At 71.5% G+C, this 41,559-nt stretch carries 37 protein-coding genes (1 of these 37 running past the window's edge); 11 read left to right on the top strand and 26 right to left on the bottom strand.

The window, feature by feature from the left end:
* Window positions 1-175 precede the first annotated feature (175 nt).
* From AC07FY_RS03860 to AC07FY_RS03825, 8 genes are all read right to left on the bottom strand, one after another.
* Window positions 176-520 carry a metal-sulfur cluster assembly factor gene (locus AC07FY_RS03860; protein WP_030027092.1) on the bottom strand — a complete coding sequence of 115 codons (345 nt, stop codon included), beginning with the start codon at window positions 518-520 and terminating at the stop codon, window positions 176-178.
* Window positions 517-978 (bottom strand): Fe-S cluster assembly sulfur transfer protein SufU, encoded by a 462-nt coding sequence (sufU, locus tag AC07FY_RS03855; protein ID WP_215142066.1) that lies wholly within the window; start codon window positions 976-978, stop codon window positions 517-519. Before sufU ends, AC07FY_RS03860 begins: the two co-directional genes overlap by 4 nt.
* A gap of 25 nt (window positions 979-1,003) precedes the next feature.
* Window positions 1,004-2,260: a cysteine desulfurase gene (locus tag AC07FY_RS03850; protein WP_478999784.1), complete on the bottom strand. Its 1,257-nt coding sequence runs from the start codon at window positions 2,258-2,260 to the stop codon at window positions 1,004-1,006.
* The gene (gene sufC / locus AC07FY_RS03845) at window positions 2,257-3,021 is read right to left on the bottom strand and encodes a Fe-S cluster assembly ATPase SufC (RefSeq protein WP_478999783.1); all 765 of its coding nucleotides are present in this window, start codon (window positions 3,019-3,021) and stop codon (window positions 2,257-2,259) included. Before sufC ends, AC07FY_RS03850 begins: the two co-directional genes overlap by 4 nt.
* A gap of 7 nt (window positions 3,022-3,028) precedes the next feature.
* Window positions 3,029-3,346 (bottom strand): bifunctional 3-phenylpropionate/cinnamic acid dioxygenase ferredoxin subunit, encoded by a 318-nt coding sequence (locus AC07FY_RS03840; RefSeq protein ID WP_478999781.1) that lies wholly within the window; start codon window positions 3,344-3,346, stop codon window positions 3,029-3,031.
* The gene (sufD, locus tag AC07FY_RS03835; RefSeq protein ID WP_478999778.1) at window positions 3,346-4,524 is read right to left on the bottom strand and encodes a Fe-S cluster assembly protein SufD; all 1,179 of its coding nucleotides are present in this window, start codon (window positions 4,522-4,524) and stop codon (window positions 3,346-3,348) included. The genes AC07FY_RS03840 and sufD overlap by 1 nt, the downstream gene beginning before the upstream one ends.
* Before the next feature lie 65 nt (window positions 4,525-4,589).
* Window positions 4,590-6,005 carry a Fe-S cluster assembly protein SufB gene (gene sufB, locus AC07FY_RS03830; protein ID WP_478999775.1) on the bottom strand — a complete coding sequence of 472 codons (1,416 nt, stop codon included), beginning with the start codon at window positions 6,003-6,005 and terminating at the stop codon, window positions 4,590-4,592.
* Window positions 6,002-6,763 carry a helix-turn-helix transcriptional regulator gene (locus AC07FY_RS03825; protein WP_478999773.1) on the bottom strand — a complete coding sequence of 254 codons (762 nt, stop codon included), beginning with the start codon at window positions 6,761-6,763 and terminating at the stop codon, window positions 6,002-6,004. Before AC07FY_RS03825 ends, sufB begins: the two co-directional genes overlap by 4 nt.
* Before the next feature lie 365 nt (window positions 6,764-7,128).
* Here AC07FY_RS03825 and AC07FY_RS03820 point away from each other — a divergent pair, with 365 nt between their 5' ends.
* The 4 genes from AC07FY_RS03820 to AC07FY_RS03805 all read left to right on the top strand — a co-directional run bounded on the left by AC07FY_RS03820 (window position 7,129) and on the right by AC07FY_RS03805 (window position 11,015).
* On the top strand, window positions 7,129-8,055 hold the full coding sequence (locus AC07FY_RS03820; RefSeq protein WP_478999771.1) for an ABC transporter ATP-binding protein: 927 nt from the start codon (window positions 7,129-7,131) through the stop codon (window positions 8,053-8,055).
* Entirely contained in the window at window positions 8,052-8,819 is a 768-nt protein-coding gene (locus tag AC07FY_RS03815; protein WP_478999769.1) for an ABC transporter permease, read from the top strand. The genes AC07FY_RS03820 and AC07FY_RS03815 overlap by 4 nt, the downstream gene beginning before the upstream one ends.
* A gap of 68 nt (window positions 8,820-8,887) precedes the next feature.
* Window positions 8,888-10,021, top strand: a complete 1,134-nt coding sequence (locus AC07FY_RS03810; protein WP_478999767.1) for a hypothetical protein — start codon at window positions 8,888-8,890, stop codon at window positions 10,019-10,021.
* 4 nt (window positions 10,022-10,025) lie between these two features.
* Window positions 10,026-11,015 (top strand): COX15/CtaA family protein, encoded by a 990-nt coding sequence (locus AC07FY_RS03805; protein WP_478999765.1) that lies wholly within the window; start codon window positions 10,026-10,028, stop codon window positions 11,013-11,015.
* Window positions 11,016-11,030: 15 nt separating this feature from the next.
* Here AC07FY_RS03805 and AC07FY_RS03800 read toward each other — a convergent pair whose 3' ends face one another.
* From AC07FY_RS03800 to AC07FY_RS03790, 3 genes are all read right to left on the bottom strand, one after another.
* Entirely contained in the window at window positions 11,031-12,125 is a 1,095-nt protein-coding gene (locus tag AC07FY_RS03800) for an amidohydrolase family protein (RefSeq protein WP_478999763.1), read from the bottom strand.
* A 130-nt stretch (window positions 12,126-12,255) separates the two neighbouring features.
* Window positions 12,256-12,618 (bottom strand): hypothetical protein, encoded by a 363-nt coding sequence (locus AC07FY_RS03795; protein ID WP_478999761.1) that lies wholly within the window; start codon window positions 12,616-12,618, stop codon window positions 12,256-12,258.
* Window positions 12,619-12,633: 15 nt separating this feature from the next.
* On the bottom strand, window positions 12,634-13,575 hold the full coding sequence (locus AC07FY_RS03790) for a heme o synthase (protein WP_478999759.1): 942 nt from the start codon (window positions 13,573-13,575) through the stop codon (window positions 12,634-12,636).
* Between the two features lie 257 nt (window positions 13,576-13,832).
* On the opposite strand from AC07FY_RS03790, the gene tkt reads away from it, so the two are divergent.
* From tkt to pgl, 5 genes are all read left to right on the top strand, one after another.
* Window positions 13,833-15,935 carry a transketolase gene (gene tkt, locus AC07FY_RS03785; protein ID WP_478999757.1) on the top strand — a complete coding sequence of 701 codons (2,103 nt, stop codon included), beginning with the start codon at window positions 13,833-13,835 and terminating at the stop codon, window positions 15,933-15,935.
* 34 nt (window positions 15,936-15,969) lie between these two features.
* Window positions 15,970-17,088 (top strand): transaldolase, encoded by a 1,119-nt coding sequence (gene tal / locus AC07FY_RS03780; RefSeq protein ID WP_478999755.1) that lies wholly within the window; start codon window positions 15,970-15,972, stop codon window positions 17,086-17,088.
* A gap of 5 nt (window positions 17,089-17,093) precedes the next feature.
* Window positions 17,094-18,620, top strand: coding sequence for a glucose-6-phosphate dehydrogenase (zwf, locus tag AC07FY_RS03775; protein ID WP_478999753.1), 1,527 nt, complete (start codon window positions 17,094-17,096; stop codon window positions 18,618-18,620).
* Entirely contained in the window at window positions 18,617-19,666 is a 1,050-nt protein-coding gene (opcA, locus tag AC07FY_RS03770) for a glucose-6-phosphate dehydrogenase assembly protein OpcA (protein WP_478999751.1), read from the top strand. The genes zwf and opcA overlap by 4 nt, the downstream gene beginning before the upstream one ends.
* A 123-nt stretch (window positions 19,667-19,789) precedes the next feature.
* Window positions 19,790-20,569: a 6-phosphogluconolactonase gene (gene pgl / locus AC07FY_RS03765; protein WP_478999749.1), complete on the top strand. Its 780-nt coding sequence runs from the start codon at window positions 19,790-19,792 to the stop codon at window positions 20,567-20,569.
* A 38-nt stretch (window positions 20,570-20,607) separates the two neighbouring features.
* On the opposite strand, the gene pgi is transcribed toward pgl, so the two are convergent.
* The 13 genes from pgi to AC07FY_RS03700 all read right to left on the bottom strand — a co-directional run bounded on the left by pgi (window position 20,608) and on the right by AC07FY_RS03700 (window position 36,483).
* Window positions 20,608-22,263, bottom strand: a complete 1,656-nt coding sequence (pgi, locus tag AC07FY_RS03760; RefSeq protein WP_478999915.1) for a glucose-6-phosphate isomerase — start codon at window positions 22,261-22,263, stop codon at window positions 20,608-20,610.
* A 152-nt stretch (window positions 22,264-22,415) separates the two neighbouring features.
* Window positions 22,416-22,751, bottom strand: coding sequence for an RNA polymerase-binding protein RbpA (locus AC07FY_RS03755; protein WP_007263454.1), 336 nt, complete (start codon window positions 22,749-22,751; stop codon window positions 22,416-22,418).
* Between the two features lie 215 nt (window positions 22,752-22,966).
* Window positions 22,967-23,188, bottom strand: coding sequence for a preprotein translocase subunit SecG (gene secG / locus AC07FY_RS03750; protein WP_478999912.1), 222 nt, complete (start codon window positions 23,186-23,188; stop codon window positions 22,967-22,969).
* 141 nt (window positions 23,189-23,329) lie between these two features.
* Complete coding sequence (gene tpiA / locus AC07FY_RS03745) at window positions 23,330-24,118, bottom strand: triose-phosphate isomerase (protein WP_478999747.1); 789 nt, start codon at window positions 24,116-24,118, stop codon at window positions 23,330-23,332.
* Window positions 24,119-24,124: 6 nt separating this feature from the next.
* Window positions 24,125-25,336 (bottom strand): phosphoglycerate kinase, encoded by a 1,212-nt coding sequence (locus AC07FY_RS03740; RefSeq protein WP_478999745.1) that lies wholly within the window; start codon window positions 25,334-25,336, stop codon window positions 24,125-24,127.
* Window positions 25,337-25,475: 139 nt separating this feature from the next.
* Window positions 25,476-26,480 (bottom strand): type I glyceraldehyde-3-phosphate dehydrogenase, encoded by a 1,005-nt coding sequence (gap, locus tag AC07FY_RS03735; RefSeq protein ID WP_478999743.1) that lies wholly within the window; start codon window positions 26,478-26,480, stop codon window positions 25,476-25,478.
* A 230-nt stretch (window positions 26,481-26,710) separates the two neighbouring features.
* Window positions 26,711-29,680 carry a M14 family metallopeptidase gene (locus AC07FY_RS03730; protein ID WP_478999741.1) on the bottom strand — a complete coding sequence of 990 codons (2,970 nt, stop codon included), beginning with the start codon at window positions 29,678-29,680 and terminating at the stop codon, window positions 26,711-26,713.
* A gap of 157 nt (window positions 29,681-29,837) precedes the next feature.
* A complete protein-coding gene (whiA, locus tag AC07FY_RS03725) occupies window positions 29,838-30,833 on the bottom strand; it encodes a DNA-binding protein WhiA (RefSeq protein ID WP_030009075.1) in 996 nt (331 codons plus the stop codon).
* Complete coding sequence (locus AC07FY_RS03720; protein ID WP_478999739.1) at window positions 30,824-31,879, bottom strand: gluconeogenesis factor YvcK family protein; 1,056 nt, start codon at window positions 31,877-31,879, stop codon at window positions 30,824-30,826. Before AC07FY_RS03720 ends, whiA begins: the two co-directional genes overlap by 10 nt.
* Window positions 31,876-32,823, bottom strand: a complete 948-nt coding sequence (rapZ, locus tag AC07FY_RS03715; protein WP_478999737.1) for an RNase adapter RapZ — start codon at window positions 32,821-32,823, stop codon at window positions 31,876-31,878. Before rapZ ends, AC07FY_RS03720 begins: the two co-directional genes overlap by 4 nt.
* Window positions 32,824-32,856: 33 nt before the next feature.
* Complete coding sequence (gene uvrC / locus AC07FY_RS03710) at window positions 32,857-34,854, bottom strand: excinuclease ABC subunit UvrC (RefSeq protein WP_478999735.1); 1,998 nt, start codon at window positions 34,852-34,854, stop codon at window positions 32,857-32,859.
* Between the two features lie 184 nt (window positions 34,855-35,038).
* On the bottom strand, window positions 35,039-35,836 hold the full coding sequence (locus AC07FY_RS03705) for a hypothetical protein (protein ID WP_478999733.1): 798 nt from the start codon (window positions 35,834-35,836) through the stop codon (window positions 35,039-35,041).
* Window positions 35,833-36,483 carry a papain-like cysteine protease family protein gene (locus AC07FY_RS03700; protein ID WP_478999731.1) on the bottom strand — a complete coding sequence of 217 codons (651 nt, stop codon included), beginning with the start codon at window positions 36,481-36,483 and terminating at the stop codon, window positions 35,833-35,835. Before AC07FY_RS03700 ends, AC07FY_RS03705 begins: the two co-directional genes overlap by 4 nt.
* Before the next feature lie 449 nt (window positions 36,484-36,932).
* On the opposite strand from AC07FY_RS03700, the gene AC07FY_RS03695 reads away from it, so the two are divergent.
* A complete protein-coding gene (locus tag AC07FY_RS03695; protein ID WP_478999909.1) occupies window positions 36,933-37,982 on the top strand; it encodes a hypothetical protein in 1,050 nt (349 codons plus the stop codon).
* A gap of 34 nt (window positions 37,983-38,016) precedes the next feature.
* Here the strand turns inward: AC07FY_RS03695 and AC07FY_RS03690 are convergent, their stop codons facing one another.
* Window positions 38,017-38,448: a Rieske (2Fe-2S) protein gene (locus tag AC07FY_RS03690; protein WP_478999729.1), complete on the bottom strand. Its 432-nt coding sequence runs from the start codon at window positions 38,446-38,448 to the stop codon at window positions 38,017-38,019.
* 75 nt (window positions 38,449-38,523) lie between these two features.
* Here AC07FY_RS03690 and AC07FY_RS03685 point away from each other — a divergent pair, with 75 nt between their 5' ends.
* A complete protein-coding gene (locus AC07FY_RS03685; RefSeq protein WP_478999727.1) occupies window positions 38,524-39,405 on the top strand; it encodes a carbohydrate kinase family protein in 882 nt (293 codons plus the stop codon).
* A gap of 309 nt (window positions 39,406-39,714) precedes the next feature.
* On the opposite strand, the gene uvrA is transcribed toward AC07FY_RS03685, so the two are convergent.
* Window positions 39,715-41,559 carry the 3' portion of an excinuclease ABC subunit UvrA gene (uvrA, locus tag AC07FY_RS03680; RefSeq protein WP_478999725.1) on the bottom strand. Its footprint extends 1,149 nt past the window's final position, so the window shows 1,845 of its 2,994 coding nt (coding positions 1,150-2,994); the start codon falls outside the window, past its right edge; it ends in the stop codon at window positions 39,715-39,717.

The following is a 41,559-nucleotide window of genomic DNA, read 5'->3' as shown; positions in this document are numbered from 1 at the left end:
CGACGACAGTTCCAGGCACGTGTCAGCCACTACAAACGACGCGGTTACACACCACCAGAAGCCAACAAACCATCACAGAAAACACCGTTGCAGTACTAGGCGTGTCGTGGGGAGCCCCGGACAACGGCGAGGGCCCCCGGCACGATCGTGCCCGGGGGCCCTCACACGTGGGCGGTCAGACGTTGAAGCCGAGCGCGCGCAGCTGCTCGCGGCCGTCGTCCGTGATCTTGTCCGGGCCCCACGGCGGCATCCACACCCAGTTGATGCGCAGTTCGTTGACGATGCCGTCCGTCGCCGACTTCGCCTGGTCCTCGATGACGTCCGTCAGCGGGCAGGCCGCCGAGGTCAGGGTCATGTCGAGGGTGGCGATGTTCGCGTCGTCGATGTGGATGCCGTAGATCAGGCCCAGGTTGACGACGTCGATGCCCAGCTCGGGGTCGACCACGTCGTAGAGGGCCTCGCGGACCTCCTCCTCGGTGGCCGGCTTGGTCGACGCCTCGGGCGTCGCGTTCTCGGTCATGCCGTCTTCCTCTCCGCGTCGCCCAGTGCCTGGGCCGTCGCGTCCTTCCACGCCATCCAGCTCAGCAGAGCACATTTCACCCGCGCGGGATACTTGGAGACGCCGACGAACGCGACCGCGTCCTCCAGCACCTCCTCCATCTCCTCGGTCGGCTCCAGCTTGCCCTTGGACTGCATCAGCTCCAGGAACACTCCCTGGATCTTCTGCGCCTCGGCGAGCTCCTTGCCGACGAGCAGCTCGTTCAGTACGGACGCGCTGGCCTGGCTGATGGAGCAGCCCTGGCCCTCGTACGAGACGTCGGTGAGCGTCTCGCCGTCGTACTTCACGCGCAGCGTGATCTCGTCCCCGCAGGTCGGGTTGACGTGGTGCACCTCGGCGTCGCCGTCGCGCAGGCCACGCCCGTGCGGGTGCTTGTAGTGGTCCAGGATCAGTTCCTGGTACATCGAATCCAGCTTCACAGCGTCCTCGTCCTCGTCGCCTGGCTCAGCCGAAGAAGTTCCGTACGTGCTCCAGCCCGTCGACCAGTGCATCGACGTCGGCCGGAGAGGTGTACAGATAGAAAGACGCCCGGGTGGTCGCCGGAATTCCGTACCGCAGGCAGACCGGGCGCGCGCAGTGGTGTCCCACGCGGACGGCGATGCCCTGCTCGTCCAGGACCTGGCCGACGTCGTGCGGATGGATGTCGCCGAGCACGAAGGAGATCGCCGCTCCGCGGTCCTCGGCCGTGGTGGGGCCGATGATTCGCAGGTCGGGCACCTCGGCGAGGCGCTTGATCGCGTACTCGGTGATCGCGTGCTCGTGCGCGGCGATCTTGTCCATGCCGATCGAGTTGAGGTAGTCCACCGCCGCGCCGAGGCCGACGGCCTGGGCGATCGGGGGCGTACCCGCCTCGAACTTGTGGGGCGCCGGGGCGTAGGTCGAGGCGTGCATCGACACGGTCTCGATCATCTCGCCGCCGCCGAGGAACGGGGGCAGGTCCTCCAGCAGCTCCTGGCGGCCCCAGAGCACGCCGATGCCGGTCGGACCGCACATCTTGTGGCCGGTGAAGGCCACGAAGTCGGCGCCGAGCTCCTGGACGTCCAGCGGCATGTGCGGGGCGGCCTGGGAGGCGTCGATCAGCACCAGCGCGCCGACGTCCTGGGCGCGCCGGACGATCGCCTCGACGGGGTTGACGGTGCCCATGATGTTGGAGACCAGCGTGAAGGAGACGATCTTCGTCTTCTCCGTGATGACCTCTTCGATGTTGGACAGGTCGAGCCGGCCGTCGTCGGTGAGGCCGAACCACTTCAGCTTCGCACCGGTGCGCTGCGAGAGCAGCTGCCACGGCACGATGTTGGAGTGGTGCTCCATCTCCGTGATGGCGATCTCGGTGTCGCGGTCGACCCGGTAGGGCTCGTCCGCCCAGCCGAGCATGTTCGCGACCAGGTTGAGCGACTCCGAGGCGTTCTTGGTGAAGATCACCTCGTCGCGGCTCGGCGCGTTGATGAAGGCGGCGACCTTGTCGCGGGCACCCTCGTACAGCGCCGTGGCCTCCTCGGCCAGCACGTGCACGCCACGGTGGACGTTGGCGTTGTGCTGCTCGTAGTACTCGTTCAGCGCGTCGAGCACCTGGCGCGGTTTCTGCGAGGTCGCCGCGTTGTCCAGGTAAACGATCTTCTTCCCGTCGTGGACCACACGATCCAGCAGGGGGAAGTCCTTGCGGATCGCCTCGGTGTCGAGGAGGCCAGGCAGCTGTGTCACGCGGTCGCGCCACCCTTCACGTACTTGTCGTAGCCCTCGGCCTCCAGCTGGTCGGCGAGCTCGGCGCCGCCGGACTCGGCGATGCGGCCGTTCGCGAACACGTGAACGAAGTCGGGCTTGATGTAGCGCAGGATGCGCGTGTAGTGGGTGATCAGCAGGGTGCCGACCTCGCCGCCCTCGCGCACGCGGTTGACGCCCTCGGAGACGACGCGCAGGGCGTCGACGTCCAGACCGGAGTCGGTCTCGTCGAGGATGGCGATCTTCGGCTTCAGGAGCTCCAGCTGGAGGATCTCGTGGCGCTTCTTCTCACCGCCGGAGAAGCCCTCGTTGACGTTGCGCTCGGCGAAGGCCGGGTCCATCTGGAGCTGCTCCATCGCGGACTTGACCTCCTTCACCCAGGTGCGCAGCTTCGGGGCCTCGCCGCGGATGGCGGTGGCGGAGGTGCGCAGGAAGTTGGAGACCGACACACCGGGGACCTCGACCGGGTACTGCATGGCGAGGAAGACGCCGGCGCGGGCGCGCTCGTCGACGGACATCTCGAGGACGTCCTCGCCGTCGAGGGTCACGGTGCCACCGGTGATGGTGTACTTCGGGTGACCGGCCAGCGAGTACGCCAGCGTGGACTTCCCGGAGCCGTTCGGACCCATGATGGCGTGCGTCTCACCCTGCTTGACGGTGAGGTCGACGCCCTTGAGGATCTCGCGGGCGCCGTTCTCGGCCTCGACGGAGACGTGCAGGTCGTGGATTTCAAGCGTTGCCATGGATACCTCAGGACTCCTGGGTGAGGGAGACGAGCACGTCGTCCCCTTCGATCTTTACGGGGTATACGGGAACGGGGCGTGTCGCGGGCAGACCCGAGGGCTTGCCGGTGCGCAGGTCGAAGGCCGACCCGTGCAGCCAGCACTCGATCATGCAGTCCTCGACCTCGCCCTCCGAGAGGGAGACGTTCGCGTGCGAGCAGATGTCGTTGATCGCGAACACCTCGCCCCCGGTGGAGACGATGGACACGGGCGTGCCGTCGAGTTCCACCCTCTTGGGGGTGTTCTCCTCCAGCTCGCTCAGCGCGCAGGCCTTGACGTAGTTCATCAGACGGAACCCTGGAGTTCGGTCTCGATCCTGTCGATCAGGCGCTCCTCGATGTCCGGGACACCGATCTGCTGGACGAGCTCCGTGAAGAAGCCGCGCACCACCAGGCGGCGGGCCTCGTCGGCCGGGATGCCGCGGGCCTGGAGGTAGAAGAGCTGCTCGTCGTCGAAGCGGCCGGTCGCCGAGGCGTGGCCGGCACCGACGATCTCGCCGGTCTCGATCTCCAGGTTCGGCACCGAGTCGACCCGCGCGCCGTCCGTGAGGACCAGGTTGCGGTTCATCTCGTAGGTGTCGGTGCCCTCGGCGGTCTTCTCGATGAGCACGTCACCGATCCAGACGGCGTGGGCGTCCTGGCCCTGCAGCGCGCCCTTGTAGACCACGTTCGACTTGCAGTGCGGGGCGTCGTGCTTGACCAGGAGGCGGTGCTCCTGGTGCTGGCCGGCGTCCGTGAAGTACAGGCCGAGCATCTCGGCCTCGCCGCCGGGGCCCGCGTAGCTGATGCGCGGGTGGAGGCGGACGAGGTCGCCGCCGAAGGTGACGACCACGGACCTGAAGCCGGCATCGCGGCCGACCAGGGCGTTGTGCTGCGAGGTGTGCACGGCGGTGTCGTCCCAGTCCTGGACGGACACGAAGGTCACCTTGGCGCCGTCGCCGACGAGGATGTCGACGTTGGCGGCGCGCACGCCGTCACCGGTGTGGTCGATCACGATGACCGCCTCGGCGAACGGCTTGATGTCGAAGACGGTGTGCCCGAAGGTCGTACCGCCCTCGCCGTGCAGCGCGACGCGGATCGGCTCGGCGAGCACGGTCTCCTTGGGCACGGTCACGACCGTGGCCTTGGCGAACGCGGAGAAGGCCTGGGCGGCGACCCGGTCGACGGGGGCGCCGGCCTTGCCGATCCGCTCGTCGCCGCGCTCGACCGACTCGACCGTGACGCCCTCGGGCGCGTCGATCTGGGCCTTCATGGTGCCGTTGGCGACCGCGGTGCCGTCGTGCAGGCCCTTGAGGCGGGCGAGGGGGGTGAAGCGCCACTCCTCCTCGCGGCCGTTCGGGACCGGGAAGTCGGCCACGTCGAAGGACGGGGGCGCGCTCATCCGGGTGGCGACGGTGGACTCGGCGGCCACCGCGATCGCGCCGGCGGTGGTGGAGCCCGCCGGAATGTTCTGAGCCTCAGCCATGGCTGTCGTCTTGCTCTCTTCCTACGTACGTCTAACGGATGTGCTGCGGGACGGGGCGGCCGGTCCTAGCCGACCGAACCCTCCATCTGCAGCTCGATCAGCCGGTTGAGCTCCAGCGCGTACTCCATCGGCAGCTCCTTCGCGATCGGCTCGACGAAGCCGCGCACGATCATGGCCATGGCCTCGAACTCGGTCAGGCCGCGGGCCATCAGGTAGAAGAGCTGGTCGTCGGAGACCTTGGAGACGGTCGCCTCGTGGCCCATCGTCACGTCGTCCTCGCGGACGTCCACGTAGGGGTAGGTGTCCGAGCGGGAGATGGTGTCGACGAGCAGGGCGTCGCAGAGCACGTTGGACTTGGAGCCGTGCGCGCCTTCGCCGATCTCCACCAGGCCGCGGTAGGAGGTGCGGCCGCCGCCCCGGGCCACCGACTTGGAGACGATGTTCGAGGAGGTGTTCGGCGCCATGTGGACCATCTTGGAACCGGCGTCCTGGTGCTGGCCCTCGCCCGCGAAGGCGATGGACAGGGTCTCGCCCTTGGCGTGCTCGCCCATCAGGTAGACGGCCGGGTACTTCATGGTGACCTTGGAACCGATGTTGCCGTCGATCCACTCCATGGTCGCGCCCTCGTACGCCACGGCGCGCTTGGTGACCAGGTTGTAGACGTTGTTCGACCAGTTCTGGATGGTCGTGTAGCGGCAGCGGCCGCCCTTCTTCACGATGATCTCGACCACGGCGCTGTGCAGCGAGTCCGAGGAGTAGATCGGGGCGGTGCAGCCCTCGACGTAGTGGACGTAGGCGTCCTCGTCGACGATGATCAGCGTCCGCTCGAACTGGCCCATGTTCTCCGTGTTGATGCGGAAGTAGGCCTGGAGCGGGATGTCCACGTGGACACCCTTGGGGACGTAGATGAACGAGCCGCCGGACCACACGGCGGTGTTCAGCGAGGCGAACTTGTTGTCGCCGACCGGGATGACCGTGCCGAAGTACTCCTGGAAGAGCTCCGGGTGCTCCTTGAGCGCGGTGTCCGTGTCAAGGAAGATCACGCCCTGCTCCTCCAGGTCCTCGCGGATCTGGTGGTACACGACCTCGGACTCGTACTGGGCGGCGACACCGGCGACGAGGCGCTGCTTCTCCGCCTCGGGGATGCCGAGCTTGTCGTACGTGTTCTTGATGTCCTCGGGCAGGTCCTCCCACGAAGCGGCCTGCTTCTCGGTGGAGCGCACGAAGTACTTGATGTTGTCGAAGTCGATGCCCGACAGGTCGGAGCCCCAGTTCGGCATGGGCTTCTTGCCGAAGAGCTTCAGCCCCTTGAGGCGGAGGTTCAGCATCCACTCCGGCTCGGACTTCTTCGCCGAGATGTCGCGGACGACGTCTTCGGACAGACCCCGCTTGGCAGCCGATCCGGCCGCGTCGGAGTCGGCCCAGCCGTATTCGTAGGTGCCCAGGCCATCGAGCTCAGGGTGAGCAGTCTCCGTGGTCATGCGGGGTTCCTCCCGGCCGTACTTGCAGATACTGATGTGTCGGTCTGTGTGGCGCCCGCACTCCGCGGAATGAACGTGGTGCACACCCCGTCGCCGTGGGCGATCGTGGCGAGACGCTGCACGTGGGTCCCGAGCAGGCGGGAGAAGACCTCGGTCTCCGCCTCGCACAGCTGCGGGAACTGCTCGGCGACGTGTGCGACCGGGCAGTGGTGCTGGCAGAGCTGTTCACCGCTGTGCGGACCGGGAGCGCTCTTCGCCGTAGCAGCGTACCCGTCCGCGGTCAACGCCCTGGCAAGGGCCTCCGTGCGCCCCTCCGGGCCGGCGGCCTCGACGGCCTCCCGGTAGGTCTGCGCCTGCGCTTCCATCCGGGCCCGGGCGAAGGCGGAGACGGCCGCCTCGCCCTGCTCGCCGCCGCCGACGGACTGCGCGATCCAGCGCAGGGCGTCCGCGGCGAGCTTGTCGTAGGACTGGTCGAAGGCGTCGCGGCCGCAGTCGGTGAGCGCGAAGACCTTGGCGGGCCGGCCCCGGGTGCGGGCGCCGTACACGCGCTGCTCGCGGGAGGCGACCACGTCGTCGGCGACGAGCGTGTCGAGGTGGCGGCGGACGGCCGCCTGGGTGAGGCCGAGGCGCTGGGCGAGGTCCGCGACGGTGGACGGGCCGTGGTCCAGGATGGACCGCGCCACCCGGTTGCGGGTGGACCGCTCCCCGGTGGCGAGCTCCCCCTGGGGGGCCTCGATCTGCCGTTCGCCGTTTTTCACAACGCCATTGTTGCGTAAATAGTCGAGCAGCGACAAGCCGTGACCGAGGCCACTCCTGGTGGCCTCCATCACTAAGGGTTACCTTATTTGTCGACGCAGAGTTATACGGAGGGAGAAATTCCGCATCTCTCCAGGCGGGCTCCACCGGCCCTCCGCCCGGCCTCCACCAGCGGACCTCCGCCCGCGGCGCCGCCGCGAACGGCGGCCCCGGAGTCCGGAAAGGATCACCCAGCGACGCGGGGCCATCAGGACCGCGGAACAGGAAACCGGGCAGAAAACCGGACGGGCAACCGGACGGAAAGGGGGCCGGGCACCCCGGACCCGGGGCCGGGGGCCCCTCCCCGGGCTCCGTAGACTCACTCCCCATGAGCAACGACCCCGCCGTGGAGATCCGCGGACTGGTGAAGAGGTACGGCGCCAAGCCGGCGGTGGACGGCCTGGACCTCACCGTCCCCCGGAACTCCGTGACCGCCGTCCTCGGTCCCAACGGCGCGGGCAAGACCACCACCGTGGAGACCTGCGAGGGCTTCCGCCGGCCCGACGCCGGGACCGTCCGCGTCCTCGGCCTCGACCCGGTCGCCCAGGCCGGGGCACTGCGCCCGCGGATCGGGGTGATGCTCCAGTCCGGAGGCGTCTACTCCGGCGCCCGCGCCGTCGAGATGCTCCGCCACATGGCCGCGCTCCACGCCGAGCCCCTCGAGGTCGGCCCCCTGGTGGAGCGCCTCGGACTCGGCGGCTGCGGCCGCACCCCCTACCGCCGGCTCTCCGGCGGCCAGCAGCAGCGCCTGGCCCTTGCCATGGCCGTGGTGGGCCGCCCCGAGCTGGTCTTCCTCGACGAGCCCACCGCCGGACTGGATCCGCAGGCCCGCCGCGCGACCTGGGACCTCGTACGGGAGCTGCGCGCCGACGGGGTCACCGTCGTCCTCACCACGCACCACATGGACGAGGCGGAGCAGCTCGCCGACGAGGTCGCCATCGTGGACGCGGGCCGGGTCATCGCCCACGGCAGCCCCGAGCTGCTGTGCCGGGGCGGCGCCGAGAACACCCTGCGCTTCACCGGCCGCCCCTCCCTGGACCTCGCCTCGCTGCTCAAGGCGCTGCCCGACGGGACGCAGGCCGCCGAGCTGACCCCCGGCGTCTACCGGGTCACCGGGGACGTCCACCCCCGGCTGCTGGCCACCGTCGCCTCCTGGTGCGCCCAGCACGGCGTGATGCCGGACAGCCTCTCCGTGGAGCGGCACACCCTGGAGGACGTCTTCCTCGAACTCACGGGCAAGGAGCTGCGCGGATGAGCGCCGGCACGTTCACCCCCCGCCCGGGCGCGGCGCCCGTCTCCCGCATGATCCTCGCGCAGACGGCCCTGGAGACCCGGATGCTGCTGCGCAACGGGGAGCAGCTGCTGCTGACGGTGGTCATCCCGGCGCTGCTGCTGAGCCTCTTCTCCGCCGTGGACATCGTGGACACGGGTGCCGGGAAGTCGGTGGACTTCCTCGCCCCCGGCATCCTGGCGCTCGCCGTCATGTCCACCGCCTTCACCGGTCAGGCCATCGCCACCGGCTTCGACCGCCGGTACGGGGTCCTCAAGCGGCTCGGGGCCTCCCCGCTGCCGCGCTGGGCCCTGATGGCCGCCAAGACGCTGTCCGTGCTGGTCACCGAGGTCATCCAGATCGCCCTGCTGACGGCGATCGCCTTCGCCCTCGGCTGGTCCCCGCACGGGAACCCGCTGGCGGTGGCCGCGCTGATCCTGCTCGGTACGGCCGCGTTCTCCGGGCTGGGCCTGCTGATGGCCGGCACCCTCAAGGCCGAGATGACCCTGGCCGCCGCCAACCTGGTGTTCCTGCTCCTGCTGGTCGGCGGCGGGGTGATCGTGCCCCTGGAGAAGTTCCCGGAGGCCCTCCAGCCGGTCCTCGGCCTGCTGCCCGTCACGGCGCTGTCCGACGGTCTGCGGGAGGTCCTCCAGCACGGCGCCGCGCTGCCGTGGGCGGACGCGGCCGTGCTGGCGGCCTGGGCCGCCGTGGGCCTGGGGGCCGCCGCGCGCTGGTTCCGCTGGGAGTGAATCCCTTCCCCTCCCGGTGGCGTTGCCGGGAGGATGGACGCCTCCACACATGAAGCCGGGGGGCGGACATGGTGCAGCGGGAGGCCGTTCTTCGGCTGGACGAGCAGTGGGCGCGGGTGCGGTCGGGGGCGGCGCACGCACAGCCGCAGGAGCGCGAGCGACTGCTGGACGAACTGATCGCGGCCCTGCGCACCCACCCGGAGGACCCGGAGTGCGTCGCGCTGCTGGGCCTGCGCCTGTCGGACCGAGCCACGCTGCGTTTCGCCGACGGGGACCGCGCCACCGCCCTCGCGCTGATCGAGGAAGGGCTGCGCAGCTCCGAGCGGGCGGCTCCGTACGCCGCCGAGTTCGCCCGCTGGTACGCCCGCGGGCTGATCAACCACGGGGTGTGGCTCGCCTGGCCGCTGAGCGACGCGGACCGGCTGCCGAGGCATCCGCTGGGTCCGGCGGGCACGCGGGGGCCCTCGGCCGTGGAGCGGGCGGCCGGGGAGCGCGCCCGTGATCTGACCCGGGCCGCCGTCGCGGTGTGGGAGGGCCTGGACCAGCGGGAGCCGGTCAACCGCCGGGGCCTGGCCCAGGCGAAGGTGTTCCTCGGGGACCGGCTCGCGGAGCTGGGCGCCACGCAGGACGCGGTGGCCTGGGCCGTGGACGCCGAGTCGGACTTTCGCCGGCTGCTCCTCGCGGACCACGGCCCGGAGGAGTCCGCGGAGGCCGAGGCGGCCCTGGACCACCTGGGCCGGCAGCTCGAACTGCGGCTGCGCCACCTGTCCTTCGACTCGCTGGCGGGCCTGCGCGCGAAGGGGCTGCTGCCGGAGCGGCTGCTGCCCCAGGCCGTGGTGGCCGCCCGGATCCAGGGGGCGACGGAGCCCGCCATCGCGGCCCGGCTGGGCCTGGACGGGGAACAGGTGCGCACGATGCTGGAGGTCACGCCCTGGCTCGCGGTGTGGCGGGTGGAGGTGCGCGGTCCCGACGGGCTGTGGCGCGTGCTCGACCATCCCTGGCACAGCGCCACCGAGGTGAGGAACAGGACGGCGCACGACGTGGGGGCCGAACTGGTCCGGGCGTTCGAGGTCTCCGCGGACCGTCCCGGCGCCGGCGTCCCGTGGCGCATCCACCTGTGGTGGCACGAGGAGGGCGACCCGGCGGGCGCCCGGTTCCGGCTGGTCTCGGGTTCGGGCGGGCCACCGGACACCCCCTCGTGAAACTTTGCACAAGGCTCCGCCTACGATAGGGGCCGTGTTGAACCCATTCGCCTTCATCGCCGGCCGCTGGACTCCGTCACCCCGGATCGTCCGGCGCGCCGCGCTCGCCGCGCTCGTCATGAGCGTGGCCATCGTCGTCACCGGCGGCGCGGTGCGGCTCACCGGTTCCGGTCTCGGCTGCGACACCTGGCCCAAGTGCACGGACGACAGCCTGATCGCGACGCAGGCGCAGGGCTTCCACGGCGCCATCGAGTTCGGCAACCGGATGCTGACGTACGTGCTCTCGGGCGCCGTCGGCTGGTACATCCTCGCGGCCCGCTCGGCCAAGCCCTGGCGGCGCTCGCTGACCAGGCTCGGCTGGCTCCAGTTCGTCATCGTGCTGGCCAACGCCGTACTCGGCGGCATCACCGTCATGACGGGCCTGAACCCCTACAGCGTCGCCGGCCACTTCCTGCTCGCCACCTCGCTGATCGCGGTGACCACCGTCAGCTGGCAGCGCACCGCCGAGGGCGACACCGCCCCCCGCCCCCGCGTGCCCGGCCCGGTGCGCAAGCTGTCGTGGGCCCTGCTCGCGACGACGCTCGTGCTGATCGCGGCGGGCACCGTCGTCACCGGTTCCGGTCCCCACGCCGGTGACAGCAGCGAGATCCGGCGGATGCCCTTCGACTGGGCGGCCACCGCCCACGTGCACGCGATCGCCGCCTGGCTGGTGTGCGCGTTGGCCGTGGCGATGTGGCTGGTGCTGCGCGTGGTCGACGCCCCCGCCGACACCCGGGCGCGCGCCCGTGACCTGCTGATCGTGCTCCTGGCCCAGGGCGCCGTCGGCTACGTGCAGTTCTTCACCCAGCTGCCCGAGCTGCTCGTCGCCGCGCACATGCTCGGCTCCTGCCTGGTGTGGATCGCGGTGCTGCGCGTCGCGCTCAGCCTGCGCGAGCGGCCGCGGGCGCAGGCGGGGATCCCGGCCCAGGGCGATGCGCAGCTCTCCTCGGTCTGACCGGACCGAGGGGGGTCACCCCCGCTCGTCGAGCCGGTAGACGCGCCGGGCGTTGTCCGCGGCGACCATCGCGGCCACCCGGCCCGCGTCCCGCCAAGTCCAGGCCCCGTCGGCGACCCAGCCGCCCAGGACCCGGCCCAGCGCCTCCCGGAACACCAGGGCGCCGACCGCGTGCAGCTCGGGCAGCCGCCGCCCGCCGCTGGAGAACAGCAGCTTCCCGAACGGCGCGAGCTCCAGCAGTTCGGCCAGGACCGCCGCCGCCCGCGCCCCGGTCTGCCCGAGGGCCCCGCCCGCGTCCGCGTAGACGTGCGGGAAGGCCGCGGCCAGCTGCGCCGTCTGCCGGTGGTAGGGGTATCCGCCGAGCAGGACCAGCCGGGTGCCCGGCCCCGCGGTGGCCCGGACGAACCCCGTCAGCGGCGCCGGGTCCGCCGCTCCGGTGTGCAGTTGCAGCGGCAGCCCGCAGGCGACCGCGCTCCACACCAGGTGCCGCAGCAGGACCGGGTCCCGCAGGGCCCCGCCCCTGGCCCGCCGCTCCAGCCACCGGCCGGCCGCCCCGCGCACCTCGCCCGGATCGGGCGGTTCGGGCGCACCGGCCAGGGCGGACGGATGGCAGGCGGCGGGCCCGCAGGTGAAGGCCACCGCTCCGGTGGCGGCGTGGTGCACGGCGCCGGCCAGGTTGGCGAGGAAGGCGGCCACCGTCCCGGAGGTGTCGGCGACCTGTTCGGCCAGCGGCTCCAGCCGGACCGCCTCGAAGGCCGCGGCGTCCCCCGCCAGGGCCAGTTCCTTGGGGCCGGTCAGGTCCCCGGCCGCGCCCGAGTCGACCACGAAGGCGGCGACCCCGGCGCCGCGCAGAAGCAGCCGCGCGGACTCGGCCGCGCCCAGCTCGCGCCGGCGGGCCAGGTAGCGGGCGGGGTCGGCGTACGGCTCCAGCCCCAGCAGCGGCGGGCACCAGCGACGCACCGCGAAACCGGTCTGCGTGTCGAAGGAGGTGGTGCCCGCGGCGGGCGGGCCGGCCGAGCGGACCAGCTGGGCCTCGAAGGTGCCCAGACCCAGCTCGGTGCGGAGCACACCGTGGCAGTACTGGTCCACCAGGGGCGGCGTTTCGATCATCCGGGCATCCCGTTGCGGACGTGAGGAAGGGGCTTCCACACGTCCTAACGGGTGAGCGGGGTGTGAGGTGTTGCTCGCGCTGTTGACCGAGCGGCCACCTGCGGCCCTCCGGACGGCCTCGGGGAGAGGCTCAGGCCGCCGGGTTCGCGGGTCCGCCGAGCTGGATGCCGGCCATCCGCGTCCACTCGTACGGGCCGGTGCGCACGCGCGCCGCGAACTCCCCGTCGAACTCCTCGTGGAGCGCCAGCCCGGCCTTCTCCACGGCCAGCCGCGCCACCTCGAAGGACGGGGCCACCAGGTCGCCCCACTCCCCGTCGGTGCCGACGAGCACGATCCGGGTGCCGGCCTGGCCGATGTGGGCGACGTGGCCCTCGGCGCCGCCGTGCCGGCCGGCGAACGCGCCGATCTGCCGGGCGAGCTTCGCCGCCGTGCGGTCCTGCTTCTTGTCCGCGGTCGCTGCGGTGGTGTCTGCGGTGTCTGCCATGGACGGCATGCTACCGGCGAGTAATCAACGGAGGAAGGGATCCACGGCCACCGCCACGAACAGCAGCGACACGTAGGTGATCGACCAGTGGAACAGGCGCATCTCCTTGAGCTTCGGGCCCGTCACCCCGGCCTTGGCCCGCGCGTGCAGCGCGTGCGCCTCCCACAGCCACCAGCCGCCCGACACCAGCGCCACCGCCGTGTAGAACCAGCCGGTGTACCCCAGCGGCGTGAGCAGCAGCGAGACGGCCACCATCACCCAGCTGTAGAGGACGATCTGGCGGGCGACGGCCCTGTTCCCCGCCACGACGGGCAGCATCGGCACGCCGACCCGCGCGTAGTCGTCCTTCACCTTCATCGACAGCGGCCAGTAGTGCGGCGGCGTCCAGAAGAAGATGACCAGGAACAGGATGACCGCGGCCCACGAGACCTCGTTCTTGACCGCGGACCAGCCGATGAGGACCGGCATGCAGCCCGCGATGCCGCCCCAGACGATGTTCTGGGCGGTGCGCCGCTTCAGCAGCATCGTGTAGACCACGACGTAGAAGAGCAGCGCGCCGAGCGCGAGGGCGGCCGACAGCCAGTTGACCAGCAGGCCGAAGAAGAGGGTGGAGACCACCGCGAGGCCGATGCCGAAGACCAGGCATTCGCGCGGGCTGACCATGCCGGTCACCAGCGGGCGCTGCGCGGTCCGGTCCATCAGCGCGTCGATGTCGCGGTCGATGTACATGTTCAGCGCGTTGGCGCCGCCCGCGGACAGGTACCCGCCGAAGCAGGTGGCCAGGACCAGCCAGAGCGAGGGCACGCCCTGCTCGGCGAGGAACATGACCGGCACTGTGGTGATCAGCAGAAGTTCGATGATCCGCGGCTTGGTCAATGCCACGAAAGCCATGGCCCGGGCCCCGAACGGCCGGTGACCGGCGCTCGTCGCGAGCACCCCCGCTGGACGGGATTCGACGGCCGTCACGCACACCCCTGAGAGAGAAACCAGCAAGCCCCACAAGGGCTTGCACGTACCACGCCACTGTAGACGTTGGTCATACGTCGCCCTGCGCGGGGGTCGCATCGTGTTGGTCCGAACGGAGCCGGTGCACCGGTGACGGCACGGTGACTGTCTGCGGACACTCGAATAGCTGCACGCCCTCACGGGGGTAGGCTCGGAATCGCGCCGGTGCGACCGTCCGTCACCGGGAACAGACATGTGGAGAGGAGCCCTGACCCACGGTGAGCACCAAGCCGACCACCACAGAGCTCGAGTGGACCGAACTGGACCAGCGGGCCGTCGACACCGCCCGCGTTCTGGCCGCTGACGCGGTCCAGAAGGTCGGAAACGGCCACCCCGGTACGGCGATGAGCCTGGCCCCCGCCGCGTACACCCTCTTCCAGAAGGTGATGCGGCACGACCCGGCGGACCCCGAGTGGGTGGGCCGCGACCGCTTCGTGCTCTCCGCGGGGCACTCGTCCCTCACCCTGTACACCCAGCTCTACCTCGGCGGCTTCGGCCTGGAGCTGGACGACCTCATGTCGTTCCGCACCTGGGGCTCGAAGACCCCGGGCCACCCGGAGTACGGCCACACGGCCGCCGTCGAGACCACCACCGGCCCGCTGGGCCAGGGCATCGCCAACGCGGTGGGCATGGCCATGGCCGCCCGCTACGAGCGCGGCCTGTTCGACCCCGAGGCCCCCCAGGGCGCCTCCCCGTTCGACCACATGGTCTACGTGGTCGCGGGCGACGGGTGCCTCCAGGAGGGCATCTCGCACGAGGCGTCCGCGCTGGCCGGCCACCAGAAGCTCGGCAACCTGGTGCTGCTGTGGGACGACAACCACATCTCCATCGAGGGCGACACCGAGACGGCCGTCTCCGAGGACACCCTGCGGCGCTACGAGGCGTACGGCTGGCACGTCCAGCGCGTCGAGCAGCAGGAGAGCGGCGACCTCGACCCGAAGGCGCTCTACGCGGCCCTGCAGGCCGCCAAGGCCGTGACGGACCGCCCGTCCTTCATCGCGGCCCGCTCCATCATCGCCTGGCCCGCCCCGCACGCCCAGAACACCGAGGCCGCGCACGGCTCGGCGCTCGGCGACGACGAGGTCGCGGCCACCAAGCGCGTCCTCGGCTTCGACCCGGAGCAGACCTTCGAGGTCTCCGACGAGGTCCTCGCGCACACCCGCAAGGCGCTGGACCGGGGCCGCGAGGCCAAGGCCGCGTGGGAGAAGGACTTCTCCGCCTGGCGCACCGCCAACCCCGAGCGCGCCGCGGAGTTCGACCGCATCCAGGCCAACGAGCTGCCCGCGGGCTGGGAGGACCACCTCCCCGCCTTCGAGACCGGCAAGGGCGTCGCCACCCGCGCCGCTTCCGGCAAGGTGCTCCAGGCCCTCGGTGCGGTCATCCCCGAGCTGTGGGGCGGCTCCGCCGACCTCGCCGGCTCCAACAACACCACCATCGACAAGGAATCCTCGTTCCTGCCGGTGGGCAACCCGCTGCCGGAGGCCGATCCGTACGGCCGCACCATCCACTTCGGCATCCGCGAGCACGCCATGGCCGCGGCCATGAACGGCATCGCCCTGCACGGCCACACCCGCATCTACGGCGGCACCTTCCTGGTGTTCTCCGACTACATGCGCAACGCCGTGCGCCTGTCCGCGCTGATGCACGTGCCGGTCACCTACGTGTGGACGCACGACTCCATCGGCCTCGGCGAGGACGGCCCGACCCACCAGCCCGTCGAGCACCTGGCCTCGCTGCGCGCCATCCCGGGCCTGAACCTGGTCCGCCCGGCCGACGCCAACGAGACCGCCATCGCCTGGCGCCAGATCCTGCGCCGCCACACCAAGGTGTACGGCAAGGGCGCCCCGCACGGTCTGGCGCTCACCCGCCAGGGCGTGCCGACCTACGAGCGCAACGAGGACGCCGCCAAGGGCGGATACGTGATGTTCGAGGCGGAGGACTCCTCCGGTCAGCGCGCGGAGCCGCAGGTCGTCCTCATCGGCACCGGCTCCGAGGTGCACCTGGCCGTCGAGGCCCGCGAGCAGCTGCAGGCCGAGGGCGTCCCCACCCGCGTCGTCTCCATGCCGTGCGTGGAGTGGTTCGAGGAGCAGGACCAGGCGTACAAGGACAGCGTCCTGCCGCCCTCCGTCAAGGCGCGCGTCGCGGTCGAGGCGGGCATCGGCCTGACCTGGTACCGCTACGTGGGCGACGCGGGCCGGATCGTCTCGCTGGAGCACTTCGGTGCCTCGGCCGACGCCAAGGTGCTCTTCCGCGAGTTCGGCTTCACCCCCGAGCGCGTCGCGGCCGCCGCACACGAGTCCCTCGCCGCCGCCGCGCGCTGACGCCGGTACAACACCAGTAGGAGATGCAATCCCCATGACAGACGCACTCAAGCGCCTCTCCGACGAGGGCGTGGCGATCTGGCTGGACGACCTGTCCCGCAAGCGCATCACGTCCGGCAACCTGGCCGAGCTCATCGACCAGTCGCACGTGGTCGGTGTCACGACCAACCCGTCGATCTTCCAGAAGGCCATCAGCCAGGGAGACGGCTACGACCAGCAGCTGTCCGACCTCGCGGCCCGCAAGGTGACCGTGGAGGAGGCCATCCGCATGATCACGACGGCGGACGTCCGCGACGCCGCCGACATCCTGCGCCCGGTCTACGACCGCACCGACGGCCAGGACGGCCGCGTGTCGATCGAGGTCGACCCCCGGCTCGCCCACAACACCCACGCGACCGTCGCCGAGGCCAAGCAGCTCGCCTGGCTGGTGGACCGCCCGAACACACTCATCAAGATCCCGGCGACCGAGGCCGGCCTGCCGGCGATCACCGAGGTCATCGGCCGGGGCATCAGCGTCAACGTCACGCTGATCTTCTCGCTGGAGCGCTACCGCGCGGTCATGGACGCGTACCTGGCGGGTCTGGAGAAGGCCAAGGCCGCCGGCCTGGACCTCTCCCTGATCCACTCGGTCGCCTCCTTCTTCGTCTCCCGCGTGGACACCGAGATCGACAAGCGCCTGGACGAGGTCGGCACCGACGAGGCGAAGGCCCTGAAGGGCAAGGCGGCCCTCGCCAACGCCCGTCTGGCCTACCAGGCGTACGAGGAGGTCTTCTCCTCGGACCGCTGGGCCGCCCTGGAGCGCGTCGGAGCGAACAAGCAGCGTCCGCTGTGGGCCTCGACGGGCGTCAAGGACCCGGCGTACAAGGACACCCTGTACGTGGTCGACCTGGTCGCCCCGAACACGGTGAACACCATGCCGGAGGCCACCCTGGAGGCCACCGCCGACCACGGGCAGATCGCCGGAGACACCGTCCGCGGCACCTACGAGCAGGCCCGTGCCGAGCTCGACGCGGTCGCGAAGCTCGGCGTTTCGTACGACGATGTGGTGCAGCTGCTCGAGGACGAGGGCGTCGAGAAGTTCGAGGCGTCCTGGAACGACCTGCTGAAGTCGACCGAGGCGGAGCTCGAGCGCCTCGCCCCCACGGAGGCCTGAACAAGTTGACTGTGAACGGAGCGAACCCGCTTCGTGACGCACAGGACCGGCGGCTCCCGCGCATCGCGGGGCCGTCCGGCCTGGTCATTTTCGGCGTTACGGGTGACCTGTCGCGCAAGAAGCTGATGCCGGCCGTCTACGACCTGGCCAATCGCGGCCTGCTGCCGCCGGGCTTCTCCCTCATCGGGTTCGCCCGCAGGGAGTGGGAGCACGAGGACTTCGCCCAGGAGGTGTACGAGGCCGTCAAGGAGCACTCGCGCACCCCCTTCCGGGAGGAGGTCTGGCAGCAGCTGGTGCAGGGCTGCCGCTTCGTCCAGGGCGACTTCGACGACGACACCGCCTTCGAGACGCTGAAGGCGACGATCGACGAGCTGGACAAGGCCCAGGGCACCGGCGGCAACTTCGCCTTCTACCTGTCCGTCCCGCCCAAGTTCTTCCCCAAGGTGGTCCAGCAGCTCAAGGACCACGGTCTGGCGCAGAAGGAGGGCTCCTGGCGGCGTGCCGTCATCGAGAAGCCCTTCGGCCACGACCTGAAGAGCGCCGAGGAACTCAACAAGGTCGTCCACGAGGTCTTCCCCCGGGACGAGGTCTTCCGGATCGACCACTACCTCGGCAAGGAGACCGTCCAGAACATCCTGGCGCTCCGCTTCGCCAACACGATGTTCGAGCCGATCTGGAACCGGTCGTACGTCGACCACGTGCAGATCACCATGGCCGAGGACATCGGCATCGGCGGCCGGGCCGGCTACTACGACGGCATCGGCGCGGCCCGGGACGTCATCCAGAACCACCTGCTCCAGCTGCTCGCGCTGACCGCGATGGAGGAGCCCGGCACCTTCCACCCCAAGGCGCTGGTGGCGGAGAAGCTCAAGGTCCTCACGGCCGTGGAGCTCCCCGAGGACCTGGGCAAGCACACCGTGCGCGGCCAGTACTCGGCGGCGTGGCAGGGCGGCGAGAAGGTCGTCGGGTACCTCGAAGAGGACGGCATCGACCCCAAGTCCAAGACCGACACCTACGCGGCCATCCGCCTGGAGATCAACAACCGCCGCTGGGCGGGAGTCCCCTTCTACCTGCGGACGGGCAAGCGCCTGGGCCGCCGGGTGACCGAGATCGCGGTCGTCTTCAAGCGGGCCCCCTACCTGCCGTTCGAATCCGGCGCGACCGAGGAGCTGGGGCAGAACGCCCTGGTCATCCGGGTCCAGCCGGACGAGGGCGTCACGGTCCGCTTCGGCTCGAAGGTTCCGGGCACCTCCATGGAGGTCCGGGACGTCACGATGGACTTCGCGTACGGCGAGTCCTTCACGGAGTCGAGCCCCGAGGCGTACGAGCGGCTCATCCTGGACGTCCTGCTCGGCGACGCGAACCTCTTCCCGCGTCACCAGGAGGTCGAACTGTCCTGGAACATCCTCGACCCGATCGAGGAGTACTGGGACAAGCACGGCAAGCCCGCGCAGTACCCGGCGGGCACCTGGGGGCCGGTCGAGGCGGACGAGATGCTCGCACGAGACGGACGGAGCTGGCGCCGGCCATGAAGATCGACCTCACGGAGACCAACTCCAGCAAGATCAACGCCGCGCTGGTCAAAGCCCGCCGGGACATCGGCACGCCGGCCATCGGCATGGTCCTCACGCTGGTGATCGTGACCGACGAGGAGAACGCGTACGACGCGCTCAAGTCGGCCAACGACGCGTCCCACGAGCACCCCTCGCGGATCGTCGTCGTCATCAAGCGGGTCAGCCGCTCGCCGCGCAGCCGCCAGAGCGCCCGTCTCGACGCGGAGATCCGCGTGGGGGCGGACTCCGGCACCGGTGAGACGGTCGTGCTCCGCCTGCACGGCGAACTGGTCGACCACGCCCAGTCGGTGGTCCTGCCCCTGCTGCTGCCCGACGCCCCCGTGGTCGTCTGGTGGCCGGACGGCGCTCCCGCCGACCTGGCGGGCGACCCGCTGGGTGCGCTGGGGCAGCGCCGGATCACGGACACGTACTCCTGCGAGGACCCGATCGGGGCGCTCGGCGCCCGGGCCGCGGCCTACGCACCCGGGGACACGGACCTCTCGTGGACCCGGGTCACCCCGTGGCGCTCGATGCTGGCGGCCGCGCTGGACCAGCAGAACCTGTCGGTCGCCTCCGCGACCGTCGAGGGCGAGTCGGAGAACCCGAGCTGCGAACTGCTGGCCATGTGGCTGGCGGACCGGCTCCACGTCCCCGTCCGGCGCACGCCGTCGGCGGGGCCGGGCCTGACGGCCGTACGGCTGGAGACCAAGGACGGCGCGATCGTCCTGGACCGGGCGGACGGATCGCTGGCGACGCTGTGCATGCCGGGGCAGCCCGACCGTGCGGTGGCGCTCAAGCGCCGCGACACGGCCGAGCTGCTCGCGGAGGAGCTGCGCCGGCTGGACCCGGACAACACCTACGAGGCTTCGCTGAAGTTCGGCGTGGCGAAGCTGGACGCGTCCCCTCCGGCCGAGGCCCCGGCCCTGCCGGAGGCCGCTGCCGAGGCTCCGGCGAAGGCCGGGGCCCCCGCCGGGGCCGCCTCGAAGCCGGCGGCCAAGCCGGCGAAGAAGGCCGCGGCCAAGTAGCACCCCGAGCGCCGGACGGGCTGGACGTCCTCCAGCCCGTCCGGCGTTCGAGGCGCGGGGCAGCGACTCCGCGCAGCAGTCCGCACCCCACCGCGACGAACGACAAGGCGGCAGCACATGGGTATGACGACTCCCCAGGTCGTCGTCCACCGGGACAAGGAGCTGATGGCCCAGGCCACGGCGGCCCGGCTCATCACGAAGATCGTGGACGCTCAGACGGCCCGCGGCACGGCCTCCGTGGTCCTCACCGGCGGCCGCAACGGCAACGGCCTCCTCGCGGCGCTGGCCGCCGCCCCGGCCAGGGACGCGGTCGACTGGTCCCGGCTGGACCTGTGGTGGGGCGACGAGCGCTACGTCCCCGCCGACGACCCCGAGCGCAACCACACCCAGGCCCGCGAGGCCCTGCTGGACTCCGTCCCCGTGGACCCCGCCCGGGTGCACGCCATGCCCGCCTCGGACGGCCCGTACGGCCCCGACGTGGACGCGGCGGCCGCGTCGTACGCCGCCGAGCTGGCCGGGGCGGCGGGTCCGGAGGACCACGGCCCGGTCCCCACCTTCGACGTACTGATGCTGGGCGTGGGCCCGGACACCCACGTGGCCTCGCTGTTCCCGGAGCACCCGGCGGCCCGCGAGACCGAGCGCACGGTGGTCGGCGTCCACGGCGCCCCGAAGCCGCCGCCCACCCGGATCTCTCTCACCCTGCCGGCCATCCGCGCGGCCCGCGAGGTCTGGCTGCTCGCCGCCGGCGAGGACAAGGCCGGTGCGGTGGCCATCGCACTGGGCGGCGCCGGCGAGGTCCAGGCCCCGGCGGCGGCGGCCCACGGCCGCTCCCGCACCCTGTGGCTCCTGGACCGCGCGGCCGCCGCGCACCTGCCGCCCGGGATGTACCCGCCCCCCTCCTGAGCGGGCGGCGGGCACACCCCGTCGGTTGCCTCCTACTGTCAGCCGCGCCCGCGCAGCTCGCGGTAGACGGCCACCAGGGCCTTGGTGGAGGCGTCCAGGCCGGGCACGTCCGCGCCCCGGGTCAGGGCGGGTTCGACGCGCTTGGCGAGGACCTTGCCGAGCTCCACGCCCCACTGGTCGAAGGAGTCGATGTTCCACACCGCGCCCTGGACGAACACCTTGTGCTCGTACAGGGCGATCAGCTGTCCCAGCACCGCCGGGGTGAGGTCGGCGGCCAGGATGGTGGTCGTCGGGTGGTTGCCGTGGAACGTCTTGTGCGGGACCAGGGATTCGGGGGCGCCCTCCGCCCGGACCTCCTGCGCGGTCTTGCCGAAGGCGAGCGCCTGGGTCTGCGCGAAGAAGTTCGCCATCAGCAGGTCGTGCTGGGCGGCGAGGGCCGGCTCCAGCTCCGCCACCGGCCGGGCGAAGCCGATGAAGTCCGCGGGGATCAGCTTGGTGCCCTGGTGGATCAGCTGGTAGTAGGCGTGCTGCCCGTTGGTGCCGGGCGTGCCCCACACCACGGGTCCGGTCTGCCACTCCACCGGATCGCCCTCGCGGTCCACCGATTTGCCGTTGGACTCCATGTCCAGCTGCTGCAAGTAGGCGGTGAACCGGGAGAGGTAGTGGCTGTACGGGAGCACCGCGTGCGCCTGGGCGTCGAAGAACGCCCCGTACCAGATCCCCAACAGTCCCAGCAGCAGCGGGGCGTTCTCCTCCGGGGGCGCCGTGCGGAAGTGCCGGTCCATGGTGTGGAAGCCGCCGAGCATCTCGCGGAAGGCGTCCGGGCCGATCGCGATCATCAGCGAGAGCCCGATGGCCGAGTCGAAGGAGTAGCGGCCGCCGACCCAGTCCCAGAACTCGAACATGTTGGCCGGATCGATGCCGAAGTCCGTGACCTTCTCACCGTTGGTCGACAGCGCCACGAAGTGCCGTGCGACGGCCGCCTGGTCACCCCCCAGGCCGGCCAGCAGCCACTGCCGGGCCGACGTGGCGTTGGTGATGGTCTCGATGGTGGTGAAGGTCTTGGAGGCGATGATGAACAGGGTCTCCGCCGGGTCCAGGTCGCGCACCGCCTCGTGCAGGTCCGCGCCGTCCACGTTGGACACGAAACGCACCGTCAGATCGCGGTCGGTGAAGGCCCGCAGGGCGTCGTACGCCATCGCGGGACCGAGGTCGGAGCCGCCGATGCCGATGTTGACGACGTTCCTGATGCGCCGTCCGGTGAAGCCGGTCCACTCCCCCGTCCTGACCCGGTCGGAGAAGGCCGCCATCTTGTCGAGGACGGCGTGCACCGCCGGGACGACGTTCTCGCCGTCGACCTCGACGACGGCGTCCGCCGGGGCGCGCAGGGCGGTGTGCAGGACCGCCCGGTCCTCGGTCGTGTTGATCTTCTCGCCGCGGAACATCGCCTCGCGCAGCTCGGCCACGCCCGTCGCCGCGGCCAGTTCGCGCAGCAGGGTCAGCGTCTCGTCGGTCACGAGGTGCTTCGAGTAGTCGATGTGCAGGTCCCCGACCCGCAGCGTGTAACCGGTGCCCCGCCCCGGATTCTGCTCGAACAGCTCCCGCAGATGCGTCTGCCCGAACTCCTCCCGGTGCTTGCCGAGTGCGAACCACTCCGGCATCCGGTTGAGCTTCCCACGGCTGTCTGCGTTCATCTCGGACATCAACCCACTTCTTCCGTCCTGTCGTGCCCCGCCGATCACCAACTTAAGGGATGTGAAGCGGACCAACACACACAAAGAGGCCCGGCCCCGCCGGAGATCTCTCCAACGGGGCCGGGCCTCGTGTCACATGTCCGTTCGGGCGCTCAGATCTCGCCGCGCAGCTTGGCGAGGGCCTCGGCGAGGATCGCCTCGCCGTCGGCGTCCGTGCGCCGTTCCCGTACGTACGCCAGGTGCGTCTTGTAGGGCTCGGTGCGCGGCGGCGCGGGCGGGTTGTCCCGGTCCTGGCCGGCCGGGAACCCGCAGCGCGGGCAGTCCCAGGTGTCCGGCACCTGCGCGTCGCTGGCGAAGCTCGGCTGCGTCTCGTGCCCGTTCGAGCACCAGAAGGAGATGCGCAGGCGGGGCGCGGACTCGCCGCGCTCGGCCTCGCCCATCGGCCCCGCTCCGACCCGGCTACCACGGATCGCGTTGCCACTTGCCACGGTCGTAACTCCCCTGCGTGATGGTGCCGCCAAGCATGAGGTATGTCTGCTCAACGCACCCCGGGTACGCGGCCCCAACTCACGTGCGCCGTGCGCCGGGACGTGCCCTTCAGGTGCGGGGAGCAGAATAACTCCTTCCGCAACCAGGGTGCAGGGCCTCATTCTAGGCCGGGCTCCGGGCAGCGGACTGCCGGTTGGCCAGAACGGTCAGCCGCTCACTTCATCAGCAGACCGAGCGCGACGATGCAGGCGAACCAGAACAGGCCGACCACGACGGTGATGCGGTCCAGGTTCCGCTCCGCCACGGAGGAGCCGCCGACCGACGACTGCATGCCGCCGCCGAACATGTCGGAAAGGCCGCCGCCCTTGCCCTTGTGCATCAGCACGAGCAGCATCAGCAGGCCGCTGAAGACGATCAGGGCGATCGAGAACCCCATAATCACGGCTGGTTCCTACTTTCTGGCTTTTCTGGCTTTCCGGCTGTGCGGGATGTGCGCGCGGGGGCCAGTGGCTGTGTCCAGCCCGCTGGCCCCCGCAAGGGTACGACGGATCCGCCCTACCGCATACTCACCGCCGGCCTACTGGTCGCGGAAGCGGACGATCTTGACGAACTCGTCCGCGTCCAGCGCCGCGCCGCCGATGAGCGCGCCGTCGACGTCGGGCTGGGCCATGATCGCGGCGATGTTCCCGGACTTCACCGAGCCGCCGTACTGGATGCGGACCTTGTCGGCCAGCTCCTGGGAGTACAGCTCCGCGAGGCGGCCGCGGATGGCCCCGCAGACCTCCTGGGCGTCCTCGGGGGTGGCGACCTCGCCGGTGCCGATGGCCCAGACGGGCTCGTACGCGATCACGATGGACTCGACCTGCTCGGCCGGGATGTCCTTGAGGCCGCCGTCGACCTGGGCCAGCGTGTACGGCACCTGCTGGCCGGCCTTGCGGATCTCCAGGCCCTCGCCGACGCAGAGGATCGGAGTGATCCCGTGCCGGTAGGCGGCCTTGACCTTGGCGTTGCAGAGCTCGTCGCTCTCGCCGTGGTACTGGCGGCGCTCGCTGTGGCCGACGGCCACGTACGCGCACTTCAGCTTCGCCAGCATCGAGCCGGAGATCTCGCCGGTGTAGGCGCCGGAGTCCTGCGCGGAGATGTCCTGGGCGCCGTACTTGATCTTCAGCTTGTCGCCGTCGACCAGGGTCTGGACCGAGCGGAGGTCGACGAAGGGCGGCAGGACCGCGACCTCGACGGCGTCGTAGTCCTTGTCGGTGAGGGCGAAGGCGAGCTTCTGGACGTGGGCGATGGCCTCGAGGTGGTTGAGGTTCATCTTCCAGTTGCCCGCCATCAGCGGGGTGCGGCCGGTTTCGCTTGCGGTCATGACGGGTCAGCCCTCCAGGGCGGCGAGGCCGGGGAGCGTCTTGCCCTCGAGGTATTCGAGGGAGGCGCCGCCACCGGTGGAAATGTGGCCGAAGGCGTTCTCGTCGAAGCCCAGGATGCGGACCGCGGCGGCGCTGTCGCCACCGCCGACCACGGTGAAGGCGCTGCTGTCGACGAGGGCCTGCGCGATGGCGGTGGTACCGCCCGCGTAGTCGGGGTGCTCGAAGACGCCGACGGGGCCGTTCCAGAAGACGGTCTCGGCATCGGCGATCTTGGACGCGTAGAGCTCGCGCGTCCGGGGGCCGATGTCCAGGCCCTCCTTGTCGGCCGGGATCTTGTCCGCGTCGACGGTGTCGAAGTCGGCCGGGGTCTTGCCCTTGAGGTCGGGGAAGTCCGTGGAGACCAGCACGTCGACGGGGAGGACCAGCTCGACACCGGTGTCCTTCGCGCGCTGCATGTACTCGGTCACCTTCGGGATCTGGTCCTCCTGGAGGAGGGAGATGCCGACCTCGTGGCCGAGGGCCCTGAGGAAGGTGTAGGCCATGCCGCCGCCGATGAGGATGCGGTCGGCCTTGCCGAGCAGCTGGTCGATGACGTCGAGCTTGTCGGAGACCTTCGCGCCGCCGAGGACGACGACGTAGGGGCGCTCGACCTCGTCGGTCAGCTTCTTCAGGACACCGACCTCGGTGGCGATGAGGTAGCCGGCCGCGTGCGGGAGGCGCGCGGGGAGGTCGAAGACCGAGGCGTGCTTGCGGTGGACGGCGCCGAAGCCGTCGCCGACGTAGAGGTCGGCGAGCTCCGCGAGCTGGTCGGCGAAGGCGCCGCGCTCGGCGTCGTCCTTCGCGGTCTCACCGGCGTTGAAGCGCAGGTTCTCGATGACGGCGACCTGGCCGTCGGCGAGGGCCGCGACGGTCTCCTTGGCGGAGGCGCCGACGGTGTCGGTGGCGAACGCGACGTCCTCACCGAGCAGTTCGCCGAGCCGCTTCGCGGCCGGGGCGAGCGAGAAGGCCGGGTCGGGAGCGCCCTTGGGGCGGCCCAGGTGCGAGGCCACGATGACGCGGGCGCCGGAGGCGGCGAGCTTCGCGATCGTGGGCTGGACGGCGCGGATGCGGCCGTCGTCGGTGATGCTGCCCTCGGCCAGCGGGACGTTGAGGTCGGCGCGGACGAATACCCGCTTGCCCTTGACGCCCTCGGCGAGCAGTTCGTCGATCGTCTTCATGTGTTCCTACTCCTTTGGGCCCTTCTCGCGAAGGGCGAGGAAGGGAGAACGAGACAAGCGACAGGGCCCGTGCGGCGCTTCGTCGCGCAGCCCGGACCCTGTGCTCACATCGTGGTGCCTACCTTAGAACCAGGTGACCTTAGAGCTGGCCACCGACGAAGACCGTGAGGTCCACGAGACGGTTGGAGTAGCCCCACTCGTTGTCGTACCAGCCGACGATCTTGACGCTCTTGCCCTGGACCATGGTCAGGGAGGAGTCGAAGGTGCAGGACGCCGGCCAGTTGACGATGTCGGAAGAGACGATCGCGTCCTCGGTGTAGTCGAGGATGCCCTTCAGCTGGCCCTCGGCGGCCTTCTGGAAGGCGGAGTTGACCTCGTCCTTGGTCACCTCGCGCTCCAGCTCGATGACCAGGTCGGTCACCGAACCGGTGGGGACCGGGACGCGCATCGCGATGCCGTCGAGCTTGCCCGCCAGCTCCGGGATCACCAGCGCGGTGGCCTTGGCGGCACCGGTGGTGGTCGGGATGATGTTCTCGGCGGCGGCGCGGGCGCGGCGCAGGTCCGAGTGCGGGAAGTCCAGGATGCGCTGGTCGTTCGTGTAGGCGTGGACCGTCGTCATCATGCCCTTGACGATGCCGAAGTTCTCCAGGAGGACCTTGGCCATCGGCGCCACGCAGTTGGTGGTGCAGGAGGCGTTGGAGATGACGTGGTGGTTGGCCGCGTCGTACTTGTCCTGGTTGACGCCCATCACGATCGTGATGTCCTCGTCCTTGGCCGGGGCCGAGATGAGGACCTTCTTCGCGCCGGCCGCGATGTGCTTGGCGGCGTCGGCCTTCTTCGTGAAGATGCCGGTCGACTCGATGACGATGTCGGCGCGCAGCTCACCCCAGGGGAGGTTCGCGGGGTCGCGCTCGGCGAAGGTCTTGAAGGTGTTGCCGTCGACGGTGATCGTGTCGTCGGTGTGGGAGACCTCGGCCTTGAGGCGACCCAGGATGGTGTCGTACTTGAGCAGGTGCACCAGGGTGGCGTTGTCAGTCAGGTCGTTGACACCGACGATCTCGATGTCCGCTCCCTGCTCAAGGAGCGCCCGGAAGTAGTTGCGGCCAATTCGACCAAAACCATTGATGCCTACGCGGATCGTCACGAACCGATCTCCTCGTTGGTGCGCCGGTAAGTGCGCCGGCGAGCTGTATGGGATGTCCCCGACCGCTTACGACCCTACCTCTCCGTGAGCTTTTGAGTGACATCGGCCAGGGCCTGACACTCCCCCACTTCGTGGGGGGACCCGCACCGAGGCCCCGTACCGACGGTTCGGGACGGGACCTCGGGGACTTCTCCCCCGTTACTCAGCGTGAGCCCCTGGAGGGCCGCTGATCAGCGGTTCAGCGTCCGCAGCGCCCTACCGACGAGTACGGCGCGATCCGCCGCCGCCGGCAGGTGCTCCAGACCGAAGCCCAGCAGAACGGTGTCACGCGTAGTCACCGCCGCATAGGACCTGAACAGCTCGCCGGACCGGGACCAATCGCCCGGAACCTCGGGGCTTCCGGCAGGCGCGCCCTGGGCGCTCCAGTCGCCGAGCGAGGTCTCGAACCCCTCCACGGCCCGGTCGACGCCGCCGGTGTTCAGGCGCGCCTCGTCCGCGAAGACGCCGCGGCCGCCCGAGCCGCCGTCGGTGATGTAGGAGAGCGAGACCTCGACGGTCCTGCCCGCGTAGGCGCTGAGGTCGAAGGAGACCTGCTTCCAGCCGTCCGAGGACGCCGTGAAGCTGTTCCACGCCCCGCTGGTGCCGTGCGCGGTGCAGCCGCCGCCCTCGAGGGTGAGGTAGCGGCGCAGGAACGGGTGGCCGTTCACGAAGAACCCGGCTCCGCACTCCTCGGGAACGGTGGTGCTGGTCAGGCCGCCCGTGTCCGGGAGGGTGGTCCAGTCGTCCCCGCCGGCGGTACGGGCCTCCAGCGCGGCGTGGTCGTAGCCCTCCTCGACGTTCCAGCTGAGCGCGAGCTTCAGCTGCGGCTTGTCCGCGGCGGTGACCTGCGTGAGGTCGATCGTCCGGGTCAGCCGCTTCCAGTCGTCGTCCGCGTGCAGGGCGGAGGCCATCTGGCTGCCGGCGTACGGGGCGTAGGGGCTCACGACCCCTCCGAACTGGCCGGCCTGCGCACTCTTGAACTGCGGGAACTGCGCGGGGGCCAGGGTCTCGGAGGTCACCGTGTAGGACCCGGGGGCGTTGAGCGGGTTGCCCGCGGCGTCGCCGAGGGCGCCCTTGGCCCCGGTCAGGGGGCCGGCGCCGGTGAAGCCGGTGGCGCCGCTGACGCTGGTACGCCCGTAGGCGCCGAGCCAGTACTGGCTGAAGTCGTCGGTCACGGCCGGGCCGACCTGGGCGTTGCCACCGGTCAGCTCACCGGCCTCGATCAGCTTGCCGCCCTCGTTCAGGAAGCCGCGGACCGCGAGCTGGGTGTCGCCGCCCGGGGTCTTGGACCCGGTGTAGTGGACGGCTGTACCGAAGTGGGAGAGCACCCCGAGGTGGTGCGGTGCGCCCTGGACCGCGACGTCCCACACGGCGGCGGACCTGCCGTTGGCACGCAGGGCGTCGACGTAGGTCCGGGCGTGCCGGGCCTTGTCGCCCTCCTCCGCGATCACCAGCACGTCCGCGCGCGGCCGGTCGGCCACCGTGTAGGTGAAGTGCTCGCTGGAGACCTTCCTGGAGCCGTCGCGGCCGGTGAACCAGACCTCGACCCGGTCACCGGGCTTCGCGCCCTCCACCTCCGCCCGGTACTCGTCGAACCAGTTGTTGTCCTCGCCGCCGTAGACGTCGCCGCCCTTCCATGCCTTGAGGTCCTCGTCGTGGGTCCGGCCGCCGTTGATCCGGAAGTTGAGCTCCTTGTCCTTCAGCGCCTTGCGGGCCGTGACGGAGACCGCCTGGTCCTGGCCGCGGGCCGCGTAGGAGGTGGTGAAGGGGTCGGGGGTGAAGTCGGCGGCGCTCATGCCGACGCCGGAGGCCGGACGGTCCGGGTGCGCGGCGCTCTCGCCGACCGACAGCGCGAAGGGGACGTTCTTGGCGAACTCCGCCTGGATGAGCTTCTCGTCGTCCGGGAAGTTGAAGCCGGAGGGGCAGTCCTCCGCCTTCCACCGGTCGTTCGGATCGCTGTCGGACGCCGTCTGGCAGGTGGTCATCTCCGGCGTGAACATCATGACGCCGTTGACGTTGGCGGCGTGCCCGTCGGCCTCGCCGTTGGTGGTGTACAGCTCCGAGGACACCTGCGGGTGGTAGCCGGGGACGGCGGGGTTCTCCGGGGTGCCCGCGAGCGCCTTGTAGGCGACGTCGTCCGGGGAGGGGGTGGCCACCTGCCAGCCCACGCCGTAGAGCAGCAGCTCGGCGGCCGAGTGGTAGTTGATGGCGTACTCGAAGCCGACGCGCTTTTGGAAGGCGTCGAGGGCGGCGGTCTCGGGCTCGGAGCCGGCCTTGGGGCCGCGGTAGGTCTCGCTCGACGGGTTCGGCGAGGAGCCTTCGTTGTCGTAGCCCCACTTGTAGGGGAAGTTGCGGTTGAGGTCGACGCCGTCGAGCGCGGTGTGCTTGCCGTCGCCGTCGTTGTCGCGCATGTTCTTGCGCCACAGCCGCTCGCCGTCCGGGGCGTGCGTGTAGTCGTAGCCGTCGGGGTTGGCCGTCGGCAGGAACCACAGCTCGGTGGAGTCCACCAGCTTGGTCACCCGCTGGTCCTTGCCGTAGGTGTCCAGGGTGTGGTGCATCAGCCGCCGGGTCATCTCCGGGGTGATCCACTCGCGGGCGTGCTGGTTGGACATGTAGAGCACGGACGGCTTGGCGCCGTCCTTGGTCTTCCCGGCGTTCTTGGTGACCTTCAGGGCGAGGATGTCCTTGCCCTGGACGGTCTTGCCGAGGGAGACGACCTTGGTGAGCCCCGGGTGCTGCCGGGCGGTCAGCAGGATCTCCTCCCGCAGGCCCCCCTTGCCGCTGTACGGGCGGAACACCCCGTCCCCCGCGGCCTTCCCGTTACGGGCGAGCCCCTCGGCGCGGACCTCGCGCTCGGCCAGCCTGACCCCTTGCGCGGCGAGCCGTGCGGCCTGCTCGCCGGTGAGGAAGAGCTCGACCTCGGCCGTGCCGCTCTCCGGCGCGCGTTCGGCCAGCTCGTGCGCGTCCTGGCCGGCGGCGACCACCAGGGGGACCTGCTCCTTGGTGATGTCGGCGTCGTAGACGCGCACTTCGCCACCGGACGCGGAGCCGGATCCTGCGCCGGGACCGGGCTGGGCCTGCGCCGACGGGGGCAGCGCCGCGAGCGCGGCGGCGAAGACCAGCGTGCCTGCGGCGAGGATCGATCTCGCTCGGTGCCTCATGTGCCCCCCAGGGCGTCGTCTGCCACGAAAGTGTCCGGACGAAAGGCTCACGACCAGTCCATGCCCATGTCAATGGGGCGTGGGACGCGGAGGGGGCCCGCACGAGTGATCGTGCAGGCCCCCTCCAGCGCGGGTACGGGCAGGTCAGGCGACCTGGTCAGCCCGCCATGTTGTCGGCCATCTCCTCGCTGAGATCGAGGTTCGACTCCGTGCCCGGGATGCCGAGGTCCTGGGCGCGCTTGTCGGCCATCGCCAGCAGGCGGCGGATCCGGCCGGCCACCGCGTCCTTGGTGAGCGGCGGATCGGCGAGCGCGCCCAGCTCCTCCAGGGATGCCTGCTTGTGCTCCATGCGCAGCCGGCCCGCCGCGGCGAGGTGCTCGGGGACCTCCTCGCCGAGGATCTCCAGCGCGCGCTGCACGCGGGCCCCGGCGGCCACGGCCGCCCGCGCCGAGCGGCGCAGGTTGGCGTCGTCGAAGTTGGCGAGGCGGTTGGCGGTGGCGCGGACCTCGCGCCGCATCCGCCGCTCCTCCCAGGCCAGCACGGACTCGTGGGCGCCCAGCCGGGTCAGCAGGGCGCCGATCGCGTCGCCGTCGCGGACCACGACCCGGTCGACCCCGCGCACTTCGCGCGCCTTGGCGGCGATGGAGAGCCTGCGGGCGGCGCCCACCAGGGCCAGGGCGGCTTCCGGACCCGGGCAGGTGACCTCCAGGGAGGAGGACCGGCCGGGCTCGGTGAGCGAGCCGTGGGCCAGGAAGGCGCCGCGCCAGGCCGCCTCCGCGTCGCACGTGGCCCCGGAGACCACCTGCGGGGGGAGGCCCCGGATGGGGCGGCCGCGGCCGTCCACGAGGCCGGTCTGGCGGGCCAGCTGGTCGCCGCCGGCCACGACCCGCACCACGTAGCGGCTGCCGCGGCGCAGCCCGCCGGGTGCCATGACCACGAGGTCCGAGGAGTGCCCGAAGATCTCCAGGATGTCCTTGCGCAGCCGTCTGGCGGCGATCCCGGTGTCGAGCTCCGCCTCGATGACGATGCGTCCGCTCACCAGGTGGAGGCCGCCCGCGAATCGAAGGATCGCCGAGACCTCCGCCTTCCTGCAGCAGGTCCGGGTGACGGGCAGGCGGGAGATCTCATCCTTCACCGCGGGCGTCATCGCCATGGGCCGATCCTTCCATGCATCCGAAAAATACGGTCGTACGCGGCGGCGAGCAGCTCCGGATCATGCTTCGGAGACCCGTCCTCCCTGGCCACGGGCGCCAGCTCGACCGCGGCACCGAACCGTTTTGCGGCATCGGCGAGGGACTCGCGGTCGGGCACGGCGGCCTCGTCGGCCAGCACCACGTCCAGGGCGAGTTTAGGGGCGTGTCGGGCCAAAACCTCCAAATGACGCTGCGGAGAGAAGCCCTCTGTTTCGCCGGGCTGCGGCGCGAGGTTCAGCGAGAGCACCCGGCGGGCCTTCGTCTCGACCAACGCGTCGAGCAGCTGCGGCACGAGCAGGTGGGGAATGACGGAGGAGAACCAGGATCCCGGACCGAGGACGACCCAGTCGGCGTCGAGGACCGCGGCGACGGCCTCCGGTACGGCCGGCGGGTCGCCCGGGACGACCTGCACGGAGTGCACCTCGCCGGGGGTCAGCGCCACGGTGGCCTGTCCGCGGACGGTGTCCACGTCGTCGGGGCGGGCCGGGTCGTGCCCCTTGACCAGGGCTTGGAGCTCCAGCGGCACCGCCGACATGGGCAGGACCCGGCCCTGCGCGCCGAGCAGCCGGCCGACCAGGTCCAGGGCCTGGACCGGGTCGCCGAGCTGTTCCCACAGGGCGACGATCAGCAGGTTGCCGACGGCGTGCCCGTGCAAATCGCCCTGGGACTGGAAGCGGTGCTGGATGACCCGGGACCAGGTCTGGCCCCAGTCGTCGTCCCCGCACAGCGCGGCCAGCGCCTTGCGCAGGTCGCCGGGCGGCAGCACGCCGAGCTCCTCGCGGAGCCGGCCGCTGGAGCCGCCGTCGTCGGCGACGGTGACCACGGCGGTGAGGTCACCGGTGATGCGGCGCAGGGCGGCGAGGGAGGCCGACAGGCCCTGGCCGCCGCCGAGTGCGACCACCTTGGGCGTGGCGCCGCGGCGGCGGCCGGAGCGGCCCGCCCCGTCCTCGCCCCGTCCCGGGGTGAGACGGCGCAGGCGGCTCAGCCGCGGGGTCCGTGCGGTCACTCGCGCCCCATGTCCCGGTGGACGACGACGGTCTCGACTCCCTCGGAGGCGAGGCGGGCGGCGAGCTTCTCGGACACGGCCACGCTGCGGTGCTTGCCGCCCGTGCAGCCGACCGCGATGGTCACGTACCGCTTGCCCTCGCGGCGGTAGCCGGCGGCGATGAGCTGCAGGAGCTCGGTGTAGCGGTCGAGGAACTCCTTCACGCCGGGCTGGCCGAAGACGTACCCCGACACCTCCTCGTTGAGCCCGGTGAAGGGGCGCAGCTCGGGGACCCAGTGCGGGTTGGGGATGAAGCGGCAGTCGACGACGAGGTCGGCGTCGACGGGCAGGCCGTACTTGTACCCGAAGGACATGACGGTGGCCCGCAGCTCGGGCTCCTCGTCCCCGGCGAACTGGGCGTCGAGCTTCGCGCGCAGTTCGTGCACGTTGAGGCTGGAGGTGTCGATGACCAGGTCGGCGTCCCCGCGCAGCTCCCGCAGCAGGTCGCGCTCGGCGGCGATGCCGTCGGTGATGCGCCCGTCGCCCTGGAGGGGGTGCGGGCGGCGGACCGATTCGAAGCGGCGGACCAGCGCGTCGTCGGAGGACTCCAGGAAGACGATGCGGCGGGTGACCCCGCGGCCGTCGAGGTCGGCGAGGGACTCGCGCAGGGCGTCGAAGAACTGGCGGCCGCGGACGTCGACGACGACGGCGATGCGCGCCACGTTCCCCTGGGAGCGGGCGCCGAGCTCCACCATGGTGGGGATCAGCGCCGGCGGGAGGTTGTCGACGACGAACCAGCCGAGGTCCTCCAGACACTTGGCCGCCGTACTGCGCCCGGCCCCGGACATCCCGGAGATGATCACCAGCTCGGGGATGGCCGCCTCGGCGGTCTCACCGGGCTCCACTGTCGTGCCCGTACTCACCTGTGCTCCGTCTCGATCGTGCGTGGTCTCGTGCTCGGTCATTGCTCGGTCCCCCGTTCGGACGATGTCCCCCGGCTACCGCTGCTGGGGGCCGCCCCCACCCGCGGGGGCGGGGTTCTCATCCTCAATGATCTCTCCTGTCGCCGTGTTGACGGCAGGACCGGCGGGGACCGACCGGGCGAGGGCCACGGCCACCGCCTCGGCCGTCTTGCGGCCTATGCCCGGGACCTCGCAGATCTGGTCGATTGTCGCCTGCCGGAGCCTCTTCACCGAACCGAAGTGCTTGACCAGGGCCTGCTTGCGGCTCTCGCCGAGCCCGGGCACCTCGTCCAGCGGGCCGGCCTTCAGGCGCTTGCCGCGCTTGTTGCGCTGGTACTGGATGGCGAAGCGGTGGGCTTCGTCACGCACCCGCTGGAGCAGGTAGAGGCCCTCACTGCTGCGCGGCAGCACGACCGGGTCGTCCTCCCCGGGCAGCCAGACCTCCTCCAGCCGCTTGGCCAGACCGCACACGGCCACGTCGTCCACGCCGAGCTCCGCCAGCGCCCGCCGGGCCGCGGCGACCTGCGGCTGTCCGCCGTCGACCACGACGAGCTGCGGCGGGTAGGCGAAGCGCTTGGACCGCCCGTCGTCCTCGGGGACCTCACCCTCCTCCGCCTCCCACTCGCCGGTCTTCGTCTTCTCCTGCAGGTAGCGCCGGAAGCGGCGGGAGATCACCTCGTGCATGGAGCGGACGTCGTCCTGCCCCTCGAAGGTCTTGATCTGGAAGCGCCGGTACTCGCTCTTGCGGGCCAGCCCGTCCTCGAAGACGACCATCGAGGCGACCACGTCGTCGCCCTGGAGGTGGGAGATGTCGAAGCACTCGATGCGCAGCGGTGCGCTGTCCAGCTCCAGGGCCTCCGCGATCTCCTCCAAGGCCCGGGAGCGGGTGGTGAGGTCGCTGGCGCGCTTGGTCTTGTGCAGGACGAGCGACTGCTGCGCGTTGCGGTGGACGGTCTCCATCAGGGCCTTCTTGTCGCCGCGCTGCGGGATGCGCAGGCTGACGGCCGATCCGCGGCGCCCGGCGAGCCACTGGCTCAGGGCGGGCGCGTCCTCCGGCAGGGCGGGGACCAGCACCTCCTTGGGGACGGACTCGCCGCTCTCCTCGCCGTAGAGCTGCTGGAGGGCGTGCTCGACCAGCCCGGCGGTGTCCACGGCCTCGACCTTGTCGGTGACCCAGCCGCGCTGGCCGCGGACCCGGCCGCCCCGCACGTGGAAGATCTGCACGGCGGCCTCGAGCTCGTCCTCGGCGACCGCGACGAGGTCGGCGTCGGTGGCGTCGGTGAACACCACCGCGTTCTTCTCCATGGCCCGGCGCAGCGCCCCGATGTCGTCGCGCAGCCGCGCGGCCTTCTCGTACTGCGTCTCCTCGGCGGCCTCGTGCATCTCCCTCTCCAGCCGGGAGAGGTGGGTTCCGGTGCGGCCGGCCATGAAGTCGCAGAAGTCCTCGGCCAGTTCGCGGTGCTCCTCGGGGGTGACCCGGCCGACGCAGGGCGCGGAGCACTTGCCGATGTAGCCGAGCAGGCAGGGGCGGCCGATCTGCGCGGAGCGCTTGAACACGCCCGCGGAGCAGGTCCGTACCGGGAACACCCGGAGCATCAGGTCGACGGTCTCGCGGATGGCCCAGGCGTGGGCGTACGGACCGAAGTAGCGCACGCCCTTCTTCTTGGGCCCGCGCATGACCTGGACCCGGGGGTACTCCTCGTTCAGGGTGACGGCGAGGGAGGGGTAGCTCTTGTCGTCGCGGTACTTCACGTTGAACCGCGGGTCGTACTCCTTGATCCAGGAGTACTCCAGCTGGAGCGCCTCGACCTCGGTGGAGACCACCGTCCACTCCACGGAGGCGGCCGTGGTCACCATCGTGGCGGTACGGGGGTGCAGGCCGGCGATGTCCTGGAAGTAGCTCGCCAGCCGCTGGCGCAGGCTCTTGGCCTTCCCGACGTAGATCACCCGGCGGTGCTCGTCACGGAACCGGTAGACCCCCGGGGAGTCGGGGACCTGTCCCGGCTTGGGTCGGTAACTGGAAGGGTCGGCCATGCCAACCACCCTACTGGCGGGCACCGACAACGGACCGCAGCCCGCCCCCCGAGCACACCCCGGCCCCGCCGGCGTTCGAGGCGCGACCTTCCAGCCCCGCCGGCGTTCGAGGCGCGGGGTCCGGGGCGGAGCCCTGGGGACCCCGCAGGGCCCGGCCGGCGGAGCCGGGCCCTGCGGGGGCGGGTCAGGTCTCCGCGGACCGGCGGAAGCGGCGTACGCCCAGGACACCCAGCGTCCCGAGAGCAACCGCACCGGCCCCGCCGACCACGCCGCTCACAGCCGCATCAGGCTCGGCAGAGCCCTCCGCGAACCCCCCGGCCGCGCCCCGCAGGGCATAGGCGGAGCCGGGGAGCTTGTCCCCGTACGCCCGGGTGACCCGGGCCCGGTAGGCGTCGAGGCTCGTGCCGCCGGCGCCCACGGCCGCCACCGCGTCCTCGTCCAGCGGCAGCACCCGGCCGCCGTCGGCCACGTACCAGGCGTCGATCTGGGGTTCCCGGAACACGGTGCCGCCCGGGAGCTCGGCGGCGCCGAGCCGCGCGTAGCGGAACTCGTCGTCGCCGGTGGCGATGTTCACCACCTGCCAGCCGGCCTCCGTCCGGGCCGTCCACAGCGCGGCCCGCTGCCCGTCGGAGGAGACGGCCTCGCTGGCGAGGAACTCCAGGCGGGCGACGGGTGCCCCCGGCCTGCCCGCCACGAAGTCCGGGGAGAGGTAGTGCACGGCAACGGCCTCCCCCGCTATCCGGGGGCGCGCGGCCTCCGGCGCGACCTTGCCCTCACGGGCGAAGAACCGGGAGACGGTGTCCAGGGCCTCCGGTGCGGCGGCCGCCCGGGCGGCGGCGGCCCGGGTCTCGGCCGTGGCGGTCTGCGGCTGCGGTACGGGCGCCGCGGCGGCCTGGGGTGTGAGCGCGAGGAGGGCCGCGGAAGCGGCGGATGCGGCGGCGAGGACCGCGGCGGCGGTGGCGCGCAGGGTCATGGCGGTCACGCCCCGATCCGGTAGAGGGAGTGGGTCCAGGAGAAGGTGCCGTTGTCGACGTACCAGGCGTGCGAGGCCCAGTTGTACCGGTCGCTGGAGGGCCAGGGGTCGCCCCAGTAGACCCAGCTGTTGGCGGTGTCGTAGCCGTAGACGACGTGCATGTGGCCGCCGCCGTTGGACCACTGGATGCGGGTCTCGATCGGGCGGCCGGCGTTGATCTCGGTCTGGACGGTGGAGTACTGGAGCCAGCCGTTCACGTAGGAGCCGGCGTTGATGCCCGCCCAGCGCAGGCCGGTCTGCACGTTGCCGAGCGTGGCCTGGTTGTTGGGGCATTCGTAGCCCTGCTGGCGGTTGAAGGCCGCGTTGCAGAACTGGTTCTGGGTGTAGCCGCGGCCGAACCAGGTGGCGATCGTGTTGCCGCCGGCCGCCCAGCACCAGTTGGTCTTCTGCTGTGCCTGCATGGTGATGTTCAGGCGCTTGGACGCGAGGGCGGAATCAGCGGAGGACTCGGCGGAGGCGGCGGAGGAGTCGACGGTGGAGGGGGCCGGGGCGGCGGGGGCCGGAGCGGCGGCGGCGGTGCCGACGCTCAGGGGCAGGGCGAGCAGCAGGGCGCAGACGTGGGCGGCGAGGGACAACCGCCGGTGTGGATGGCGCATCGCGTTCCTCCCGAAGCGGGGATGTGGGGGTGGAGGAGCGCGTCCGGACGCTGTGCAGGAGCATCAGGTGTTGTCGGGATCAGGTCAACACGCTTCAATACGCGGTGGCGTTGCGGTGTGAACGGTGGGGCTGCGGTGTGAACGGTTGCTGCCGTGCCACCTGGTCTCCCGACGCCACCGGCGCGGCCCCCGGGCCGGCGCGAGTGAACGTTCACGGAGGAGTCGCCATGCTGCCGACCGGCGACACGGCGGGTACGGCGCCCGCGCCGGGCCTCGGCGGGGGCCCGGCGGACACGGCGCCCGCGACCGGCCTCGCCGGGGGCACGCCGGGCACGGGCGGCACGGGCCGCCTCGCCGGGGGCACGGCGGGCACGGGCGGCACGGGCGGCACGGGCGGCACGGGCGGCCTCGCCGGGAGCACGTCGGGCACGGACAGCCTCGCCGGAGGCATGGCGGGTACGGCGCCCGCGGCGGGACTCGCCGGGGGCACGGCGGGCACGGCGGGACTCGCCGAGGGCACGGCCGGCACGGACGGCCTCGCCGGGAGCACGCCGGGCACGGCGGGCGGAGCAGGGGCAGCGGGCCGGGCAGAGCTCCGGCAGCTGCTGCGGGTGGGCCCCTTCCACCTCGCCCTGCGCGCCGCCCTCGCCGCCCGCGGGCTCCCCCTGCACCGGGTGCAGCACCGGCTCGCGGCTCGCGGCATCAAGATCGGCGTCACCAGCCTCAGTTACTGGCAGCAGGGCGCCCGGCGGCCCCGGCACGCGGAGTCCCTGCGGGCCGTCACCGCTCTGGAGCAGATCCTGGAACTGCCGGAAGGCGCCCTGTTCCGGCTGCTCGCCGCCCCCGGCTCCGCCGGGAACCCCGCCCGCCCGGCCGCCCGGCCCTACCGCACCCTGGTCGGCGTGGGCGTGGCGGTGGAGCAGCTGGTGGCCGCGATGGAGCTGCCGCCCGACGGCGGGATGCACTCGGTGGGGCACCACGAGCGGGTGGGGATCGGAGCGCGCGGCGAGATGCGGACCCGCGAGTCGCAGCAGATCGTGCGCGCCCACCGCGACGGCGTCGACCGCTACCTCGCCGTCCACCACGGCGATCCCGGCTGCGACACCTCCCGGATGGAGGTGGCGGCGTACGAGAACTGCCGCACCGGCCGGGTCCGGACCCACCCGGAGGCCGGGGTGGTGGTCGCGGAGCTGCTCTTCGACGCCCGGCTGCGGCGGGGGGACACATACGTCTTCGGCTACGGCATCGAGGACGGCACGGGCGCGCGCAGCGGCGAGTACGTACGCGGGTTCACCTACGCGGGCGGCCAGTACATGCTCCAGGTCCGCTTCGACGAGGCGGCCCTGCCGGTGCGCTGCCGCCGTTTCGCCCGGACCGGCCCGCAGGCCCCGCGCACCGGCCTCGCCGACCTCACTCCGAGCGGCCGGCACCGGGCGGTCCACCTGGTGGAGCAGTCGGTACGGCGGGGGATCCTCGGGATCGCCTGGGACTGGGACTGAGGTCCGGGCCGGCCGGGCCCGCGACGGCTGCGGCTCAGCCCGCGACGAGCCTGCCGTTCTCCGCCGTGACGGGGACGGCGGGCAGGGGTTCGGTGGCCGGGCCCCGGAGCACCTTGCCGGTGGCCACGTCGAAGCGGCTGCCGTGGCAGGGGCAGTTGCCCTCCCCTTCGACGATCTTGTCCAGGACGCAGCCGGCGTGCGTGCACTGGGCGCTGAACGCCTTGTACTCGCCCGCCGCCGGGCAGCTCACGATCAGCTTCTTCTCCCGGTACAGCTTCGCCCCGCCCACCGGCACCTCGGCCGCGGCGCCGAGGTCCACCGGGGCGGTGGGCACCGCCGGGGAGCCGCTGCCGCTGTTGGTCTCGGTCGAACAGGCGGCGAGGGCCGCTCCGGCACCGGCCGCCCCCGCGAGTGCGGCGGCGCCCCGCAGAACGGTTCGGCGGGCGGGAGACGGCGACGCGGGCATGGAACTCTCCTGGTGGCGGGGGCGGAGCACGGCGCACCCGACGATACCTTCGCCCGATGGGGTAGCTTCCCCCGCGTGATCGTCGTCGGCGGAGAAGCCCTCATCGACCTGGTCCCTCTCGCGGAGCCGCCGGGCGCGCTGCTGCCGCGGCCGGGCGGCGGGCCGTACAACACCGCGCTCGCGCTCGGGCGCCTCGGCGCGGAGGTGGCCTTCTGCTCGCGGGTCTCGGCGGACGGCTTCGGCGAGACCCTGCTGGCCGGGCTGCGGGCGGCGGGAGTGGACCTGTCGATGGTCCAGCGCGGACCGGAGCCGACCACCCTGGCGGTGCCGTCGCTGGCCCCGGACGGCTCGGCCTCGTACGGCTTCTACGTCGAGGGGACGGCGGACCGGCTGTTCGCCCTGCCGCCCGCCCTCCCGTCGTCCGCACGGGCCCTGGCGCTCGGGACCTGCTCACTGGTCCTGGAGCCGGGCGCGAGCGCGTACGAGGCGCTGCTGCGCCGGGAGTCGCGGCGCGGGCTGCTGACCTTGGTGGACCCCAACATCCGGCCGGCCCTGATCGCGGACCCGGCGGCCTACCGGGCCCGGTTCCTGACGCGGCTGCTGCCGTACGCCTCCGTGCTGAAGCTCTCCGAGGAGGACGCGGCGTGGCTGGGCGGCCGGGTCTCCGACTGGCTGGCGGCGGGCCCGTCGGCGGTGGTGCTGACCCGCGGTGCGGCGGGGCTGGCGGTGTGGACCCGGGAGGGCGAGGAACACTCCGTGCCGGCCCGGGCGGTCGCCGTCGCGGACACGATCGGCGCCGGCGACACCGTCAACGCCGCCCTCCTGCACCGCCTCGCACCCACCGGGACCGGCCCCGTGGACTGGCCCGCCACCCTGACATACGCCGCCCACGCGGCCTCCCTCACCTGCACCCGCCCCGGCGCGGAACCCCCGTACGCAACGGACCTCCCCACCTGACCCCCACCAGCCCAGCCGGGCCCAGAACCGAGCCCCACCATCCCAGCCCAGCCCCGCCGGCGGTCGAAGCGCGGGGCCGGGGCGGAGCCCCTCTCAGCCCCGCCGGCGTCTGAGGCGCGGAGCTCAGGACCGACCCCCACCACCCCAGCCCCGCCGGCACTTGAGGCGCAGGGCTCAGGGGCCGAGCCCCGAACTGGCAGTCCGCCCGCGGCACGACCCGAGCCCCCCGCCCCCCGGCCCGGGCGGCGAAGCCGCATACGCGGAAAGGGGCCCGGCGCCAGCCGAACCCCTCCGCCCAACCCGGCACGGCTACGCCTTGCGTGCCCGCGCCGTCGTCTTCTTCGCCGCCGCCTTCTTCACGGCCGCCGCCTTCTTCGCGGCGGGAGCCGCAGCCGCACCCTTCTTGGCCGCCACCGCCTTCTTCCCGGCGGCCCGCTCCGGCACCGCCGCGTCTGAGACCCGGTCCGCGCCCAGGATGTCCCGCAGGAACTTGCCCGTGTGGCTCGCCCCCACCGACGCGACCTGCTCCGGGGTGCCCTCGGCCACGACCAGGCCACCGCCGTAGCCGCCTTCCGGACCCATGTCGATGACCCAGTCCGCGGTCTTGATGACGTCGAGGTTGTGCTCGATGACGATCACCGAGTTCCCCTTGTCCACCAGCCCCGACAGCACCTTGATCAGCTTCGAGATGTCCTCGAAGTGCAGGCCCGTGGTCGGCTCGTCCAGCACGTAGACCGTCCGCCCGGTCGACCGCTTCTGCAGCTCCGACGCCAGCTTCACGCGCTGCGCCTCACCGCCCGACAGCGTCGGCGCCGACTGGCCGAGCCGGACGTAGCCCAGCCCCACCTCGTTCAGCGTCCGCAGGTGGCGCGAGATCGTCGGCACCGCCTCGAAGAAGTCCAGCGCCTCCTCGATCGGCATGTTGAGGACTTCCGCGATGGACTTGCCCTTGTAGTGGACCTCCAGCGTCTCCCGGTTGTACCGGTCGCCGTGGCACACCTCGCACGGGACGTACACGTCCGGCAGGAAGTTCATCTCGATCTTGATCGTGCCGTCGCCGGAGCAGTTCTCGCACCGGCCGCCCTTCACGTTGAAGGAGAAGCGGCCCGGCAGATAGCCGCGCACCTTCGCCTCCATGGTCTCCGCGAACAGCTTGCGGACGTGGTCGAAGACACCGGTGTAGGTGGCCGGGTTCGACCTCGGGGTCCGGCCGATCGGCGACTGGTCGACATGCACGACCTTGTCGACGAGGTCGTCGCCGTCGACCCGCGTGTGCCGGCCCGGCACCGAGCGGGCGCCGTTCAGCTCGCGTGCCAGGTGCGTGTAGAGGATGTCGTTGACCAGCGTGGACTTGCCGGAGCCGGACACACCGGTCACGGCCGTGAGCACGCCGAGCGGGAAGGAGACGTCGATGTCCTGGAGGTTGTTCTCCTTGGCTCCGTGGACGGTCAGCTTCCGCTCGCCGTTCACGGGCCGGCGCACGTCGGGGATCGGGATGGACCGCTTGCCCGACAGGTACTGGCCGGTCATCGACTCGGAGTTCTTCAGCAGCTCCTTCAGCGAGCCGCTGTGCACCACCTTGCCGCCGTGCTCACCCGCGCCGGGGCCGATGTCCACGACCCAGTCGGCCACCTTGATGGTGTCCTCGTCGTGCTCGACCACGATCAGCGTGTTGCCCATGTCCCGCAGCCGCACCAGCGTCTCGATCAGCCGGTGGTTGTCCCGCTGGTGCAGGCCGATCGAGGGCTCGTCCAGCACGTAGAGCACGCCGACCAGCCCGGAGCCGATCTGCGTGGCGAGGCGGATGCGCTGGGCCTCGCCGCCCGACAGGGTGCCGGCGGCGCGGTTCAGCGACAGGTAGTCCAGGCCGACGTCGACGAGGAAGCGGAGCCGCTCGTTGACCTCCTTCAGGACCCGCTCGGCGATCTTCTTGTCGCGGGCGTCCAGCCGCATCCGGCCGAGGAAGTCCGCGCACTCGCTGATGGACATGGCGGCGACCTCGGCGATGGACTTCTCCATCACCGTCACGGCCAGCACGATCGGCTTGAGGCGGGTGCCCTCACAGGTCGGGCACGGCACCTCGCGCATGTAGCCCTCGAAGCGCTCGCGGCTGGCGTCGCTCTCGGACTCCGCGTGCCGCCGCTTGACGAAGGG

Source organism: Streptomyces sp. NPDC045967 (assembly GCF_056430495.1).
Note: the sequence above shows the minus strand (reverse complement) of the source record. Positions and strands in the feature narration are given on the sequence as shown.

Excerpts from the sequence above, each read along its gene's own strand:
- AC07FY_RS03860 (WP_030027092.1), bottom strand. The coding sequence starts at position 520 with ATGACCGAGAACGCGACGCCCGAGGCGTCGACCAAGCCGGCCACCGAG.
- sufC (WP_478999783.1), bottom strand. The coding sequence starts at position 3,021 with ATGGCAACGCTTGAAATCCACGACCTGCACGTCTCCGTCGAGGCCGAG.
- AC07FY_RS03840 (WP_478999781.1), bottom strand. The coding sequence starts at position 3,346 with ATGAACTACGTCAAGGCCTGCGCGCTGAGCGAGCTGGAGGAGAACACC.
- sufD (WP_478999778.1), bottom strand. The coding sequence starts at position 4,524 with ATGGCTGAGGCTCAGAACATTCCGGCGGGCTCCACCACCGCCGGCGCG.
- sufB (WP_478999775.1), bottom strand. The coding sequence starts at position 6,005 with ATGACCACGGAGACTGCTCACCCTGAGCTCGATGGCCTGGGCACCTAC.
- AC07FY_RS03820 (WP_478999771.1), top strand. The coding sequence starts at position 7,129 with ATGAGCAACGACCCCGCCGTGGAGATCCGCGGACTGGTGAAGAGGTAC.
- AC07FY_RS03815 (WP_478999769.1), top strand. The coding sequence starts at position 8,052 with ATGAGCGCCGGCACGTTCACCCCCCGCCCGGGCGCGGCGCCCGTCTCC.
- AC07FY_RS03810 (WP_478999767.1), top strand. The coding sequence starts at position 8,888 with ATGGTGCAGCGGGAGGCCGTTCTTCGGCTGGACGAGCAGTGGGCGCGG.
- AC07FY_RS03800 (WP_478999763.1), bottom strand. The coding sequence starts at position 12,125 with ATGATCGAAACGCCGCCCCTGGTGGACCAGTACTGCCACGGTGTGCTC.
- AC07FY_RS03795 (WP_478999761.1), bottom strand. The coding sequence starts at position 12,618 with ATGCCGTCCATGGCAGACACCGCAGACACCACCGCAGCGACCGCGGAC.
- tal (WP_478999755.1), top strand. The coding sequence starts at position 15,970 with ATGACAGACGCACTCAAGCGCCTCTCCGACGAGGGCGTGGCGATCTGG.
- opcA (WP_478999751.1), top strand. The coding sequence starts at position 18,617 with ATGAAGATCGACCTCACGGAGACCAACTCCAGCAAGATCAACGCCGCG.
- pgl (WP_478999749.1), top strand. The coding sequence starts at position 19,790 with ATGACGACTCCCCAGGTCGTCGTCCACCGGGACAAGGAGCTGATGGCC.
- pgi (WP_478999915.1), bottom strand. The coding sequence starts at position 22,263 with ATGAACGCAGACAGCCGTGGGAAGCTCAACCGGATGCCGGAGTGGTTC.
- secG (WP_478999912.1), bottom strand. The coding sequence starts at position 23,188 with ATGGGGTTCTCGATCGCCCTGATCGTCTTCAGCGGCCTGCTGATGCTG.
- tpiA (WP_478999747.1), bottom strand. The coding sequence starts at position 24,118 with ATGACCGCAAGCGAAACCGGCCGCACCCCGCTGATGGCGGGCAACTGG.
- AC07FY_RS03740 (WP_478999745.1), bottom strand. The coding sequence starts at position 25,336 with ATGAAGACGATCGACGAACTGCTCGCCGAGGGCGTCAAGGGCAAGCGG.
- AC07FY_RS03730 (WP_478999741.1), bottom strand. The coding sequence starts at position 29,680 with ATGAGGCACCGAGCGAGATCGATCCTCGCCGCAGGCACGCTGGTCTTC.
- whiA (WP_030009075.1), bottom strand. The coding sequence starts at position 30,833 with ATGGCGATGACGCCCGCGGTGAAGGATGAGATCTCCCGCCTGCCCGTC.
- rapZ (WP_478999737.1), bottom strand. The coding sequence starts at position 32,823 with ATGACCGAGCACGAGACCACGCACGATCGAGACGGAGCACAGGTGAGT.
- uvrC (WP_478999735.1), bottom strand. The coding sequence starts at position 34,854 with ATGGCCGACCCTTCCAGTTACCGACCCAAGCCGGGACAGGTCCCCGAC.
- AC07FY_RS03700 (WP_478999731.1), bottom strand. The coding sequence starts at position 36,483 with ATGCGCCATCCACACCGGCGGTTGTCCCTCGCCGCCCACGTCTGCGCC.
- AC07FY_RS03695 (WP_478999909.1), top strand. The coding sequence starts at position 36,933 with ATGGCGGGTACGGCGCCCGCGGCGGGACTCGCCGGGGGCACGGCGGGC.
- AC07FY_RS03690 (WP_478999729.1), bottom strand. The coding sequence starts at position 38,448 with ATGCCCGCGTCGCCGTCTCCCGCCCGCCGAACCGTTCTGCGGGGCGCC.